The organism is Caulobacter zeae (assembly GCF_002858925.1).
In the GTDB taxonomy this organism is placed as follows: Bacteria; Pseudomonadota; Alphaproteobacteria; order Caulobacterales; family Caulobacteraceae; genus Caulobacter; species Caulobacter zeae.
Genome location: NZ_PJRS01000009.1, coordinates 1 through 53817 on the forward strand (window position 1 = coordinate 1; position 53817 = coordinate 53817).

Below are 53817 nucleotides of genomic sequence, written 5' to 3' on the forward strand. Positions count from 1 at the left end.
GGGAGGTGTCCGCGAAGCGGACGGAGGGGGGCCGTTTTCAGCTCTCGAGGCGTCGGAAAGTCTCCCCCCACCGATCGCTGACGCGATCGCCTCCCCCACAGGGGGAGGTTCCTCCTCAACCGCCCTTCTGGCGCGCCGCGAAGTCCCGGCGGAACTGCTCGAAACGCCCCTCTTCGATGGCCGCGCGCATGGCGGCCGTCAGGGCCTGGAAGAAGGCGATGTTGTGCCACGACAGCAGCACCTGCCCCAGGATCTCCTCGGCCTTGAACAGGTGGCGCAGATAGGCCTTGGAATAGTCGCGGCTGGCCGGGCAGTCGCTGGTCGGATCCAGCGGGCTCTCGTCCTCGGCGAAGCGGGCGTTCTTGATGTTGATCGCCCCGTCCCAGGTCCAGGCCTGGCCGTGGCGGCCCGAGCGGGTCGGCAGCACGCAGTCGAACATGTCGACGCCGCGATAGACGGCCTCGACCAGGTCGATCGGCTTGCCCACGCCCATCAGGTATCGCGGGCGATCGGCCGGCAGCAGGCCCGGCGCGTAGTCCAGCACCTCGCACATCGCCTCGTGGCCTTCGCCCACGGCCAGGCCGCCGATGGCGTAGCCGTCGAAGCCGATCTCCTGCAGGCGCTCGGACGACTCGCGGCGCAGGTTCTCGAAGGTCGAGCCCTGCTGGATGCCAAACAGGGCCTGGGTGTACCGCGCGCCGAAGGCGGTCTTGGAGCGCAGGCCCCAGCGCGCCGAAAGCTCCATCCCCTCGCGGGCCCGCTTCTCCTCGGCCGGCCAGGCCACGCACTCGTCCAGCTGCATGACGATGTCGGATCCCAGCAGGTCGGCCTGGATCTCCATCGACCGCTCGGGGCTCAGCACGTGCTTGGTCCCGTCGATGTGGCTGGCGAAGGTCACGGCCTCTTCGGTGACCTTGCTGATCCCCGACAGGCTCATCACCTGGAAGCCGCCGCTGTCGGTCAGGATCGGCTTGTCCCAGCGCATGAACTTGTGCAGCCCGCCCAGGCGCTTCACCCGCTCGGCCGTCGGCCGCAGCATCAGGTGATAGGTGTTGCCCAGGATGATGTCGGCGCCCGTGTCCTTGACCTGGTCGACCGTCAGGGCCTTGACCGTGCCGGCCGTGCCCACCGGCATGAAGGCCGGCGTGCGGATGTCGCCGCGCGGGGTCTTCAGCACGCCCGTCCGGGCCTTGCCGTCCGTGGCTTTGATCTCGAAGGGAAAGGCGGCCATCTAGACGGTCTCGGTTTCGGCGCGGAACAGCAGAGAGCCGTCGCCATAGGAATAGAAGCGGTAGCCCGTCGATATGGCGTGCTCATAGGCCGCGCGCATCGTCTTGCGGCCGGCAAATGCGCTGACCAGCATGAACAGGGTCGACTTGGGCAGGTGGAAATTGGTCATCAGCACGTCGACCGCCCGGAAACGATAACCCGGCGTGATGAAGATCGCCGTCTCGTCGGCGAACGGGCGGACAACGCCGTCCTCGCCCGTGGCGCTCTCGATCAGGCGAAGGGACGTAGTGCCGACGCAGACGATGCGGCCGCCGGCGGCATGGACCGCGTTCAAGGCGTCCGCCGTCTCCTGGCTCACCTCGCCGAACTCGGCGTGCATCTTGTGCTCGGAAACCTCGTCGGTCTTCACCGGCAGGAAGGTGCCCGCCCCCACGTGCAGGGTGACGAAGTGCAGGGACACGTCCTTGGCCTTCAGCGCCTCCAGCAGGTCCGGCGTGAAGTGCAAACCGGCCGTCGGCGCGGCCACCGAGCCGTCCTCGCGGGCGTAGACGGTCTGGTAGTCGGCGCGGTCGCGGTCGTCCTCGGCCCGCTTGGCGGCGATGTACGGCGGCAGCGGCATCATCCCATGCCGGGCGATGCCGATGTCCAGGTCAGGACCCGACAGGTCGAAGGCCAGAACGACCTCGCCGCCCTCGTGCTTCTCGACCACCGTGGCGTCCAGGCGCTCGGCCTCGCACGCGACCGAGCCCTCGGCGGCGAAGGCCACGCGGTCGCCGGCCTTCAGGCGCTTGCCCGGGCGCATGAAGGCGCTCCAGCGGTCGGGGGCGATGCGGCGGTGCAGGGTCGCCTCGACGGCCACCGGGGTTCCGTCGGCTCCGCCGGTCGTGCGCCCCTCGCGCAGGCCCGACAGGCGCGCGGGGATCACCCGGGTGTCGTTGAACACCAGGGCGTCGCCGGCGCGCAGGAAATCGGGCAGCTCGCGGACGATGTGGTCCTCGAGGTCCTGCCCCGGGCGCACGACGAGAAAGCGCGCGCTGTCGCGCGGCTCGGCCGGGCGCAGGGCGATGTTGTCGTCGGGAAGGTGAAAGTCGAAGTCGGAAAGGCGCATGGGCCGGCTTCAAGGCCACGAAGGGGGCGCAAGGTCAAGGCGCGGCGCGGCCGCTTCGGCGCCGCGCGGCTGCGCAACCGCCCTCCCAGGTCCCTCGAAATGTACGCCGGCTTACACGACCGTCGTCGGCTCGTGCTAAGGGCGAAGTCATGCAACTGATCCTGCACCTTGCCCGCCTCTTCTGCCGCGGCACGGCCCTGGCCCTGGTCCTGCTGGCCCTGGCGCTCGGCCTGGCCGGCCTCGGCGGCGCCTTCAGCGACCGGCTGGACGTGGCCAACCACTTCGCGCCGGTCTGGCTGGTGGTGGGCCTCGCCGGCGCCCTGGTCGGGGCCGTCGTCTCGCGGCGCAGCGAGCGCTGGGCGATCATCGTCATGGGCGTCATCGCGATCCTGGCCCACGGCGGCCTGATGGCGCCGGAACTGATCGCGGCCCAGACCCGCAAGCTCGATCCGGGCCCCGCCACGCTGAAGGTCATGCAGTTCAACGTCTGGGCCTCGAACGACGACCCGACGGAGGCGCTGGAATGGGTGCTGGCCGAAGACCCCGACGTCCTCTTCGTCGAGGAAGGCGGCGGCAGCGCCTGGCCGCTGATCGGCCCGCTGCGCCGGCTCTATCCGTTCGTCGTCTCCTGCGTGGGCAACACCCGCCCGTGCGACACCTGGATCTTCAGCAAGAAGAAGATGGTCGCCCGGGGCGGCGTCTATGATCGCGAGCGACCGCTGTCAGTGGCCTGGGCCACCCTGGCCGATGCGAACGGCCCGTTCACGGTGGTGGCCACCCACTATGTCTGGCCGATCCCGGCCGGCGCCCAGCAGGCCCAGAGCCGTCGCCTGGCGCAGATGCTGGACGGCTTCGACAAGAAGGCGATGATCGTCGCCGGCGACTTCAACTCGACGCCCTGGTCGTGGAGCCTGCGGCGTCAGGACAGGCTGTTTGGCCTGGAGCGGCGCACGCTCGCCCTGCCCTCCTGGCCGTCGGGCTCGTTCACCCGCCTGCTGAAGGCGCCCTTCCCGTTCATGCCGATCGACCACCTCTACGCCGGCAAGCAGTGGAAGACGGTGTCGGTCAAGCGCGGCCCGCACCTGGGCTCGGACCACCGGCCGGTGGTGATCACGCTCAGGCGCGGGTGAGTTCGGCGATCTCGGCGGCGAGGTTGCGAAGGGCCTGGGCGTCCAGCGCCTTCGCGAAAGCGGGATCGGGAAACAGCACCGGCGCGGCCAGGAAGCTTTCCAGCACCCTGGCCCGGCCAGCGCGATATATCTCCTCCGGCACGGCCGCGTACTCCTCGCGGATAGCCTGGGCATAAGCGGCGTAGGCTTCGGGCGCCGCGCCAAGGATCGACAGGTCGATCGACACCATCAGGGCGCCCAGCCGGTCGCCCGCCTCCACCGTGTGGCCCTTGGTCAGCAGGATGAGGCGCTCGACCTCGGCGATGTCGGCTTCGGGCGCCTCGGCCGCGGCCAGGGCCTCGCGGGCCAGGTCGGCGCTGCGGGCCTCGTTGTCGGGACGAAGCGGGTCGTAGACGGCGTCGTGCCACCAGATCGCCTGGACCAGCAGGTCGCGCTCGCGATCGCCCAGTCCGTCGACCGCCGCCAACCTGGCCAGGCAGTCGTCGATGTGAGCCTGCGTATGATAGCGCCGATGCGCCTCCTGGTAGGCGGCGCGCGGCGGATCCGGATGAACGATCATGCCGCCTCCAAAGAAAAGGGCCCCTTTCGTTTCCGAAGGGGCCCTCTTTTTGACTTTAGGCGTCGGCGGCGATCTTGGCGCTGACGATCTTGCCCGGCGCGCGGGGCGGCTCGCCCTTGGGCAGGCTGTCGACGTGATCCATGCCGTCGGTGACCACGCCCCAGACGGTGTACTGCTTGTCGAGGAAGGTGGCGTCGTCGAAGCAGATGAAGAACTGGCTGTTGGCCGAGTTCGGATCCGGCGTGCGGGCCATCGAGCAGACGCCGCGGACGTGCGGCTCGGCCGAGAACTCGGCCTTCAGGTCGGGCTTCGAGGAGCCGCCGCGGCCGGTGCCGGTCGGATCGCCGCCCTGGGCCATGAAGCCCGGGATCACGCGGTGGAAGACGACGCCGTCATAGAAGCCCTCGCGGACCAGTTCCTTGATCCGCTCGACGTGGCCGGGGGCCAGGTCGGGACGCAGCTGGATGGTGACCGGACCGGTCTCGAGCGTCAGGATCAGGGTGTTTTCGAGGTCAGCCGACATGGTCGTCCCTTCGGTACGGGGTTTGGCGGGCATGCCCGCCGGAAAAATTGAGTCTGGCGCTGTTTAGCCCGCCGCAAAGCGGCTGTGAACCGCCGTTACTGAACGCTGACGGGCACTTCCAGGTCGCAGACCGAGAAATCCGCGCCCTTGGCCCGGCGCACGGCCGCGATCTGGCCCCGGAACCAGGCGCCATTCGGGTCGATCACCCGCACCTTGGGACGCTCGGCTTCCGGGATGTCGGACAGCAGGCGCACCCTGGTCATCTCGTCCTGCGGGTCGGGCACCGGCTCGCCGGTCTTGATGGCCCGCACCACCTCCAGGCCCGAGATCACCCGGCCGAACGCGGTGTAGCGCTTGTCCAGCGACGGATAGGGCTGGCGCATCAGGAAGAACTGGCTGTTGGCGCTGTCGGGCGCGTCGTCGCGGGCCATGCCCAGGACGCCCGGGCAGTAGGTCCCCCAGGCGGCGACCTTCTTGTCGCTGGTCATGGTGTTCCAGCTCAGCGCCTGGCTGACCACGGGCAGCGACCTCAGGAAGCCGACCTCCGTGCCGGCCGGCGAGGCGGCGACCACGAACGGCAGGGCCTGGTCGCGACGGAAGGTGAACTCGGCCTTGAGGTTGGGCTTGCTCGAAGCCCCCTGCCCGGTGTCCTCCGGGTCGCCGGTCTGGGCCATGAACCGGTCGATGACCCGGAAGAAGGTGCGCCGGTCGTAGACGCCCTCGCGGGTCAGCTCCTGCAGGCGCGCCACGTGGGCGGGCGCGACCTCGGGGACCAGTTCGACGAGGATCCGGCCCTTGGTGCTGTCGATGACCATCACCGTGTCCGGCGCGGGGGTGCGCCAGTCGGATTCGCGAGGACCGGCCGGCGCCGCAACGGCGGCGGCGGCGGTCTTGGCCCGCTTGGCCTTGGGCGCGGCCTGCGCCGCCGGAACGACCGCCGCGGCGGCCAGGAGAGCGACGGCGGAGACGATCGGCAGGCGCATTCAGTCGACCTCGGCTTACTTGCTGACCTTCGCGGGTACTTCCACGTCGCAGATGTTGTAGCCGGCGCCAAGCTCGGCCTGCTTCTTCTTGACGACTTCGGCGAAGGCGGCGCTGCGGGTGTCCATCACCTGCACGGTCGGGCGCTTGTCGGCCGGGATGTCGGCGAGCACCTTGACGCTCAGCATCTTGTCCTGCGGGTCAGCGACCGGCTCGCCGGTCTTGATGGCGCGCACGACTTCCAGGCCCGACAGCACGCGGCCAAAGCCGGTGTAGGCCTTCTCCAGCGACGGATAGTGCTGGCGCATGAAGAAGAACTGGCTGTTGGCGCTGTTGGGGTCGCCGGCGCGGGCCATACCCAGCACGCCGGGGCAGAAGTTGGCCCAGGCCTGCACCTTGCCGTCGGCGGTCATGGCCGCCAGCATCGACGACTGGCTGGTCACGGCCAGCGGGCCGACGAATCCGGTCTCCAGCGAGCCGACCTTGCCGGCCGGTGCGAACGAACCGCCCGAACCGGGGCGGCGGAAGCTGAACTCGGCCGTCAGGTCGGGCTTGTCCGAGCCGCCGGTGCCGTCGTTCTTGGGGTCGCCCGTCTGGGCCATGAAGGTGTCGATGACGCGGAAGAAGGTCAGGCCGTCATAGAAGCCGGCCCGCGCCAATTCGCGCACGCGCTCGACATGGCCCGGCGCGGCCTCGGGAACCAGCTCGGCGACGATGCGACCCTTGTTGGTCTCGACGACCAGCACGTTCTCCGGATCGGGCGTACGCCATTCGGCGACTTGAGCGGAGGCGGCCGTAGCCGAAACGAGCGCCAGGGCGGCGACGCCGAGAACGCGGAACGCAGACTTCATGGATTTCCCCGAACAGATCTCGTCGCCCCGCGTAGAACGGGCGGAGCGGAACCACAAGCTTTGTCGATGATTTCGGCCACTTGTGGGCGATGGGCGCAACGGACCTCCCGCTTGGGGGATGCGATCGTGCAGCGATCGGTGGGAGAGAACTTCAGGCGCAGCGGCAGCTGAAAACGCCCCCCTCCGTCGCCTTCGGCGACACCTCCCCCAGCGGGGGAGGATCTTTGGGTCACCGCGCCTTGATCTTGGCGATCAGGTCGGTGGCGACGCCGGGGCTGACGAACTTGCCGACTTCGCCGTCGAGCGAGGCGATTTCCTTGACCAGCTTGGAGGCGATGGCCTGGTGGCGCGGGTCGGCCATCAGGAAGACGGTCTCGATCTCGCGATCCATCTGCTGGTTCATCGCGGTCATCTGGAATTCGTATTCGAAGTCGGCCACGGCCCGCAGGCCGCGGACGATCATCTGGGCGTTCACCTCGCGGGCGAAGTGGATCAGCAGGCTGTCGAAGGGGCGGACCTCGATGGCCGCACCCTTCAGGTGGGCCGTCTCGCGTTGCAGCATGGCGACCCGCTCGTCGAGCGAGAACAGGGGGTTCTTGCCGATGTTGACGGCTACCCCGATGACCAGCTTGTCCACCAGCTTGACCGCCCGACCGATGATGTCGAGGTGGCCGTTAGTGACCGGATCGAAGGTCCCGGGATAAAGACCGATACGCATGAAACCCCCTGCGCCTTTGACTTACGGGGTCTCGTCCGCCCCGTTTGCGTCGTCCTGCCCTTCGTCGCCGCCGGCCTCGGCCAGACGTTCGACGCTCACGACATGCTCGTCCGCCGCCGTGCGGAAGACGGTTACGCCCTGAGTATTCCGCGCCGCAACACGAATTTGCGCGACGGGGCACCGTATCAGCTGACCCGCGTCCGTCACCAGCAGGATTTGGTCGCTTTCATCGACCGGGAACGAGCCCACCAGCTTGCCGCCGCGCTTGGACAGGTCCTGAGCCGCGAGGCCCTGGCCGCCGCGACCGGTGCGGCGGAAGTCGTAGGCGCTGGTGCGCTTGCCGTAGCCTTCCGACGAGATGGTGAGGATGATTTCCTCGGCCGCGCCCAGCTCGGCGATGCGCTCGACCGTGAGAGTGGCCTCGCCGGCCTCTTCGTCGGTCTCCTCCGGCGCGGGGGCCTCGTCGCCCTCCTCGCCGTTGGCGGCGCGCAGCAGGGCGCGCTGGTGCTTGAGATAGGCGGCGCGTTCGGCCGGGGTGGCGTCGACGCTGCGCAGCACGGCCATCGAGATGACGGTGTCGCCCGAGGCCAGCTTCACGCCGCGCACGCCGGTGGAGTCGCGGCTGGCGAACACCCGCACCTCGTCGACCGAGAAGCGGATGCAGCGGCCGGCCGCCGTGGTCAGCAGCACATCCTGGTCGCCGTTGCAGACGGCGACGCCGACGATGCCGTCGCCTTCGTCCAGCTTCATGGCGATCTTGCCGTTGCGGCGGACGTCGACGAAGTCCGACAGCTTGTTGCGACGCACGCTGCCCGAGCGGGTGGCGAACATCACGTCCAGGCCGTCCCAGGTGGCCTCGTCCTCGGGCAGGGTCAGGATCGAGGTGATCGTCTCGCCCGGCTCGATCGGCAGCAGGTTCACGAACGCCTTGCCGCGCGAGTTGGCGGCGCCCAGCGGCAGGCGCCACACCTTCATCTTGTAGACCTTGCCGCCCGAGGTGAAGAACAGCAGCGGCGCGTGGGTCGATGCCGAGAACACGCGGGTGACGGCGTCCTCGTCCTTGGTGGCCATGCCCGACTTGCCCTTCCCGCCCCGGTGCTGGGTGCGGTAGTTGGCCAGCGGCGTGCGCTTGACGTAGCCGCCCATGGTCACGGTGATCACCATGTCCTCGCGGACGATCAGGTCCTCGTCTTCCATGTCGGCGTCGCCGTCGACGATCTGGCAGCGGCGCGGAATGGCGAACTTGTCCTTCACCTCGACCAGTTCCTCGCGAACCACGGCCATGATGTTGGCGCGGTCGGAGAGCAGTTCGAGATAGCCGCGGATGGCTTCGGCCAGCAGAGCGGCCTCGTTGCCGATCTCGTCACGGCCAAGGCCGGTCAGGCGCGACAGGGTCAGGGCCAGGATGGCGCGGGCCTGCTCGTCGGTCAGGCGGATGAAGTCGCCGTCTTCCAGCACCGAGCGCGGGTCGGCGATCAGCTCGACAAGCGGCAGCATGTCGCCCATCGGCCAGGCCTTGGCCACCAGGCGCTCACGCGCCTCGGCCGGGTCCTTGGACGAGCGGATGATGTGGATGAACTCGTCGATGTTGGCCACGGCGATAGCCAGACCGACCAAGACGTGGCCGCGGTCGCGGGCCTTGCCCAGCTCGAACTTGGTGCGGCGGACGACGACTTCCTCGCGGAACTCGACGAACACTTCCAGGAGCTTGCGCAGGCCCATCTGCTCGGGACGGCCGCGGTTCAGGGCCAGCATGTTGACGCCGAACGAGCTTTGCAGCGCCGTGAAGCGGTAGAGCTGGTTGAGGATCACCTCGCCCGAGGCGTCGCGCTTGAGCTCGACCACGATACGCATGCCGTCGCGGTTGGACTCGTCGCGGATGTCGGCGACGCCCTCGATCTTCTTGTCGCGGACCAGCTCGGCGATGTGCTCGACGAGGTTGGCCTTGTTCACCTGATACGGGATCTCGGTGATGATGATGGCTTCGCGGCCGGTGCGGATCTCGTCGACGCTGGCCACGCCGCGCATGACGACCGAGCCGCGGCCGGTCAGCAGCGCGTTGCGCGGCGGCGAGCGGCCGATGATCTCGCCGCCGGTCGGGAAGTCCGGGCCGGGCACGAGGTCGAGCAGCTGGTCGGTGGTGACCTCGGGCTCGTCGATCAGCAGCAGGCAGGCGTCGATGACTTCGCCCAGGTTATGCGGCGGAATGTTGGTGGCCATGCCGACGGCGATGCCGCCCGCGCCGTTGACCAGCAGGTTGGGGATCCGCGACGGCAGGACGGTGGGTTCCTGCTCCTTGCCGTCGTAGTTGTCGGCGAAATCGACCGTGTCCTTGTCCAGGTCGGCCAGCAGCGACATGGCCGGCGGCGCCATGCGGCACTCGGTGTATCGCATGGCGGCAGGCATATCGCCGTCGACCGAGCCGAAGTTGCCCTGGCCGTCGATGAGCACCAGGCCCATCGAGAACGACTGCGTCATGCGCACCAGGGTGAAGTAGATCGAGGCGTCGCCGTGCGGGTGATACTTACCCATGACGTCACCGACGACGCGGGCCGACTTGACGTACGGGCGCTCGGGCGTCTGGCCCTGCTCGTGCATCGAGAACAGCACCCGGCGGTGCACCGGCTTGAGGCCGTCGCGCGCGTCCGGAAGGGCGCGGCTGACGATGACGCTCATCGCGTAATCGAGATACGAGCGGCGCAGCTCGTCCTCGATGTTGATCGGGGCGATGTCTCCGCGCGGCCCTTCGGGAGGCAGAGTGTTTTGATCGTCGTTCAAGGGGATTTTTCGCCGTCAGAATCGAACACGGAACAGTCGGAAACAGTTAGCATTCTGACACGGACGGCGCCACCTTCGCGGCCCCATGCGTCCCTTACGAATGCAGGAGCAGTTCATGCGTCTGACCGCCCTTTTCCTCGCCGCCGGCCTCGTGGCCGCCACCACGGCCTCCGCCGCCGAAGCGCCCGCCACCGCGACCGCCGAGATCAAGGGCGCGGACGGCAAGACCATCGGTACGGGGACGATCACCGAAGCCCCGCACGGCGTGCTGCTGAAGATCGAGGCCAAGGGCCTGACGCCCGGCTGGCACGGCCTGCACTTCCACGAGAAGGGCGACTGCGGCGCGCCTGACTTCAAGTCGGCCGGCGCCCACGTGCACACCACGGCCACTGTGGTCCACGGCCTGCTGAACCCGAACGGCAACGACAACGGCGACCTGCCCAACCTCTACGCCGCCGCCGACGGCAGCGCCGTGACCGAAGTGTTCTCGCCCCTGGTGTCGCTGAAGGGCGCCGGCGGCCGCCCGGCCCTGCTGGACGCCGACGGCTCGGCCATCGTCATCCACGCCAGCCCCGACGACCACACCAGCCAGCCGATCGGCGGCGCCGGCGCGCGCAGCGCCTGCGGGGTGGTGAAGTAGGCGAGGCTGCGCTGCCCCTCGCCTCCCCCATGCACGTCATCCCGGAAAGCCCGCAGCGGCTTATCCGGGATGACGAAGGACCAAAGAAAAAGGCCTCCGGGACGTCCCGGAGGCCTTTCTCGTAGTCCGAAAGCCGACCTTAGCGCGGCAGCACCAGGCCCGGGTCGATCGGCTTGGCCTTGTCCTTCGGGGTCGGGGCGTAGCGGACCTCGAAGTGCAGCTGGGGCTCGTTGACGCCGCCGGTCTGCCCGACCGTGCCGAGCTGTTCGCCCTGGCCGACCTGCTGGCGCATCTTGACGTCGGTGGTGGCCAGGTGGGCGTAGGCCGTGACCCAGCCGTCGGCGTGCTTGACCAACACGAGATTGCCGAAGCCCGGCACCTGGTTGCCGGCATAGACCACCTCGCCCGAGGCGGCGGCCTTGACCGGCGCGCCGGCCGAGGCGCGGATGTTGAGGCCGTCGTTGCGCTGGCCGGTGCCCTTGGGGCCGAAGTCCGAAATGGTCTCGCCACGCACCGGCCAGACGAAGCGGCCGCGGCCGGCGGCCGTGATCTCGGCCTCGGTCGGCGGGGCGCTGCTCTCGATGATCGGACGCGAGGGCGCCGGCGGCGGGGTGATCGGCTGGGCCGAGACCGGCGCGCTGGGACGCGGATAGCTGGAGGCCGAACCCGACGGCGTGTAGGGCCGCGGGCTGGACGGCAGGCCGCTGGTCGACGGCGCGGGCGCCGGCGAAGCACCGATGGGGGGCTGGGCGGTCGGGGCCGGGGTCGAGGGGCGCGGCGCAGGCGTTGTCACCGTGGTGCGGATCGGGCCGCGGTCCTTATAGCCGTCGGGCAGGACGACCTTCTGGCCCTTCTTGACCGACGCGCCGGTGCGCAGGTTGTTTTCCTTGGCCAGGGCCGAAACGCTGACGTTGAAGCGCTTGGCGATGCCGGCCAGGGTGTCGCCGCTTTCGGCCACATAGGCCTTGTCGGTGGTGGCCGGGCCTTTGAGCTTCTGGCCCGGACGGATCAGGTACGGGGCCTTCAGGTCGTTGTCCTCGACCAGGTCCTTGCGGGTGGTGCCCAGATCGCGGGCGATGGAGTCGATGGCGTCGCCCGACTTCACCGTGTGGATCTTCGGCTTGCCGGCGACCTCGATCACCTTGCCGGTGATGCTGACGGTCGTGGTGGTCGTGGCGGCGGGGGCCGGCTCGTCGTCGACGACCGGGCGCGACGGCGGCGGCGCGGCGACCGGACGCGAGCCGATCGACGGGGCCGAGGCGGTCGGCGTGCGGGTCGGCGCCGGCGCGGCGCCGGCCAGGGTGGGCGAACCGCCAGGAACCGGCTGCATCACCGTGGTCTTGGACGGCCCCTTGTCCTTGTAGCCTTCCGGCAGGCGAATCTTCTGGCCGGCGCGGATCGAGGCGCCGCTGCCCATGTCGTTCTCGTCGGCCAGGGCCACCGGCGTGACGCTGAAGCGGCGGGCGATGGCGCTGAGGGTGTCGCCGCTCTCGACCACATAGGCTTTCGCCTTGGTCGAGGGGCCCTTCAGCTTCTGGCCGGGCTTGAGGCGATAGGGCTCTTCCAGGTCGTTCAGCTTGGCCAGTTCGGCGCGCGAGATGCCCATCTTGCGGCCGATAGCGTCGAGGCCGTCGCCGGACTGGACGGTGTAGGTCTGCGGGCCGCCGCTGACGTCGACGACCTTGCCGCCGGTGACGGTCACCACGACCGGACGCATGGCCGGCTGCTGCTGCACGGGCGCCGGCGCCGGGATCGGACGGCTGTCGGCCGGCGGCGGGGGCGGCGGCGGAATGTCGGAGGGCACCGGCGACAGCGGCTGGCTGGACACGGCGCCGGCGGCGACCGGCGCTGTCACCGGCGGGGCGTCGTCCTCAGGCGGCTGAGCGGCCGGCGGCGTGGTCTGGACGGCGGGCGGAGCCTGGACGAGCGGCGGGCTGACGCCGGTGTCGGCGCGGGTCGGATACTGGGCGCCGGTCGTCTCGCAGGCCGCGAGCGTTCCAGCCGTCAGCGCGATCACCGCCGCTTGCGTCCACAACTGCCTCATGACCTCTCCTTTCCTCGCGGAGCCTTCAAGTCGCCGCCGCAAGGGTAAATCAAACCTTAACCAAATACGCACGACGTCGCCGAACCTGTGGACGCCGGGCCCGCACTACTCGCGGGCGACGCCTTCCAGGATCGGGACGAAACGCACGTCGCACAGGGCTTCGACCGTGAAGCCCCCCTTCCCGTCGCCGGCATAGCGGCGAAGGCTCTGGACAGGCCCGCGACCAACGGGCGCGACGAGCACGCCGTTGGGCTTGAGCTGAGCCAGAAGCCCCTTAGGTTCTTCCTGCGCCGCAGCCGTGACCATAATACGGTCAAAAGGCGCCTGCTCGCGCCAGCCTTCCCAGCCGTCGCCGAACTTGGTGATGACGTTGGTCAGGCCCAAGGTCGCAAAGCGCGCCTCGGCCTCCTTCATCAGCGTGCGATAGCGCTCGACCGTGTAGACGAGACGCGACACGCGGCTGAGGATCGCGGTCTGGTAGCCCGAGCCGGTGCCGATCTCGAGCACCCGGCAGCGCGGCTCCACCGTCAGGGCCTGGGTCATCAGGCCGACGATGAACGGCTGGCTGATGGTCTGGCCGCAGGCGATCGGCAGGGCCGAGTCCTCCCACGACCGCTCCTTGAAGAGATCGGGCGTGAACAGGTCGCGCGGGGTCTTCTCGATCGCCGACAGCACGTTGGGATCGGTGACGCCTTGAGCCCTCAGGGCGTCGAGCAGTCGCTTCAGCAGCGCTTCAGGCGTTTCCGGACGCTTGGCGCTCGCCATCACAGGCCAGGCTCCGGCTTGGAGGCGAGCTTGGGGGGCGCCCCGCCCAGCACGCCCTTGAGGGCCGCGACGGTGGCGTTGTGCGTCAGGTCGATATGCAGGGGCGTCACCGAGATGCGCCCTTCGTAAACGGCCTTCAGATCGGTGCCCTCCGGCGGATTGGACGGCTTGGCGGTGAAGCCGGTCCAGTAGTAGTCGCGACCACGTAGGTCGGTCCGCTTTTCAATGCGCCGCAAGTGCGAGTCGCGGAAGCCTTGGCGGGTCACTTCCACGGCATCGACGCGCTCGGGCGGGATCGGCGGGAAGTTGACGTTCATCACCACGTCCGACGGCCAGCCCACTTCCAGCAGGCGGCGGATGATGCCCGGCGCGAAGTGCTCGGCCGTTTCCCAGTGGGCGACGACCTCGTCGGCGAAATAGGTCATGGCCTGCGACAGGGCGATGGCCGGGACGCCCAGCACCATGCCCTCGATGGCGCCGGCGACTGTGCCCGACAGGGTTACGTCTTCGGCCAGGTTCTGGCCGCGGTTGACGCCCGACAGCACCAGATCCGGACGCGCGCCCTGGACCAGTTCCTGGAAGGCCAGCGCCACGCAGTCGGTGGGCGTGCCCTCGACGGCGAAGCGGCGCTCGCTGATCTTCCGCACCCGCAGCGGGTCGGCCAGGGTCAGAGCGCGGCTGGCGCCCGACTGCTCATATTCCGGCGCGACGACCCAGACGTCGTCCGACAGGGCCGCGGCGATGCGCTCCAGGGCCTCAAGCCCCGGAGCGTGGATGCCGTCGTCGTTGGTGAGGAGGATCCTCACGCAGCGCCCCCGATGTGGGTCAGGCCGCCCATGTAAGGTTGCAGCACGGCCGGAATGGCGATGCGGCCAGCTTCGTCCTGGTAGTTCTCCAGCACGGCCACGAGCGTGCGGCCGACGGCCAGGCCCGAGCCGTTGAGGGTGTGGACGTAGTGCGTGCCCTTCTCGCCGGCCTTCTTGTAGCGGGCGTCCATGCGGCGGGCCTGGAAGTCGCCGCAGTTGGAGCACGAGCTGATCTCGCGGAAGGTCGCCTGGCTGGGCAGCCAGACTTCCAGGTCGTAGGTCTTGCGCGCGCCAAAGCCCATATCGCCCTTGCACAGCAGCATGGTGCGGAAGGGCAGCTCCAGCTTCTTCAGCACGGTCTCGGCGCACTCGACCATGCGCTCGTGCTCGGCTTCCGACTGGTCGGGCGTGGTGATCGAAACGAGCTCGACCTTCTGGAACTGGTGCTGGCGGATCATGCCGCGCGTGTCGCGGCCCGAGGCGCCGGCTTCCGAGCGGAAGCAGTAGGTCAGGGCCGTCAGGCGCAGCGGCAGCTCTTCCTCGCCGGTGATCTGTTCACGCACGAGGTTGGTCAGCGACACCTCGGCGGTCGGGATCAGCCAGTGGTCGCCGGTGGTGCGGAAAAGGTCCTCGGCGAACTTCGGCAGCTGGCCGGTGCCGAACAGGGCGTCGTCCTTGACCAGGACCGGCGGGCTGACTTCGGTGTAGCCGTGCTCCACCGTCTGCAGGTCGAGCATAAACTGGCCAAGGGCCCGTTCGAGCCGGGCGATCTCCTTCTTGAGCACCACGAAGCGCGCGCCGCTCATGCGGGCGGCGGCCTCGAAGTCCATGCCGCCCAGGGCCGCGCCCAGGTCGACGTGGTCCTTGGGCTGGTTCAGGCGGCCGGCCGGCAGCTTGGAGGCGTCGCCCCAGCGGCGCTGCTCGACATTGCCGGCCTCGTCCTCGCCTTCGGGCACTTCGGCGGCGGGGATGTTGGGCAAGGACGCCAGCAGGTCCTTCAGCTTGGCGCCGACCAAGTGCTCTTCTTCCGAGGCCTCGGCCATGCGGCCCTTTAGCGCCTCGACCTCGGCCATCAGGCGGGCGGCTTCGGCCTCATCCGTCTTGGCCTTGGCCATGCCGATCAGCTTGGAGCTTTCGTTGCGCTTGGCCTGGGCTTCTTGCAGGGCGGTCTGGGCCGCGCGCAGCTGGGCGTCGAGCTTGACGGCTTCCGACGCCGCGCCCGACCGTCCCTTGGCCGACCACGCGGCTTCATAGGCTTCGGTATTTTCGCGGATGGCCTTGATGTCGTGCATCGGAATGAGCTCGGCAGGAAGTCGTTAAGAAACGCCCTTCTCTAAGGCGCGTCGGCAAGGGCGCCAACCTTTTCGCGCTACGTTCAGCCGACGGGATCGGCGCTCCAATCCTCCTGAGCATGCCGAATGCGCAGCACACGCACGTCGCTTCCGTCTACCACGTAGACGATGACGTGCGACTTGTAGGGATGGATGCGCACCGGAGGCGTGATCTCGGAGCGTTCGGGCGCGGCCCGAGGAAAGGCTTCCAGAAGGCCGAAGACCTCTTCAAGGCCCGCGTGATAGCGCTCGGCCTGCTGTCGGCCAAAAGCGCGTACGCCTTCGATATAGATGTCGACGAGATCGTCCCTGGCCCGGCGACTGAGCCTATAGGCCAAGTGCGCTGGCCCGCGCCCGAGCGATCTCAAGGATCTCGGACATGCCATGCTCGCTGTCGCCGGACGCCAAGGCCTCGTCGACCAATCCCTGCATGGCCTGGATCTTGGCGTGGCGTATGCGATCACGCTCGATCAGGTCCCGCACATAATCGGCGGGCGTGTCGTAGCGATCGGTTCGGGCCCGTTCCTCGACCCAATCCTCGTCAGCTTTCGACAAAGAGACGTTCATCGTCGCCATGACGTAAGCCTGGGACCGACGGTCTGGATTGTCAAACGACAGCCTAGACCGCCACCACGTCCTTGCTTTCCTCGGCCTCGCGCTTGGCGCGGCTGCGCTCGATCAGCCACACGCACCAGATGCCGATCTCGTAGAGCAGGCACATGGGGATCGCCAGGGTCAGCTGGCTGATGGGATCGGGCGGGGTCAGGATGGCGGCGGCGATGAACACGCCGACGATGGCGTAGCGGCGACCGGCGCGCAGCATCTTGGAATCGATGATCCCGGCCATGCCGAGCAGCGACACCACCACCGGCAGCTGGAAGCACAGGCCGAAAGCCAGCAGCAGCGAGGTCACCAGGGTCAGGTAGTCCGAGACCTTGGGCAGCAGCTGGATGTTGATGGCGGTCGTGGAGATCTGCTGGCTCATCGAGAACCACAGCACGAACGGCAGCATCACGTAGTAGACCAGCGCCGCGCCCAGGATGAACATGAACGGCGAGGCCAGCAGGAACGGCAGGAAGGCCCCCCGCTCGTTCTTGTAGAGACCCGGCGCCACAAAGCGATAAAGCTGCCAGGCCAGGACCGGGAAGGTCACGACCACGGCGCCGAAGCCCGCCAGCTTGATCTTGGTGAAGAAGAATTCCAGGGCGGCGGTGTAGACCAGCTCGAGGGCCTTGGCGTTGCCCATCGGGATGTCCTTCAGCCCGACGAGCGCCAGCAGCAGGTCGAACGGACCGTGCTTGCCGCCCGAGTGCTGCGCCGCCAGCAGTTGCTGGCCGACGGTGAAGGGCTTCACCAGGAACAGGAAGATCTGGTCGGAGAAGTAGAAGCAGACGCCGAAGCCGACGAACAGCGCCACCACGCAGACGATCAGGCGCGAGCGCAGCTCGGTCAGGTGCTCGAGCAGCGGGGCGCGCGAGGCCTCGATCTCGTCTTCCGGATCATGTCCGATCGAATTGCTCACGAAACGATGTCCGAGCTGGAGGCGGCGGTCTTGGTGGTGCGCTTGCGGACCGGCTTGGCGGCCGGCGCGGCGACTTTGGCCTTGGCGGCTTTAGGCTTGGCGGCGATGCCGACATCCTTGGAGGCGGCCTTGGCGCGCGGCTTCTTGGCGACGATCTCGACGGTCGGCTCGGCGACCGCCTTGGGCGCGCGCTTGCGGACCGGCTTGGCCGGCGGCTCGAGCGTGGCGGCCGCGTCGGCCACCGGCTCGGGATTATGCGCGGCGTAGGGGTGGGCCTGCACAGAACCGCTGTTGAGGCTGGCGTCGATGTCGGCGAACACCTGGTCGACATTGGCGTCCTTGGCCTCGTCGACGGCGACCTGCACGGGATTGGCGTACTGGCCGGCGCGCATGGCCTCGACTTCGCGACGCAGGTCGTCGAGCTCGGACTGGCGGGCCATCTCGTCGAAGCTGGCGCGGAACTCGTTGGCCATGCCGCGGATCTTGCCGACGAACTGGCCCAGCTTGCGCAGGAGAACAGGCAGGTCCTTGGGGCCGACCACGATCAGGGCGACCGCGGCGATGACCAGAAGTTCTGCGCCGCCGATATCAGGAAGCATGCAACCGCCTCAGACCGGCCCGGCGCTCGCGTGGAGGCCCAGGCCGCGCAGTGGGAAAAACGCGGGCCGCGCCCCCGCTTGCGAAGGCGCGGCGAACAGAGACCTTACGACTTGCGCAGGTCTTCCTTCTCGGCCTCGGTGCGCGGCAGGGCGCCGGTCGACTTGTTGTCGGCCACTTCCTGGCTGCTGTCGTCCTTCAGGCCGTCCTTGAACGCCTTGATGCCCTTGGCGGCGTCACCCATGATCCCGGACAGCTTGCCGCGACCGCCGAAAAGCAGGGCGACGACCGCGATCACGATCACCCAGTGAATCCAGCTCATGCTACCCATAACGGCGGTGCTCCTTGCGACAGCGGCGCTTTAGCCGCTGCGGCGTGTCGTTACAATGTCTCAGATAATATAGGCGTCCGCGTGGCGTAGAGCCAAGCGGAACGGAATGCGGCGATTGCGCCCCGGCCAAGGCAGGCTATGCCTTGTCGCCCCCTTCAAGCTCTCCCAGGAAATCCTGAGCGAATTCCGGGGTCTCGCCCTCGTCCAGCGGATCCTCGTTCTCGTCGTCGCGCATCGCCAGGGGATCAGGCACGGAAAAGCCCGGCGGCAGGTTGAGGTCGAGCAGGCCCGCGGCCTTCATTTCGGCCACGCCCGGCAGGTCGCCCAGATTCGCCAGGCCATAGTGTTCGAGGAAGGCGTCGGTGGTGCCGAAGGTCACCGGACGGCCCGGCGTGCGGCGGCGGCCACGCATGCGGATCAGGCCCAGTTCCAGCAGCACGTCCAGCGTGCCGCGGCTGGCCTGCACCCCGCGCACGGCTTCGATCTCGGCCCGGGTGACGGGCTGGTGATAGGCGACGATGGCCAGGGTTTCCTGGGCGGCCTTGGACAGGCGGCGCGGCTCCTCGCGCTCCTCGGTCATCAGGAAAGCGAGATCGGCGGCGGTCTGGAAGCGCCAGCGCCCGGCCACCTCGACCAGCTCGATTCCCCGCCCCGCCCAGGTCAGGCGCAGGTCGGCGACGCCTTGCTTGATGTCCGCGCCATCGGGCAGGCGCTTGGCCAGATCCTGGACGCTGAGCGGCTCGGCCGCCGCGAACAGCAGGGCCTCGATGCAGCGTTCGGTGAAGATGGGGTCGAGGGTCATCGTGCGGGTCGGTCGCCGAGGAACCTCCCCCCATGGGGGAGGCGATCGCGCAGCGATCGGTGGGGGGAGTGATTGCGAAACAGGCTAAACGTGACGGAAGCTGAAAACGTCCCCCCACCGGCCTGCGGCCGCCTCCCCCTTGGGGGGAGGTTCCAGGAAGACACGTCCATCACAGCAGCCCCTCCCCGCCATCGGTCCGAGTGCGCAGGTAGATCTCCTCGAACGCGCCCATCTGGCGGACGGTCAGGGCGCCTTCCTTGGCCAGTTCCAGGCTCGCCGACAGGGTCGAGGCCAGATAGCTGGCGGGCGTGGGGCCTTCGGGGTCTTCCTCCCAGCGCTCGACGGGAGCCACGCCGGACAGCGCCGTCCACTCCTCCATCCGCGGCAGGAAGGTGCGCAGGCGGTCGCGGGCGTCTTCCAGCGGATAGGCCTGGGGCGGACGCGGGGCGTAGTGGCGGCCGTGCTCGCGCTTTCGCTGGCTGATGTAGGCGCTCATCAGGGCGTAGAGGTCGCCCTCGAAACGGGTGGACGAGACGATCTTCACCGCGTCCGGATCGCCGCGCATGAAGACGTCGCGCTTGAGCTGCGGGCGCTCCTTAAGGGCCTCGACCGACTTGCGCATGGCGTCAAGCTTGGCCAGGCGGAAGGCCAGTTGGGCGGCCATCTCCTCGGCCGGCGGCTCCTCGGCCTTGGGCCGCTCGGGCTTGGGCAGCAGCAGGCGCGATTTCAGGTAGGCCAGCCAGGCGGCCATGACCAGATAGTCGGCGGCCAGCGAGAAGCGCACGCGGCGGGCCTGCTGAACGAAGGCCAGGTACTGCTCGGCCAGGCGGGTGATCGACAGCTGGAGCAGGTCGACCTTCTGATTGCGGGCCAGGGCCAGGAGGACGTGCAGCGGCCCTTCGTAGCCATCGATGTCGATGACCAGGGCCGCGCCGTCTTCGGCCGCCTCACGGGCGGCCGCGAAGTCGAATGTGGGCTGAAAGCCCGTGCTCACCCGGCGTACCGGCCGTCGAAGGCGGCGTCGAAGCGGCCCCGGGCCTCGACCACGTCGAGCGGCTCGGGAACCTTGACCAGGCGGCCCATGACGGCCTGGGCCCGGCGGCGGGCCTCCTTGGACATCTTGCCGACGCCGGCCATCACGGCCTTCATCTCGTCCATGTCGCCGTTGCAGTGCAGGACGACGTCGCAGCCGGCCGACAGGCTGTCCTTGGCGCGCTGCTTGAAGTCGCCCGACAGCGCCTTCATCGACAGGTCGTCGCTCATCAGCAGGCCGTCAAAGCCCAGCGAGCCCCGAATGATCTGCTTGATGGCCTTCTTCGAGGTGGTGGCGGGGCGGCGGCGATCGATGGCCGTGTAGACGACGTGGGCGGTCATCGCCATCGGCATGTCCGACAGCACCCGGAACGGGGCGAAGTCGCGTTCGTCCAGCTCCGCCAGCTTGACCTTCACCACCGGCAGCTCAAGATGGCTGTCGGCCATGGCGCGACCGTGGCCGGGGATGTGCTTGATGATCGGCAGCACGCCGCCGGCCAGCAGGCCCTCGGCGGCGGCGCGGCCCAGCGTGGCCACCTGCTGCGGCGTGTCGCCATAGGCGCGGTCGCCGATGATCTCGTGGCCCTTGGGGTCGGGCACGTCGAGCACGGGCACGCAGTCGACGTTGATCCCCAGCGAGGTCAGGTCGTGGGCGATCAGGCGGGCGCCCAGGCGGGTGATCTCGCGCGCGACCAGCGGGTCGTTGGCGACCAGCTCGCCATAAGCCCGGCCCGGCGGATACTTCCCCCAGTGGGGGGGGCCAAGGCGGGCGACGCGGCCCCCCTCCTGGTCGATCAGGATCGGTGCATCAGGCCGCCCGATGGTCTCGCGCAGCGCCGAGGTCAGCTTGCGCACCTGGTCGGGCGTCTCGATGTTGCGCTTGAAGAGGATGAAGCCCCACGGCTTCACGTCGCGGAAGAAGGCGGCCTCTTCCGCCGACAGGACGGTCCCGGCGCAGCCGAGGATGGCGGCGGACGACGTGCTCATGGGCCCCCTCGCCTACTTCACGAAGCAGGATTTGCCGGCGGCGCTCAGGGCGTCGCAGAACGCCTTGGCGTCGGCGCGGCTGGAGAAGCCCGTGACCGAGGTGCGGTAGAGGGTGGAGCCGTTCTTGTCGATCGCCTCGACCTTCTTGCCCTTGCCGGCGGCCAGGCCCGGCGCGATGCGGGCGGCGTCGTTCCACGCCTTGTCAGCCAGGGCGGTCGAGGACAGGGCGCCGATCTGGACGCTGGCCGGACCCGAGGCGGCGGCCGCGGGCTTGGGCGCGGCGACGGCCGGCTTCGGCGGAGCGACGGCGGCGGTGGCCAGGCTCTCGATGCTGGGGGCCGGGGCGGGCTTTGCGGCCGGCTTGGCGACCGGCGGAGCGGCGACAGGCGCGGAGGGCGCCGTGGCGGCGGGCTTGGCCGGCGGCAGGCTGGCGCTCTGCACCGGAGCGGCCGGCGGCGGCGCGGTCGGACGGGCCATCGGCTCTTCCGGCGGCGCGGCGTAGGTCGGCGAGGCCGTCGGGTTCTCGTGGCTGTAGATCTGCAGGCCGGCGGCCTCGTCGGGCTTGTTCTGGTCAGGCGCCGGGGCGGCCTTGATCTCGGCGACCGGCTCGCCGACGGTGCGCGGGGCGTCGTTGGGGCCGCGCACGCCGTTGCGATAGATCAGGAACACCGCCACCAGCAGCGTGCCCAGCACCACCGCGCTGATGATCAGGGTCAGCGGCAAGGGCCGCGACCCGCGCACCGGCTGGCGCGCATCGAACGAAAGCGGCGCATCGGTGGGCGGCGCATAGGCGCCGCGGTGCGGGTCGGACATCGAAAAAGGCTCCAGAATTCCGGCGCGCGTTCACCATGTGCGAATCACGCGCGCAAGTCCCTACTCTACTGGACCCGATGCCCGTTCAGAACTGTCGCACCCTCGACGGTCGTGCGTCGCCCGGCGCTCGCCCCGTCAGCTCCACACATCCAGGTGGAACAGCTTGCGGTGTTCCTCGATGGCGAAGCGGTCGGTCATGCCGGCGATGTAGTCGCACACCACGCGAGCCCTTCCGGCTTGGTCGCGGTTCTGCGACTTGGCGAACCATTCCGAAGGCAGCACCTCGGGTTCGGCCAAGAACAGCGTGAACATCTCGGCCAGAATGCGGCGCGCCTGGCTGCGGGTGCGGTTCACGCGCCAGTGGCGGTACATCCGGGCGTGCAGGAACTCGCGCAGGCGGGCCAGGTCTTCCAGCATGTCGGACGAGAACGACACCAGGGCGTGCGGCAGGGCCCGCACCTCGTCGGCCGAGGCGACGCCGGTGATCGCGGCGCGCTGCAGGGTCTCGCCCATCACGTCGTCGACCATGGCACCGATCATCCGGCGAACGGCTTCCAGGCGGGTGATGCGGGCGTCGAGTTCGGGACGCTCGCTGCGCACGGCCGCCAGGATCGGGCCGATCAGCGGCACGTCCATCAGTTCGTCCAGCGTGAAGAGCCCCGCCTCCACCCCGTCGTCGATGTCGTGGTTGTTGTAGGCGATGTCGTCCGACAAGGCCGCCACCTGCGCCTCGGCCGAAGCCCAGGTGTCGAGCTTGAGGCCGTATTCGCCGTCGTACTTGGAGATCGCCTTCCACGACGGCTGACCCAGCTTATGGATCACCGGGCCGTTGTGCTTGATGACCCCTTCCAAGGTCTCCCAGGTCAGGTTCAGGCCGACGAAGTCGGGATAGCGGTGTTCCAGCTCGGTCACGACCCGGAAGGTCTGGACGTTGTGGTCGAAGCCGCCGAACTCCTTGGTCTGCAGCTCCAGCTCGTCCTCGCCGGCGTGGCCGAACGGCGGGTGGCCCAGGTCATGGGCCAGGGCGATGGTCTCGGCCAGGTCGGCGTCCAGCCCCAGGGCCGTGGCCAGCGAGCGGGCGATCTGGGCCACTTCCAGCGAGTGGGTCAGGCGGGTGCGGAACTGGTCGCCCTCGTGGGCGACGAAGACCTGGGTCTTTTCCTTCAGCCGGCGGAAGGCCGAGGTGTGGATGATGCGGTCGCGATCGCGGGCGAACGGGGTGCGGGTGCGGCTCTCGTCTTCCTGATAGCGCCGGCCGCGTGACTTGGCCGGATCTTCGGCGTAGGGGGCGCGGGGGACGGCGAACGGAGACGTCGACATGAGCGGCCTTTGCTGATCGCCCCTTTTCCCGGGGCGCGGTCGCCCTCATATATGCGATAGATCAAGTTTCCACAGCCATGACCGACATCACCGTTACGCTTTCTTCCAACGCCGCCCGCCGCCTGCACGCCCTCTCGGAGGCCGAAGGTCGCGAAGTCATGCTCCGCGTCGCGGTCGACGGCGGCGGCTGCTCGGGCTTTCAGTACCGGTTCGACCTGGTCGAGGCCGCAGAAGCCGACGACCTGAAGATCGAGCGCGACGGCGCCTCGGCCCTGGTCGACGTCGTGTCGCTGGCCCTGCTCAAGGGTTCGGAGATCGATTTCGTCGACGAACTGGCCGGCGCCGAGTTCCGGGTCAGGAACCCCAACGCCAAGTCCAGCTGCGGCTGCGGCGTCAGCTTCTCGATCTGACGCCCCTTCCCGCCCCTCTCAAGTTTATGGCGTGACACGCGCCAAACTAGGCTCTACGGTTCCCGCCATGATCCTCGCCGCCAGCCAACAGCTGTTTTGGTACTTTAGCTATCCGACGCCTCTGGCGCCGGGAGGGGATCGTTTGGCCTGAGATCAGGCCGCCAAAAACGCCTTTCACCAGCCGCCAGGGGTTCCCCGGGCGGCTTTTTTGATGGCCGCCGGACCCCGCGAATTTTCCGGAGCACGCCATGCCATCCTCGACCGCCGCCAACCTCGTCTCGCTGCCCGTCCCCACCGACGACCTGCGCATCCAGAAACTCCAGACCCTCAGCCCGCCCGCCCAGGTGATCGGCGAAGCGCCGGCCACCTCGACGACGGCCGAGCTCGTCGAAGGCTCGCGTCAGGCCGTCCATGAGATCCTGCACGGCCGCGACGACCGCTTGGTGGTGGTGATCGGCCCCTGCTCGATCCACGACCCCAAGGCCGCCATCGACTACGCCAGCCGCCTGGCCGCCGAACGCGAGCGCCATGCCTGCGAGCTGGAAGTGATCATGCGCGTCTACTTCGAAAAGCCGCGCACGACGGTGGGCTGGAAGGGCCTGATCAACGACCCGGGCCTGGACGGCGGCTTCCACATCAATGAAGGCCTGCGCCTGGCGCGCCGGGTGCTGCTCGACGTCTCCGCCCAGGGCCTGCCGGCGGCCTGCGAGTTCCTGGACGTCACCACCCCGCAGTACATCGCCGACCTGGTGGCCTGGGGCGCGATCGGCGCCCGCACCACCGAAAGCCAGATCCACCGCGAGATGGCCTCGGGGCTGTCGTGCCCGGTCGGCTTCAAGAACGGCACCAACGGCGACGTGAAGGTCGCGGTCGACGCGGTCACCGCCGCCGCCCAGCCGCACCATTTCCTGGCCGTGACCAAGGAAGGCCGCGCCGCCATCGCCACCACCACCGGCAACGCCGACAGCCACGTGGTGCTGCGCGGCGGCAAGACCCCCAACTACGACGCCGCCAGCGTCGCGGCGGCGGCGCAGGCCCTGACCAAGGCCGGCCAGCCGCCGCGCCTGATGGTCGACGCCAGCCACGCCAACAGCGGCAAGAACCACGAGAACCAGCCGGCCGTGGTCGCCGACATCGCCGCCCAGGTGGCGACCGGAACCTCGCCGATCATGGGCGTGATGATCGAGAGCAACCTGGTGGCCGGCCGCCAGGACATCGTTCCCGGCCAGCCCCTGACCTACGGCCAATCGGTCACCGACGCCTGCGTCGACTGGGATACGTCGGTGCGCATGCTCGAAGACCTGGCGCAAGCCGTCCGCGCAGGTCGCCAGGCGCGCAAGGCTTAGGACGCCTGGACGGAGGGGCGCCCCAGGGGCGTCCCTCCCTATCCCCTGAAATCTCGCCTGCATGGCTTGAGCGCGCGGCCGCCGCCCCCTAGCCTCCGCCCGCCTATCGGAGCCCGCCATGCGCATCGCCACCTGGAACGTCAATTCGGTCAACGCCCGCCTGGACAACGTCCTGGCCTGGTTCGAGGCCGAGGCGCCCGATGTCGCCGTGCTGCAGGAGATCAAGTGCGTCGACGAGAAGTTCCCGGCCGAGGCGTTCGAACGCCTCGGCTACAACGTCGTCGTGCACGGCCAGAAGACCTACAACGGCGTGGCCCTGCTCTCGAAGCATCCGGTCGAGGACGTCCGCAAGGGCCTGCCCCTCCTGGAAGGCGACGCCGAGGACGAGCAGGCGCGCTATGTCGAGGCGGTGATCTCGGGTCCCAAGCCGGTGCGGGTGATCGGCATCTACCTGCCCAACGGCAATCCGATCGGCACCGAGAAGTTCGCCTACAAGCTGTCGTGGATGCGTCGCCTGCACGAGCACGCCAAGGGCTTGCTGGCCTTTGAAGAGCCCCTGGTCATAGCGGGCGACTACAACGTCATCCCCGAGGTCGAGGACGTGGCCAATCCCGAAGCCTGGCTGGGCGACGCCCTGTTCCAGCCCGAGAGCCGAGCGGCCTTCCGGGCGCTCAAGAACCTGGGCTTCACCGACGCCTACATGCAAGCCGACGGAGCCCCCGGCGGCTACACCTTCTGGGACTATCAGGCCGGCGCCTGGCCGCGGAACCTGGGCATCCGCATCGACCACCTGCTGCTGTCGCCCCAGGCGGCCGACAAGCTGGCCGAGGTGAAGATCCACCGCGACGAGCGCGACAAGGAAAAGCCGTCGGACCACGTGCCGGTGGTGGCGACCCTGGCGCTGTAAGCACGCAGCGCGGCCGGTAGCCGGCGCCTCTGTCGCGAATCCGCGAACGCCGCTAGCCTCCGCGCCATGAGCGAGTTCTGGCGCCTCCTGTTGCTTGTCGCCATCGCCGGGTCGGCCGTCACCTTCATGGGCAGCGCGGCCATCTGGTTCATGGACGAAGAGCGTCGCATCCGCCGCGCCCTGCGCCACGTGCTCAAGGGCGAGCCGGAGACCGTGATCATCGCCCGCGGCCGCGGCAAGGGCGTGGGCTTCTCGTTCGACACCAACACCGCCGCCGTGGCCTGGGACAGCGGGACCTGGTGCCTGCTCTATCGCATCGACGAACTGATGGGCGCCGAACTGTCGGTCGACAACCAGGTCGTGGGCCGCGTCTTCCGCGGCGAGCAGCGCCGGGCCATCGACCAGATCGTGCAGCAGGCCGCCCGCGTCTGCCTGCGGCTGATCTTCGACGATCCGCGCCATCCCGACTTCGAGCTGGACCTGTGGCTGGAGGGCGACGAGCAGCAGCGCCAGAGCCGCTCGCCCGCCCTGGCGATCCAGGAGGCCAACCGCTGGCTGGCCAGGGCCGAGGCGATCGTGCGCCGGCCGCTGGCCCCGCGCGGCGCCTCGCCGGCCGCCGCCAAGGCCGGCGAGCCCGAGATCGCCCGCCGCCCCGAACCGGCCATGCCGGCCGACAAGCCCAAGCCCTATCGCTCGGCCCGCGAGGCGGTGACGGCGGGAGCCGCCGGCGCCGCCGCGGCCGTCGCCACCGCCCCCCTGTTCGAGGAGATCGACGACGGCCCAGAGGCCGCCGATCCGCCCTGGTCCGACCCGGACGCCCCCATCCAGGCCTGGGCTGACGACGGCGACACCACCGACGAGCCCGCCTACCTGCCGCCCGAGCGTCCCTACAAGCCGGTGTCCAAGGCCGCCCGCGACGCCAAGGGCGACCAGGACGAGCTGCCGTTCGACCTGGACGACGAGGACGACTACTGAGGCTCTCGCCCGGGTTGCATGGCGACGCTGCGTGAGGCACGCTCAAGTCTCTCGTGGAGACGCGCCATGATCCGCCTCGCCGCCCTCGCCCTGCCCCTGCTGCTGACCGCCCCTGCCATGGCCCAGACGCCGACGCCCTTGGCGCCGCAAAGGCTGGTGCTGAACCTGGCCGACCGCGACGGCGACGGCGTGGTCAGCCCGGTCGAGGCCGCCGAGCACCTGGCGTCGGGCGACGCCGCCGAACTGCCCGCCGCCCAGCCGTTGAGCCCGCTCCATCGGGGTCCCCGCCTCAGGCCCGGCAAAGCCAAGGCCGAGAAACCGGACGAGGCCGGCTTTCCCGGCTTGTCGATGAAGCGCCGCTTCGTCCCGGCCAGCGAATTCGAACGGGCCCTGGAATATCGCTTCCTGGAAGAGCTTAAGGACCGCCGCAAGTAGCGGTAATCCCTTGCCGCGGGCCATCCCGCCCTGCGCACCAAAATTCCGCCCATTTTTTGCCGGCTGCGGCCATCCCGTAGTTGCGAGTCGATCTCAACGCGCCTAAGACCCCCGCCCTTATTGCGATTGATACGCACGAGCGTTGGTACGGGGCGAGTAGATGAAGCGAGCGATGATGACGACCGCGGCGATGGCCGTGGCCTTGGGCGCGGCCGGCCAGGCCTGGAGCCAGGACGAAAAAGCCGAGCGCCTACCGAAAGTCAGCATCGAGGCGACCGCCGCCGCTCCGCCCGCCGCCGCCTACCAGGCCGCCGATCCGGTCGACTCGGGCACCTCGAAGATCAGCCGCCGCGCCCTCGAAGACCGCACGCCCGGCAATGGCGACGTCATCGAGACCCTGAAGATCCTGCCCTACGCCAACTTCGACTCCAACCAGGGGGTGGCCACGCAGGAAAGCATCCAGGACCAGCGTCCGGCCAACATCTCGATCTCCGGCGGCCAGTTCTACGACAACTACTTCTCGATCGACGGGATCGGCGTGAACAGCCGCCTGGACGTCGTCAATCTGGGCGGCACCAACCTGCAGAACTACAACGAGACCGGCGGCGGCAGCGCTCAGTCGATCTGGCTCGACACCAACCTGATCGAGAGCCTGACGGTGCGCGACAGCAATGTCTCGGCCCAGTACGGCGGTTTCACCGGCGGCGTGGTCCAGGTCGAGACCCGCCAGCCGTCGCACGTGTTCGGCGGCACGCTGACGGTCGGCTGCACCAACGACAGCATGACCTCGTTCAAGATCCCGGCGAAGACCCTGGCCGCCCTGGGCGGCGTCAAGCCGGAGCATCCCAACTACGAAAAGTGCAAGGTCAACGCGACGGTCGACCTGCCGATCAACGAGAAGGTCCGCGTCCTGCTCGGCGCCGGCCGGCAGGAAACCGAGATGACCTACTACCGCGCCGCCAACTACGGCGGCGGCGCGTTCGGGCTGAAGAGCCGCAGCACCAACGCCCTGGCCAAGGTCGAGGTCGACCTCGCGCCGGATCTCGTGCTGCGCGGCCAACTGGCCTACAGCCCCTACACCAGCCAGAACTCGGCCGACAACGCCCGCAACGCAGTCATGACCCAGCAGGGCGGCGGCCTGACCGGCAAGCTGGAGCTGGCCGGCAAGCGCGACCAGGCCAACTGGACGCTGGCCGCCACCTACGCCAAGGCCAAAAGCGGCCGCGAGGCGCCGGACCCAAACTTCTCGTGGTCGTCGGCCTCGAACTACGCCGACTGGTGCTCCAGCACCAACTGCACCGAAGGCAGCTTCGGCGACCTCGACCAATGGCAGGAAGACATCGGCCTGCAGGCCCGCTGGAGCCAGCCGTTCATGGGCGGCGACCTGCGCCTGGGCGCCGACTACGGCCATGTCGAGGCCCGCAAGACCCGCCCCGAGGACAATTACGCCTACAGCCAGGGCACGGTCAGCAGCCGCGTCACCTGCGCGGCGGGCGACGTGGCCTGCAAGGAGGGCGACATCGTCCTGCTCAGCGCCATCTACTACCAGGCCTACGACGCCCAGGTCAGCCTGGACTCGGTGTCGGCCTTCGCCGAGTACGAAGTCAGCCGGGGCCCGCTGACGGTGCGCGGCGGCCTGCGCTACGACCATGAGAGCCTGCTGGCCAACCACAGCTTCGCCCCCCGTCTGTCGGTGGTCTACGAACTGCCGTGGGAGGTCACCGCCACGGTCGGCGCCAACCGCTACTACTCGCGCGACTTCCTGGGTTACGCGATCAAGTCGCAGTACCCGGGCACCAGGGTCTATCGCCGCACCACCTCGACGGTGAACGGCCAACTGGTGGCCGGCGCCTGGACGCTCAACACCCACACCGTCACGGCCGGCGTCGCGGGCACCGGCGTCAAGACGCCCTACTCCGACGAACTGACCTTCGCCCTGGCCAAGCCGATCTTCGGCGGCGTCGCCCGGATCAAGGGCGTGGCCCGCGAGAGCCGCGACCAGTTCACCGCCGGCGTCGTCACGGTGAACCAGTACATCCGCGAGACCAACGGCCAGACCTACACCTACAACACCACCAGCCTGGGCAACGCCGGCGAGACCTCGTTCCGCGGCCTGTCTGCCGAATGGAGCCGTGGCTTCGGGCGTCACACCGTCTCGCTGAACGGCTCGTGGTCGAAGACCGAGGACAACCTCAGCGACAGCTACTACGAGGATCCGTCGGACGAGACCGAGTACGGCGACGAGCTGATCTACTACAAGGGCGAGGTCCGCACCCTGACGGGCGTGATCGCCGAGAACCAGCGCCTGAACTACGCCGCGCCGGGGCTGATCAACGGCGACTGGAGCGCCGACTGGTGGAAGGGCCGCGTGCGGACCAACCTCAACGCCCGCTGGCGCTCGGGCTACGACCAGATCGAGGACCTGGGAACCTACCAGACCGTCAGCGGCGTGCGCTACGCGGTGTGGGACGTGGTCCGCTACAAGTCGCAGACGACGTTCAACGCCAACGTCTCGGCCCTGGTGGCCAAGACCGCCTATGGCGAGGCGCGCCTCGACCTGCGGATCACCAACCTGCTCGACACCCTGCCCCAGACGGTCACCGCCGCCTCGACCAGCAAGCCCTACCGCATGGGCCAGTCGTTCTGGGTGGGCATGAGCTACAAGTTCTAAGCCATGAAGCGCGCGGCGAATCTCCTTCTTTTGCTGGGAACGGCGTCTGCCCTGATCGGGCTGGCGCCGGCGCCCGACCCGACGGCGCTTCGCCGCGCCGCCTTCGCGGGCAAGCCCGACAGCTGGCCCGCCCCCACCCTGCTGCCGGGGGCCAGCTTCACGCCGTTCGGCGCCCTGCCCGCCCCCGCCGTCCCGGCCGACAATCCGCAGACGCCGGAGAAGATCGCGCTGGGCCGCAAGCTGTTCGACGATCCCAAGCTCTCGGGCTCGGGCCAGATCGCCTGCGCCTCTTGCCACAATCCCGAACTGGCCTTCGGCGACGGGGTGAAGACCTCGTTCGGCCACGACCGCCAGCGCGGCCGCCGCAACGCCCCCACCTTGAGCGTCGTGGCCTGGCGCACGCCGCTGTTCTGGGACGGCCGCGCCGGCAGCCTGGAGACCCAGGCCCTGGGCCCCGTGGTCGACCACAAGGAGATGGCCGGCGACCCGCGCGAGATCGAACGGCGCCTGGCCGCCGATCCCGACTACCGCAAGGATTTCCAGGCCGTGTTCGGCGCCAAGCGCCCGACGATGCAGGACGCCGCCAAGGCCCTGGGCGCCTACCAGCGCACCCTCAAGCCGCGCAGCAGCAAGTGGGACCGGGCGCTGTCGCTGGGCGGGCGAGTGCTGACCGACCAGGAGCTGCAAGGGCTGGAGCTGTTCCAGGGCAAGGCCGGCTGCGTGAACTGCCACAACGGCCCGCTGCTGTCGGACGGCAAGTTCCACAACATCGGCCTCAGCTTCTATGGCCGCAAGCTGCAGGACCTGGGCCGCTACGAGGTCAGCGGCGACCCCGCCGACGTCGGCGCGTTCCTGACGCCGTCGCTGCGCGGGATCTCCAAGACCGGCCCCTACATGCACAACGGCATCTTCCCCACGCTGGAAGGCACGGTGAACTTCTACAACGAGGGCGGCGCCCGCCCCCGGCCCAAGCCCGAACAGGCCGGCGACCGCCTTTTCCCGACCACGACCTCGCTGCTCAAGCCGCTCGGCCTGACGCGCGAGGAGAAGGCGGCGCTGGTGGCGTTCTTGGAGACGCTGTAGGCGACCCCCTCCGGCCCTCCGCAAGACGCTCCCCCTGACGGGGGAGGAACTTGCCCCTACCCCTTCACCGCGTACGCGATCGGGGTCTCGAAGCGGCGGCGGTTCCAGTCGGAGTCGCGGGGGGCCTTGGGGAACGGGGCGGCGGCCGACAGCAGGTCCATGGCGGCGGCGTCCAGCGCGCGGTCGCCGCTGCTCTCGACGATCACAGCTCGCGACATCCGGCCGAAGCGGTCGAGGGTGAAGGCCACGACGACGACGCCCTGGGTGCGGCGGCGCTTGAGGCCCTCCGGCATCACCTTGCGGGCCTCGATCCACGACAGCACCTGGGCGGCGTAGGGATCGTGGGTCTTGGCGGACTCGCCGCGCACCTGCACCGGCGCGCCGCCGCCGGCCGGGGCCGAGGCGGCCGAAGCGGCGACCGCCACGGGGGTCGCTGTCGAGGTCGAGCGGGTCTCGACCGGCTGTGGCGCGACCTGCGGGGCGGCGATCAGCGGATCGGGCGCGGGGATGGAAACCGGCCGCGGCCGGATCGGCGAGGCCATCCGGGCCTCATGGGGCACGGCCTGCTCGCGCCGCTCGTCCGAGGCCTTGGACGGCGAAGGCTCGGGACTGGGGGTCATGGCCTCGAACAGCGAGGCCTCCATGGCCGGCGGCTCGGCCAGGCCCGGCATGGCGCGGACGAAACCGACCAGCCCGGCGATGACGGCCGCATGCAGCCCGACCGACACGCCGGCGGCGAGGACCTTGTCCCCGCCCCGCCGGCCCGACCGGGGCCGTCTCACGCCTATGGATTCCGCGACACTCATAAGAATGCGTCGCATCTACAGGATGGACGGCCTTGGCACAACGTCCGGAAGGCTGCGTAGTCAGGCCGCCTTCAGGGTCTCGGAGCGGACCTCCGGCGCGAAAGCCGGATAGAAGGTCGCCAGCATCCGCTCGGCATAGGCCACGAGGTTGCAGAACCCCTCGGCCCGGCGACGGATCGGCGAGTCGAAGAACGGCGTCAGGATTTGGGCCAGCATGGCGAAGACGATGGCGTCGACGCTGGTCGGCCGCTCGCCCATCATGAAGGCCTTGTCGCCCAGCATCTCCGAGAGCGCGGTCAGCGACCAGGACGCCAGCTCGACGATCTCGTCGGGCGAGTGCCGACCAATGCCGACGGCCTTCAGATTGGCCTCGACGGTGTCGAGCAGCCCCGCCTTCAGGTCCTGGCGCATGGCCTCGGGCGCGCCGTCGAACCAGCGGGCCGGCCCCTTCTCGAAATTGTCGAAGTCGAAGAAGCGGAAATAACAGTTGGCCCAGCCCAGCTGGTTCTCGACCATCCGCTCGATCGCCCAGGCCTGGGCGCGCTCGACGCGGGAGAGGCTCGCATCCAGGTCGACGCCGTAGCTGCGCTCGAGATAGGCGCGGATGAAGGTGGAGTCGGCGACCTTGACGCCGTCGTCGTCGATCCAGGGCAGCTGGCCCTTGGGCGAGGTCTCCGGATGGGCGGGGACCTTCTGGTGATCCAGGCCCGCCATCATCAGGTGGATCTCGGTCTTGGTGACGTAGGGGCTTCCCTCAGGCAGGCCGTAGGCCGGGCCGGCGGCGTAGAGCGTGATCATCTCGAGGTCCCTCTCGTGCAGTATTGCGATGGGGACAGACTGCCGCCACCCTGCTGCCAGCATGCTGTCAGCAACGATCCGGCACAGTGAGACCCATGAGACGCGCTGAACGCCTATTCCAGATCATCCAGATCCTTCGCCGCAGCCGTGCGCCGGTCACCGCCGACGCCATCGCGGCCGAACTGGAGACCTCCAAGCGCAGCGTCTATCGCGACATCGCCGCATTGGTCGGTCAGAGGGCGCCCATCCGCGGCGAGGCGGGCGTCGGCTACGTGCTGGAGGCCGGATACGACATGCCGCCCCTGATGCTGACGCCGGACGAGATCGAAGCCGCCGTGCTGGGCGCCCAATGGGTGGCCGGCCGGGGCGATCCCGCCCTGGCCACCGCCGCCCGCGACCTCATCGCAAAGATCGCCGCCGCCGTGCCCGACAACCTGCGCCCCTACGTGCTGGAGCCGGCCACCCGCGCGCCCGCGCCCTGGAACCCCGCTCCCGACGGCATCGACATGGCCCAGACCCGGGCCTGGATCCACGCCGGCCGCAAGATCCGGCTGGACTATCGCGACGAGAAGGGCGCGGTCAGCCAGCGCGTCGTCTGGCCGGTGACCGTCGGCTACATGGCCACTACCCGCATGCTGATCGCCTGGTGCGAGCTGCGCGACGACTTCCGCAACTTCCGCACCGACCGGGTGGTGGCCGCCGAGTTCCTCGACGACCGCCACGGCCAGCGCCCCGCCGTGCTGCGCGCCCGCTGGCAGCGGCAGATGGAAGAGGAATGGGCCGCCTACGACGCGGCCAAGGCAGCCGGAACCGCTATCCCCCATAGCCCGGGCTGAAGCACCGGGCTGGGTACTTGTAAGCCGGGCTGTTGTAGTTCGCGAGCACCGAGCGCTGCTCGGCCGGACGCCAGGCCTTGCCGTCGAAACGCCAGAGGTCGGTGTCGGTATCGTAGTCCCAGCCGTTGTCAAAGCTCGCCCGTCGCCTCTCGCCGCAATGGGTGTGGGAGATCAACGCATATCGCCCGCCCGGGAAGAACACGGCGCGGCTGTAACGGGTGCGATCGAAGCTGTGCAGCCTCTCGACCGGCAAACTCATGCCATTGCCGACCGCCTTGGGAACGCCGGCGGCGTCCAGCACCGCGTCGCAGTCGATAGGGACGGCCTGGCGCGGCTTGGCCCAGTTCAGCGCCCACCCCACCAGCCGCAGCTTCAACGGCGTGTCGCCAACCGCCCGCCAGCGCGAGGGAACGCCCTCCACAGCCTCGGCGCGGCGGATTTCCATCGGCTCGGCGGCCCAGGCCTCGTCGAAGCGGCCAAGGCGGTAGGCCTCGATCGCGGCCACGACCTGGCATTCGCGGGCGACGTGCTCGGGCGTATCGATGGGATCGTGCAGCCACAGACCCAGCGCGACCATCGAGGTCGCCGCCGCGCCGAGCGCGACCCCTGTCCCGATCGCCAACGCCTTGCCGACACCCATGCCCCGCCCTCGCGCCAACACCCTAGATTGCACAACACTGAGAGATCACCAATTCAAGCCGACCCAAAGACTTCAACCATCGCGCAAGCGCTCGCCTCGCGATTAATCCTGCGAATGAGTTTGCGTTTGACTCGCAATTAAACCCCCGTTAGCTGCGACCCGTTCTTAAATAACGGGGGAATGCATGAAGTCGCGGTTGATGATGGCGAGCGCCGTCGGCGTTTGGGCGGTGCTGGGCGGCGCGGCATGGGCCGAGGCTCCGGTCGCCACGGCGCCGGAAGCGCCGACGCAGGTCGACCAGGTGGTTGTCACCGGTGAAAAGACCAGCCGCAGCATCCAGGACACCGTCACCAGCGTGGCCGTGACCACCGCCCGCACCATCGAGCGCGAGCAGATCCGCGACTTCTACGACGTGGTCGCCAGGACCGCGAACATGAGCGAGACCTACGGCAAGAGCGGCTTCACCATTCGGGGCGTGGCCAACAACAACGTCTCGGGCGGCGGCTCCGGAGGCCTGGCCACGGTCTATGTCGACGGCGCGGCGGTTCCCGAGCGCGCGATGTACGGCGGCCCGCTGGACATGTGGGACGTGGGCCAGGTGGAGGTGTTCCGTGGCCCGCAGTCGACGCTTCAGGGCCGCAACGCCCTGGCCGGCGCGGTGATCGTGCGCACCACCGACCCGACCAACGACTGGAACTTCAAGGCCCGCGTGACCTCGGCCAGCGGCGACGACCGCTCGGTCGCCCTGGCCGGCGGCGGCCCGATCGTCGCCGACCAACTGGCCTTTCGCCTGGCCTTCGAGGACCGCCAAAGCGACGGCTTCATCTACAACACCACGCGCAAGGTCGACGACGACGCCCTCGATACGCGCATGATCCGCGGCAAGCTGCTGCTGACGCCGGCGACGGCCGAGGGCTTCAAGGCCGTGGCCACCATGAGCCACAACGAGCGCAAGTCGGGCTATCTCTACACCTACAGCCGCACCGACACGCCTGACTACTACGACCACCGCGTCACCACGACCAACTCGCCCAACACCAGCGACATCACCACCGACATCGCCACCCTGGAGGTCGAGCAGAAGCTGGGCCAGCGCTTCATCCTGTCGGGCGTGGCGTCCTGGAGCCAGGTTGACCTGATCCAGCGCTATGACGGCGACCTGGGGCCGCAGACCCTGTCCTACGGCGGCCAGAACGAGCGGATCGAGACGGCCAGCCAGGAAGTGCGCCTGAACTACGAGGGCGAGCGGCTCAAAGGCCTGGTCGGCCTTTTCCACGCCACCCGCGACGCCGACCGCAAGTCGGCCAGCCTGACCAACGTGGCCTTCCCGCGCGCCACCCTGGTCAGCGTCCTGACCTCGACCCTGATGGGCAGCGTGCCCGGCATCACCCAGCCCCAGGCCCTGGCCCAGGCCAACGCCTTCGCCAACCTCTACATCGCCGCCCTGCCCGTCATTCCGGTCGACTACACCTCGGACGCGCCGGAACTGGTGGAGACCACCGCCCTGTTCGCCGATGGCAGCTTCGCCCTGACGCCCAAGCTCAGCGTGCTGGCCGGCTTCCGCTACGACCGCGAAAAGAACACCCAGAGCTCGGTGCAGACCGCGCGCTTCGCCGGGGTCTATCCCACCCCGGCCGCATTCGGCGCCTATGCGCCCTACGTGGTGCTGGTGAACCAGTTCGTCGGCTCGATGGTCGCCCAGGCCGGCGCCCCCTCGCCCGAGACGACGCGCGAGTTCGAGGCCTTCCTGCCCAAGCTGGGCGCCAGGTACGCCTTCACCGACGACGTCTCGGCCAGCTTCGTGGTCCAGCGCGGCTACCGCTCGGGCGGCACGGCGATCAACACCGCCCGCGCCACCGTCGTGCCCTATGATCCCGAATACACCTGGAACTACGAGTTCTCGCTGCGCACCTACTGGCCGCAGTGGGGGCTGACTGCCAACGCCAACGCCTACTACGTGGATTGGAGCGACCAGCAGGTGTCGCTGAACCTCGGTCTGAACCAGTACGACTACCAGGTCGAGAACGCCGGCTCCTCGCACCTCTACGGCTTCGAGCTGGAACTGGCCCAGCGCGTCACGCGCAACGCCAGCTGGTGGGCGTCGCTGGGCCACACCAAGACCGAGTTCGACGAGTTCAACGTCCAGACCGGCACCGACACCCGCAACCTGTCGGGCTCGGAGTTCCCCTACGCGCCGCACTGGACCTTCGCGGTCGGCGGCGACTACCGCTGGGACAACGGCCTAGTCGCCAACCTCAACGCCAGCTACCGCGCCAAGGCCTTCACCGAGGCCGGCAGCGCGCAGGACGGCCGGATCGCCGACGCCCGCACCCTGGTCAACGGCCGCTTCGGCTACGAGAGCGATCGCTGGGGCGCCTACGTGTTCGGCAAGAACCTGCTGAACGAGAAGTACAGCCAGTACAGCCGCCCCGACTTCGCCGTGGCCCTGCTGGGCGAGCCGCGCGTGCTGGGCGTCAGCCTGGAGGCGCGCTGGTGATCGGGCCCATGGTGGGATTGGGCGGTCTGGCTCTGGCCCCATTGGCCCTGGGCGGCGCGCTGCTGCTGCGGCGCGCCTGGACCCACGCCGATGCGCGGCGGCCCTGGCTGATCGTCGGCGGCTGGGCGCTGCTGGCGATCGCCATCGCGGTCTCCGTACCGTTCCTGGGCGCGGCGCGGGGGCCCTCGATCGTGCTGGCGCTGGCCTCCACCGTCGCCCTGGCGCTGGTGGCCGCCGGGATCGAGCTGCGCGAGGCTAGGCGCAAGGCGCCGCGCGAGCTGGCCCTGGAGCCGTCCGACCGCCGACGCGTAGCCTGGCGCGGCTGGCTGCGCGGCTTTCTCGCCGGACCTCTGGGCGGAGCCGCCGCCATGGCCGTGGGCCTGGCGGTCGCCGTCTGCTTCCCGGCCGAGGTCAAGACCCGCCTGATCATCGGCGGCATGCTGGTGCCGTTCCTGTGGGCCGGCGGCATGGCCTGGACCCTGTCTGACGACAAGATCCTGCGCGCCCTGGCCGTGCTGGTCGGCGTCACCGTCGCCGGCTTCGGCGCCGTGTTCCTGAAGGGCTCCCTCTGATGCACGCCCCGCAACAAAAACCCAAACCCGGCAAGCCGATCTGGCCGAAGATCCCTGCCCCCTTCGTGCGCGCCATGCTGGCGGGCCACTCGGCCCTGGGCCTGGCGTTCGCCGCCCTGATCTACCTCGTCTGCTTCTCGGGCGCGGTGGCGGTGTTCACCAACGAGTTCAATCGCTGGGAGCAGCCGACCGCTCCGGTGCTGCACAGCGTGACGCCCGCCGCCGTCGGCGCGGCCTTCGACGAGGTGCTGGCCAAGAACCCCAAGGCCCACGACCTCTTCATCCGCATGCCCGAGCCCGCCGTGCCGCGCCTGTCGGTGCACGGCGACGACGCCAAGGGCGGTGAGCACACCTGGTTCGCCGACGCCTCGGGCAAGATCGTCGCCGAGCAGCGCACGCCCTTCAGCGAGTTCCAGGCCAAGCTTCACACCGCCCTGCACCTGCCCGGCAGCTGGGGCTTCTTCCTGGTCGGCCTGACGGGCGTTGCCTTGCTGTCGTCGCTGGTCTCGGGCGTGCTGTCGCATCCGCGGGTGTTCAAGGACGCCTTTGCCTTCCGCTGGGGCGGCTCAAAGCGCCTGCAGGAAGCCGACCTGCACAACCGCATCTCGGTGTGGGGCCTGCCCTTCCATGTCGTGGTGTCGCTGACCGGCGCGTTCCTGGGCCTTAGCGTCCTGATCGTCGGCGTGCTGGCCATGGTGGTGTTCGACGGCAATCGCGAGAAGGTGTTCGCCCTGTTCAGCGGCCCGGCCGTGGCCGACGACCCGCGCCCGGCCCCGGTGGTCGACGTGGCCAAGGGCCTTTCCGTCCTTCAGGCCAGGCATCCAGAGGCCGGCTTCAACTACATCTTCGTCGAGCATCCCGGCGAGACCGGCCAGCACATGAGCATCAACCGCGTCACGCCCGGCAAGCTGTCGCGCGGCGAGATGTTCATCGTCGACGGGAACGCCAGGGTGCTGGGCGAGGCCGGCTTCGAGAGCGGCAATGTCGGCATGGCCATCTATGCCAGCCTGACCCCGCTGCACTTCGGCTGGTTCGGCGGCTGGCCGGTCAAGGTCGCCTACTTCCTGCTGGGCCTGGGCCTGACTGCGGTGACCGCCAGCGGCGTCGCCATCTGGCTGGCCCGCCGGCGCGACAAGGGCCGCCCGGCCCCGCGCTGGGAGCGGGTGTGGGTCGCCTTCTGCTGGAGCCAGCCGCTGGGCTACGGCGTCGCGGCCATGGTCGCCCTGCTGGCCCAGGGCGTCCCGCCCGTGGCGGTGTGGGGCGGGGTCACCCTGCTGGCCAGCGCCAGCGCGTTTCTCTGGACCCCGCAGGTGATCTCGATCCGCCTGCGCCTGGCTTCGGCCGTCAGCCTCGTCCTGGTGGCGCTGGTGCATCTTGGCCTCAACACCGGTCGCTCGGTCGATCCGGTCGCCTGGATCATGGACGTCTTCCTGGTGCTCGGCGCGGTGCTGCTGGCGGCGTCGGTCAAGCTGACCAAGACGCCCGCCGCGGCCTGATCGCGTCGCCCGGAAACAACCAAGGCCCGCCGGCGACGGCGGGCCTTTTTCGTTGGCTGTGCAAGCCCGTCCTTCAACGCTTGAGCGACGCGGCAAGACCGGCTAAGCACGACCTCCACGGTCGCTCGCGACCCGTGCGGGCGTAGTTCAGAGGTAGAACGTCAGCTTCCCAAGCTGAATGTCAGGGGTTCGATTCCCCTCGCCCGCTCCAATCTCCTCCCTCATCCCGAAACGTTGACGCCCGCCCGCGCGCAGCGCACGCTGACCGTCAAACAGACGTTCGGGAGGAGAACGCGATGGCCGACGGCGAGGATCACCCCCGCGCGCGCTTCCACGCCATGACCGAGGGCACGGCCGAGGACTGGGGCATCATCGCCCAGGCCGCCGGCGAGTACGGGCGCGAACTGCCCGACCGGCTGATCAAGCATCTGCAACTGCTGCAAGGCGACTGCGGGGGATTTGCGGTGGACCGGCTGGAGCACAGCCTGCAAGCCGCCACCCGGTCCCACCTGGCCGGCGAGGACGAGGAATATGTCGTCTGCGCCCTGCTCCACGACATCGGCGACATCCTGGGCCCGCGCAACCACGCCGACATCGCCGCCGCGATCGTCCAGCCCTTCGTCTCGGAGGCCAACCACTGGATGGTGGCCAACCACGCGATCTTCCAGGGCTACTACTTCTTCCATCACCTGGGCCTGGACCGCGACATGCGCGAGGCCTTCAGGGGCCATCCGCATTTCGAGCGCACGGCCAAGTTCTGCCACCAGTACGACCAGCCCGCCTTCGACCCGGCCTATGAAACCCTGCCACTGGAGGCGTTCGAGCCGATGCTCCGGCGCGTGATGAGCACGCCGAAGCGATCGATCTACCTGCGGGCCGCGGAGGCCTGAGCGCGCCCTACTGGACGCGCTCGACCTTGATCCCGCGCTTGCCCAGCAGGGTCTGGACGCTGTCGGGACCGACCAGGTGGCCCGCGCCGACGGCGACGAAGCTGACGCCCTTGCCGTCCAGCTTGGTCTTCAGCTGATCGGCCCAGGCGGCGTTCCGGGCGACGATCAGGGTGTGGTAGAGCGGCTGGTACTTGGTGCGCATCTCGGTGACGAACTCGCCTTCCAGGCCCTTCACGTCGCCTTCGGCCCAGGCCTTGACCAGCTTGTCGAGCTTGGCCGGACCTTCCTCGACCTCGTCCAGCGTCGACTTCAGCAGCAGCACCTCGTCGGCCTGCGGCATGTCGGCGAAGAAGCGGATCTGCTGCTCGGCCGTCTCCAGCGAGCCCAGGCCCTTGCCGTCGGCCTTCAGCTCGGCGGTCAGCACCTGCTCGACGCCCTTCTTCGGGTCGAAGCCGGCCTTGATCATCGGGGCCATGGCCAGGGTGATGCCGGCCATCCACGGGCGGAAGGCGTCGAGCGCGGCGGCCGGCATGCCCATCTCCTGGCCGTAGGTCTTGGTCTTCTCCCAGTCGGCCGGGGCCAGCTTCTTCGACAGCGGCGTGGCCTGGTCGATGCCGTACTTCATGACCAGCGGCTGCATGACGGCCATGTCGTCGGCCCCGACCACTTCCAGCACCAGTTCGTCGGAGGATTTCAGGGCCGCATCGAGCTTGGGCGAGCGCCATTGGGTCTCGGGGCGCAGCACGTGGACGGTGCCGAACAGATAGATGGTCGAGTCGTGATCCTGGATCTTCCACAGCGCCGGGTCGGCCAGCGACGGCGTGGCCGCGCCCAGGGCGAGCATGGAGACCAGGCCGACGACGACGCGACGGGCGGCTTTGACGGACGAACGAAGCATGCGGATCCTCTCGGGTTAAATCAGGTCGGAAACGGTTGGGGTGAGCGGCTAGTCGACGAAGCCGCGCCGCCAGGCCACGATCATCGAGATCAGCAGATAGGCGATCATGTTGATGTTGACGGCGTCCCACAGCGTCAGCGGCGGCAGCAGGGAAAGCTTCTCGCCCGCGGCCCACAGGAACAGCAGCCCCTGCAGCAGGCCGTAGGAGACGGCGGCGGTCTCGGCCATGGTCCGGCGCATCAGCTCGTCGCTGCGCACCCACAGGCTGATGTTGCCGGCTGTCTGAACCAGGAAGAGCGCGATCAGGCCGGTCATCACGGCCGACGCCAGCAGCGGCGACAGCGGCACGAACAGGGCGCCGGCCAGCGGCGGAGCGGCCAGCATGCCGGCGGCCAGCACCAGCACCCCGCCCTGCCCGGCGTAGAAGCTGGCCTGGGCGGGCGTGGCGGCCCTCGGCGTCTCTTCGCCGTTGATCCGCCGGCCCAGCGCCTTGCGGCTGAGGCTGACGACCATGGTCACCAGGCCGACCGCGACGAGGAAGGTCGCCAGGCCCAGCGAGACGACATCGCTGGTGGAGAGTTCCAGGCCGTGCCAGTAGCCCTGGCGCTTCAGCCACATCAGGGCGCGGCCGGCGAAGAAGCCGACCGGCGCGCCGACGGCCATCAGGATCAGCGCCCCGCGCGCCCGGGGCGACAGCTTCTGGGCGTTGGAAGCGACGCTCATCTCAGTCCTCGTCCTGGAAAATGGCTTCGATGGGCTGGCCGAACAGCCGGGCGATCTTGAAGGCCAGCGGCAGGCTGGGATCGTACTTGCCGGTCTCCAGCGCGTTGATGGTCTGGCGCGAGACGTCCAGCCGCTGGGCCAGGTCGGCCTGGCTCCAGTCGCGTTCGGCGCGCAGCACCTTGAGGCGGTTCTTCATCGAGGCCTCAGCGGTAGCGCCAGGACACCAGGCCCTGGGCGAGGCCGAACACCAGGGCGAAGACCGGCGCGACCACCCACAGCTGCAGGTGCGGCGCCTTGCCAAAGGCCTCCATGATGCCCCAGGCGGTGGCCAGCGACAGGGTCGCGCCCAGCGCCCACAGCAGGCTTTCGACCGTGATCCGCCGCAGCAGCTCGTCGGTTTCACGGAAGATGTAGAGGCCGAGGCTGGCGAAGGCGGCGATCAGGGCGATCACCGGCGCCAGGGCTGCGGCGTAGCCGAGCGCGCCCTGCGTGAAGCCGGCCAGGTAAAGCTGGACCGCGCCTAGCAGCAGGACGACATAGGCGGTCATCGCGCCCAGGAAGCCGATCAGGAAGCCGCGCATCGCCGGACGCACCGGCTCGCCGCCATAGAGGCGCCGCGCGGTGGAGGCGAAGGCCGCGGCCGCGAAGGCCATGGCGACAGCGCCGACATAGGTGGGCCACTGGCCGCGTCCGAGCAGCAGCATCGCCATCGAGCCGCCGACGCCGACCACCCCGACGAGGACCAGGATGGCGGCCTTGGCGGGCGCCGGGCGGCTGGTCTTGAGAAAAGCGTTCATCGGTTCCCCTCCCCTAGCGCCGCTTCAGCCACCAGCCGACCCAGAACAGGCTGTAGCCGATCAACTGGAAGCCGCCGAGCAGGGCCATGCCGAACAGCACCGCCTGCGTGGTGGTCATGCCGACCGGCAACGCCGCCTCGGCGGTTCCGGGCATGGCGTGGAGCAGAATGTAGGGCACGGCGGCCAGGGCCAGGCCCGTCGAGCCGCCCCAGTACCAGGACCATTTGTGGGCTTCACGCGCGGCCTCGTCGGCGGCGCTCCACCAGCGCGCGCAGAGCCACAGCACCAGAGCCATGACCCCGATGACCAACAACGCGATGACGACCAGCGAAAAGACGGCGAACTCGGGCTTTCGCTTGCCCAGCTCGCCGATCAGGGAGGCCGCGACGCCGAGCACCAAGGCCGCGCCAAACGAATAGACCACCGCGGCCACAAGCCTTCGCCGCGCCAGTCTTTGCCCCGCCATGCCAAGTCCCCTCGTCAAAATGACAAGTAACATTGACACCATGAAGCAGGACCATGTCAAGGACCCTGGACAGAATTCGCGTTTAGGCGGCGATGCGCCCGCTGCGCCAGTGGAGCGGCGCCGGGGCGGCGACGCCCAGGGCCTTGGCCAGCCAGTGGGCCTTGGGGTCGGCGTGGATCAGCCAGCCGTATTGCGAGAAGCGGTCGCCGTAGTCGTCCCAGCGGATGACTCGCCCGTCGGCGTCGCAGCGCCACACCGCCTTGTCGCAGCCGGGGATGCGCTCGGCGCGCTCCCAGGCGGCCACGCGCTGGCTGTGGGTCGAGAACGGACCGGAGAAGAGGCGGTTCATGACGCTGGGCTCCAATCGACGCGGCGCGGATCCGGAAACCGAATCTGCGTGTAATCGCAATAACTGGACACTAGCCCTTGGTGACGATTAACGCAGCCAACACCATATGTAGTGCGACGCCATGCCGCGCGACAGATTGAACGCGTTCAGCGACTTGCGCTTCCGGCGACTCACGGCGGCGTAAGCGGTCGCCGCGTCGCATCCAGCGCCTCATGCAGGTCGGCCCGTTCCGGAAGGTCCTCCGCGCACCAGGCGGTCAGGCGCTCGTAGTGGTCGAGGAAGTGCTCCAGCGCCGCCGGATCGAGGCCGCCGCGGTCACCGCGGGCGGCCAGGCTCGCTTGCAGCTTGGCCTCCTGCTGGCGTCGCCAGGCGCGCACCGTGGCGAAGTCTGGCGCGGTAAGCACCGCCAGCCAGTCGATCCGGCCGAAGAGCTCGCGGTACGGCCCCGCCAGGGCCGCATCGATGTAGCCGCGCCAGGCGCCGCCCTTGTCCTCGTCGCGCTCCAGGGCGTTGACGGGCGCAGCCAGCGCCGCCGCCCCTTGCGGACGCGCGCCCAGGCACCAGCCCTCCAGCAGCACCACGTCGGCCGGACCGTCGAACACCGGCCAGGCCTGCCGCGGAGCGCGGTCGTCGGCGGCCTTGTCGAAGCGCGGCAGGGCGGTCGCCCCCTGCCCCGCCAGGGCGTCGAGGAGCGACAGGCCCAGAGCGACATCGTGCGTGCCCGGCGGCCCGCGCGTGGCCAGCAGCGGATGGACGTCGCGCGCCAGGGCCTGGCGCTGGGCCCGGGTCAGGTAGAGGTCGTCCAGCGACAGGACGGCCACCTTCAGGTCCTCGTCGGCCAGAAGGCGCGCGACCGCCGCCACCAGCGTCGACTTGCCCGACCCTTGCGGTCCCGACAGGCCGGCGACGAAGCCCGGCCGGCCATGGGCCCGGGCCGCCGCGATCAACCGCCGGGCCAGGGGAAGATGCAGGGCGTGGAAGGTCTCGGCGAAGCCGGGGTCCAGGCGCTCGTCACGCATGAAGTCAGGCAGCCAGGCGGGATCGGGCGCGCTCATGCCCGACCATGCACCGCTTCGGGCGGTTACTGCACCCGCCGTACGCGATAGCCGCGCGCCTTCATCAGGGCCGGCAGGCCGTCGGGCCCGGCCATGTGCAACGCCCCCACCGTGACCAGTTCGACGCCCGCCCCCGCCATCTCGCGGTCCAGAACCTGCGCCCAGGCCAGGTTGCGGCGCTTGAGCAGGGCCTCATAGAGCTCGGGCCGGTCGCGGCGCATGCCCTCGACCAGCACCGCGCCCAGGCGGTCGACATCGCCCTTCAGCCAGGCTTGTTGCAGGTCGACGCCCCGGCGCGGCGGCGCGACCTGCTCGGCGGCGACGTCGTCGAGATATTGCACCTCGACCGTCTCGGGCAGGTCGGCGAACAGGCGCAACTGCTGCTCGAAGCTCTCGAAGGCCAGGACCGGCTTCTCGGCCCGGACGGCCTGGCGGGTGACGCTTGCGTCGGCGCCGTCCTCCACCGAGCCGCCGGCCTGCGCCATCGGCAGCACCGACAGCATCATCGCCGCCGCCCAGGGGCGCAGGCGGTCGACGCGATCGAGGCTGGCGCCGCGGCTGTCGAGCGCCGCGCGCAGGCTGGCCACGGTGCGCGGCGGCAGCTTCTCGGTCAGGGAGCGGTCGAGATCGACGCCGTAGCGGTCGACCAGGGCCTTGATGGCGGCGGGCTCGGCGTCGACACGGGTCTCGAACCACAGCTTGTCGGCGCGGGCGTAGGCGCGGTCGAAGGCCGGGGTGCGCCAGCGCACGTCCGGCGACAGCACGTGCATCGAGCCGAACAGATAGATGCGGGAGTCGCCGTCGCTGACCTCCCACATGGCCGGGGCCGCGCGGGCGACGCCCGACAGACCCGCCAGCGCGACGATGGCCGCCGCCGCGCCCCTAACCCAAGCCAGAACCATACGCCGTCCCCGACAGAAACACGGGGACCACGCTAGGCCTGAGCGCGTTAACCGGGCGAGCGCAAAGCGCCGCGGCCTAACGCCACGCCTTGAAGTGCTTCGAAAGCTTCAGGCCCTGTCGCTGGTAGTGCGAACCGCCTTCGCCATAGAGGCGCGCGGGCCGCTCGGTCAGGGGCTCGTAGACCAGGCGGGCGACGGTCTGGCCGTCTTCCAGCAGGAACGGCGTCTCGTGGCTGCGCACTTCGAGCACGCCCTTGGAGCCGACGGCGCCGGCCTCCTCGGTGCCGAAGCCCGGGTCGAAGAAGCCGGCGTAGTGGACGCGGAACTCGCCGACCGACGGGTCGATCGGAGTCATCTCGGCCGCTTCCATGACCGGGATCTCGACATCGTCCTTGGAGGCCAGGATGTAGAACTCGCCCGGATCGAGCAGCAGTTCGCCGTGTCGGGTCTCCAGCGGCTCCCAGAAGTCGCGCGGGTCGTGGCCGTCCTCGTGGTCGAGGTCGACGACGCCGGCGTGGCGACGGCCGCGGAAGCCGACGATGCCGGTGTCGCCCGGCGTCAGATCGACGCCGACGCTGCGGATGGCCAGCTTGACGGGGTCGCCGCGCTTGAGGCGCAGCTGGTTCAGGCGCGTGCCGGCGCGGACCAGCACCGAGAAGGTCTGAGGCGCGATCTCGATATAGAGCGGGCCCTCGTAGCCGGCCTCGATGTCGTCGAAGGCCTTGGAGTGGTCGCTCAGCAGGCGGACGAAGACGTCGACCCGGCCGGTGGAGCTCTTGGGGTTGCCGCGCGCGGCGACATTGGCCGGCAGGGCCAGGCGCTCCTGGATCTCGGCGATGTAGACGCAGCCCTTCTCCAGCACCGCGCCCTTCGACAGGTCCAGCTCGTGCATGGCCACGTCCTTGAGGCGGTCGGGCACGCGGCGCGAGACCCCCGGCAGGAACGAGGCGCGCACGCGCCAGCAGCGCACGCCCAGGCGCAGGTCGAGGCTGGCGGGCTGGACCTGGTCACGGTCGAACGGGGTCTGCGAGGTGATCGCCTCCTGGGCGATCAGGGATTCGATGGTCTGGCAGGGCAGAATCCCTGCGGCGTGGGCGTCGGTCATCGGCGGCACACTCTCTAAAGCGCCGTCGCGAGGCAAGAGCGGTATCGGAAGCGCCGCGAAAATCTGAACGCCGTCAGCCCCGTCGAAGCAGTTCGTCGAGATGCAGGGCGCCGGCCATGGCCCCATCCTCGCCCCGAAAGACCGGCGCCAGGCCCTGCGCGGCGGCGGCATAGGCGGGGTCCTCCAGCACGGTCTTCAGCGCTGTGGCCGCGCCGCCGCGCGCGAAACGTTCGGGCCGAAGCCTGCGGCCGACGCCCAGCCGCCCCACTCGCCGGGCGTTGTCGTGCTGATCGCCCAGGAACGGCGTCACCAGCTGGGGCCGCCCCGACCGCAGGGCCTGGGCGGTCGTGCCGATCCCGCCGTGATGGACGATGGCCGCGGCCCGGGGGAAGACCAGCGAATGGGCGGCGTAGGAACAGACGAAGACCTCGCCCCCTCCCTTCCCCGCCAGGCGCTCGGCCTCGTTGGCGCCGGCCAGAAGCAGAGCCCGGCGGCCCAGAGCGCGCGCCGCCTCGAGGCTGGCGCGATAGAAGTCGCCCGGCGCATGCACCGCGAAACTGCCCAGCGAGAACACGATCGGCGCCGGTCCCGCGTCGAGAAAGGCCGCCAGCGCGGGATCTAGCGCGGACTGCCCCCCGGCCTCGCTGTCGTAGGACGGAAACCCGACGAGGGTCAGGCCGGCCGGGTGGTCGGGCTGCACCGGCCCGAACGCGGGCGAGTAGAGGCCCAGCACCGGCGCGCCGTCGCCGTGGCCGCAATCGAACATGGCGTCGGCGTCGGCATGGGCGACGCCGAGCTTGCGGCCCAGATCCCGCACGGGCTTCAGCGAGGCGGCGATCCGCCCGCGCACCAGCGCGCGTACAAGCCGGTTCCAGCCGATCGCAGCGGCCGAGCGCGGCGTGAAGACATAGGGCGCCGGCCCGGTTTCGGACGGATCGCTCGCCGACTGCATGAAGATCGGAGCCAGGGCCACGCGCACCAGCGGCAGGTCCAGCGCCCGGGCGGCCGGCGGCGCGCCGAAGACGATGTTGTGCGCCACCACCATGTCGGCCCCCAGGGCCGCCGCTCGGACGTCCTCGTAGGTCTCCGACAGGAAGGGCATCTGCAGATCGCGCAGCAGGAAATCGGGATCGCGGCTCATCCGATCGAACACGTCGGCGATGTCGAGGCCCAGGCGCGCCTGGATCTGCTGGGTGCTGGGCCGCAGCGGGGCGAAGGCCAGGCCCTCGGCCTCGACCTTGGCGCGATGGTCCTCGTGGGTGGCCAGCACCGGCGCGTGGCCAAGGCTTTCCAGGGCCAGCGCCAGGGCCAGAAACGGATGCAGGTCGCCGAGCGAGCCCGTCGTCGCCAACACGATCCGCCGCCCCGCCGCCATCCTCGCCCCCGCGCGCCGCACGGTCGGATGGGAACCGCAACCGGCGCGCCAAGGCAAGGCTCGCCTCACCCGCCAGGCGACCTTCGCCGCCCTGGCGCTCGCCCCGCGCGCTCGGACCGTGACGAAGCAGTGAAAGATCGCCTATACCCACCGCGATTGCGTCGGCGGTAAGTTGTCGACGCGGGCCTTTTCGTCGTCGGGAGTACGCCGTGTCCGAAGATCCGAAGAACTGGGACGTCGCCACCAAGCTCATCCGTGGGGGGCTGGCCCGTTCGCCGTTCATGGAGACCGCCGAGGCGCTCTACCTGACCCAGGGCTTCACCTACGACAGCGCCGAGGGCGCGGACCGCCGGTTCTCAGGCGAGGACCCGGGCTTCGTCTATTCGCGGTTCAACAATCCCACCGTGAAGATGTTCGAGGACCGCCTGGCCCTGCTGGAAGGCGCCGAGGTCTGCCGCGCCACGGCCACCGGCATGGCCGCCGTCCACTCGGCCCTGATGGGCCTGGTGCGCGCCGGCGACCACGTGGTGGCGGGCAACGCCCTGTTCGGCTCGTGCCGCTGGCTGATCGCCGAATGGCTGCCGCGCTTCGGCGTCGAGACCACCTTCGTCGACGCCACCGACCTTTCGGCCTGGGAAGCGGCGATCAAGTCCAACACCAAGGCCGTCCTGATCGAGACGCCGTCCAACCCGGTGCTGGAGATCACCGATATCGCCGCGGTGTCGAAGCTGGCCCACGCCGTCGGCGCCAAGGTCATCGTCGACAACGTGTTCGCCACCCCGATCTTCCAGCAGCCGCTGGCGCTGGGCGCAGACGTCGTCGTCTATTCGGCCACCAAGCACATCGACGGCCAGGGCCGGGTGCTGGGCGGGGCGATCCTGACCACCGAGGCGATCAACGAGGAATTCTACCGCGACAGCATGCGCCACACCGGCCCGTCGCTGTCGCCGTTCAACGCCTGGGTGATGCTCAAGGGCCTAGAGACCCTGGACCTGCGCGTGCGCCGCCAGACCGACACCGCCGCCGCCCTGGCCGACGTCATGGCCGAGCACAAGAAGGTGACGCGGGTGCTCTACCCGTTCCGCACCGACCATCCGGGCTACGAGGTGGCCAAGAAGCAGATGACCGGCGCCGGCACGGTGATCGCGCTGGACCTCGGTTCGCGCGAGGCGGCGTTCAAGTTCCTGAACGCTCTGGAGATCGTCGACATCTCCAACAACCTGGGCGACGCCAAGTCGATGGCCACCCACCCCCCGACCACCACGCACCGCTCCGTTCCGGAAGAGATGCGCCCGCTGCTGGGCGTCACCGAAGGCGGCGTGCGCCTGTCAGTGGGCCTGGAAAGCCTGTCCGACCTGACGCGAGACGTGACCCGTGCGCTCGACCAGGCGTGAGTCCAGCCCGCCGCTGAAGCGGATCCGTCGGCGCCGCGGCCCCGACACCGGGATCTACGAGGCCCGCACGCGCGACATCGTCGTGCGGGTCGCGCCCTGCTACCTGCCCGAGGAATCCTCGCCCGAGCAGAGCCTCTACCTGTGGGCCTACACCGTCGAGATCGAGAACCACGGCGTCGAGACCGTGCACCTGGTCGCGCGCTGGTGGAAGGTCACCGACGCCCTGAACCGCAGCAACGAGGTCGAGGGCTCGGGCGTGGTCGGCGAGCAGCCGGAACTGAGGCCGCGCGAGGCTTTCCGCTACGTCTCCAACTGCCCGCTGCCGACGGCCTCGGGCACCATGGTCGGCCGCTACCAGATGGTCACCGAGGCCGGCGAGGCGTTCGACGCTCAGATCCCCGAGTTCTCGCTGCACCTGCCCGGCGCCTCGCGACGGGTAAACTGACGCAAGGATCGCGTTTCCGAAAACGCAACCTTGAGATAGTACGTCATTGTTCGTGAACCCGGGGGGAGCCGAGCGATGACGTACTACACCATCCAGATCTGGAACCAGTCCCAGGCCGCCAAGAGCTATGTGCTCTTTCTGCGGGAACCTGAGCTCACCGCCAACGGCGGCGCTTCGCAGGTCTTCACCAACGCCTGGGCGACCTTCCCCGGCGTCACCAACGGCGGCTTCGACCGCATCACCTTCGACGAGACGGTCTACGCCTACTGGAGCCATCCGCCGGTGGGCGGCCAGATGCTCAGCGGCGGCGTAATGCAGGTCAGCACCCAGACCCAGGACACAGTCGCCTTCAGCGGCGGCTCGCCCACCGGCTTCACCACGCTCACCAGCCCGGGCACGGCCCAGCCGGGGTCGTTCGCGATCGTCACGGGCTCGGACTTCACGCCGGCCAGCGGCTACGTGCTGGGCATGGCCCGCATCGCCGGCACGCCGATCCCCGTCCCCACCATGACCTTCCCCGCCCTGCCGAACATGATCAGCAACATCAGGCCGATCCACACCTACTATGTCGCCGAAGGGGCCTATGCGCCGGGCGAGGTGATCGACGCGGCCCAGATCACCGCCAGCGCCGAAATCGACTTCACCGGCAGGCCCCAGACCACCGCCACGGTCATCCAGCAGCCCAACGGGACCTTTTCGGTCACCTACAGCTGACGGCTCCGCCGAACGGCGCCGTTGCCAAGTAACAATGTTACGCGTTTACTTCCCTCAGCGGCGCGAGACCGCGAACACATAGGGAGGTTGCGGCGTGGCCGATTACGAGCTGACCCTCATCAACCAGAGCGACGACGTCCAGAATTCGACGGTCGTGGTGTTTCAGAAAGCCCCGACCAGGCCGGTTAGCCTGGCGCGGTCGATCCCGCCGGGCGGCTCGTCGAAGATCAGCTTCAACAATCTCGAGCCGAACGCCCAGGCCTATCTGGTGCTGGGCGAGCGGCCGCACCTGGACGCGGGCCCGCCGTCCGGCTCGGTGCGGCTGGACCTGGACCTGACGCACGAATACGTCATCCGGCGACCGGAAGGGCGGCACTAGCTGCGCTAGCCCCTTAGAGAACCTCCCCCTCTGGGGGAGGCGGCCGAAGGCCGGTGGGGGGCCGTTTTCAGCTATCGAAGGCTGAAGGGGGGCTCGAAATCACTCCCCTCACCGATCGCTGCGCGATCGCCTCCCCCACAGGGGGAGGTTCCTCGTGCCTCAGACCTCGCCTTCCGGCTCCAGGGCGTAGACGCGCGAGCAGTATTCGCAGGTCACGTGGATCTTGCCGTCCGGCTCGATCATCTCGGCCTTCTCTTCGGGCGAGAAGGATTGCAGCACCACGCCAATCCGCTCTTCGGAGCAGCGGCAGAAGGCGCGCAGCGGCTTCTCGTCGATCAGGCGCACGCCGTCCTCGTTGAACAGGCGCCACAGCAGGGTGGTGGTCGGCACGGTCGGGTCGATCAACTCGTCCTCGCCCGTGGTCTCGAACAGCGCCTGGGCGTGGTTCCAGGCTTCCTTGGTCTCGCCGCGCGTCTCGTCGCCGGCGATGGTCTGGATCAGGATGCCGCCGGCGCGCCAGGTCAGGCCCTCGCCGGTGTCGACCTGGCCGACTGCCAGGCGCACGCGGGTCGGGATCTGTTCCGACTGCATGAAGTACTGCTCGGCGCACAGGGCCAGGCTCTCGCCCTCGATGGCGGTGACGCCCTGGTAGCGCTCCATGTCCGGCCCCTGGTCGAGGGTCATGATGAACACGCCGCCGCCCAGAAGGGTCTTGGCGCCCGGACGCGCGAAGCCTTCCGAGACGGCCGCCACCTCGTCGGGGTCGAACCGGCAGTAGCCGCGCAGGCCGCCGGTGGTGTCGTAGTCGACGACGACATAGCGCACCGGGCCGTCGCCCTGGGCCTGGACGATCAGGCGGCCCTCGAACTTCAGGCTCGAGCCGACCAGGGCGGCCAGCGCGCAGGCCTCGCCCAGGAGGTTGGCCACGGGCTCGGGATAGGAATGGCGAGTCAGCACCTCGTTGACCGCCTCGCCCAACCGCACCACGCGGCCGCGCACGGGCAAGCCTTCGATCTGGAAGGCGGAAACGAGGTCGTCGGACAGGATCTGGGGGGCGGCGTCGGTCATGGGGCGGTTAGATAGGCGCTTTCCCAAAAAATGCGAGGGGGCGCCGCAAAACCCCCTCCGGCCCTCCGGGCCACCTCCCCCAGAGGGGGGAGGATCTATTAGCGCAGGCGCAAAGATGCTCCCCCTCTGGGGGAGCTGTCGCGGAGCGACTTAGGGGGGTCTTCCCTTACTTCTTCGCCAGGTAATCCAGGGCCATGAACACCTCGGCCTTGACCCCCGTCTCCAGCACCGCCTCGTCGATGTCGAAATAGGGCGAGTGGTTGGCCGGGGCGCCGGCGGCGGGGACGTCGGCCTTGCGGCCGCCCAGTTGGACGAACACCGCCGGGACCTTCTGGCCGTAGAGGGAAAAGTCCTCGGCGCCGGTAACCAGGGCGGCCTGGTCGTCGACCTTGCCGGGCGAGGCCTTTTCCAGAGAGGCCTTTACCCACTTCGACAGGGCCGCGTCGTTCCAGGTGACCGGATAGGGCTGGGTGAACACCGCCTCAGCCTTGGCGCCATAGCGGTCGCCGATGGCGGCCACGGCCTTCTGCGTCTTGGCGATCACCTCGGCCTTCCGCTCGGGCGTGAAGGTGCGCAGGGTGCCGCTCATCACCAGGTCTTCGGGGATGATGTTGTTGCGCACCCCCATGTTGATGGTGGCGATGGTCAGCACCGTGGGCGAGGTCCCAACATCGATCTGGCGGGCCGCGATCTGGTTCAGGGCTTGGACGATGTCGGCCGAGATGCTGGCCATGTCGATGCCGGCCCAGGGCCGCGCGCCATGGGTCTGCTTGCCCTTGACGGTGATGGTGAGGCGATCGGCGCCGGCGTAGAAGCCTTCGGGGCGATAGTTCAGGGCGTGGGCGTCGCCCGGACCGATATGGACGCCGAAGATGGCGTCGACCTTAGGATTATCGAGCGCGCCGTCGGCGATCATCAGCTTGGCGCCGCCCTCGTCGCCGGCCTGGGGCCCCTCCTCGGCCGGCTGGAAGACGAAGACCACCGTGCCGGCGATGTCGTTCTTCATGCCGGCCAGCACCGTCGCCGCGCCCAGCAGCATGGCCACGTGGGTGTCGTGGCCGCAGGCGTGCATGACCGGGACGGTCTTGCCCTCCCAGGTCGCCGTGGCCTTGGAGGCGAATGGCAGGCCGGTCTTTTCCAGCACCGGCAGGGCGTCCATGTCGGCGCGCAGGGCCACGACCTTGCCGGGCTTGCCGCCCTTGAGCACGCCCACGACGCCGGTCTTGCCCACGCCTTCGCGGACCTCCAGGCCCAGGGCCTTCAGCTCCTTGGCCACCAGGGCGGCCGTGCGGACTTCCTGGTTGCCCAGTTCGGGATGCTCGTGGACGTCGCGCCGCCAGGCCACGACCTTGGGCTGGGCCGCCTTGGCGGCCGCCTCGACCTTGGCCGCGGAGGGCGCGGCCAGCGCCGGAACGGACATGGCGCTCGCCGCCATCAGGGCCAGTACCGAAACCTTCGCGCGCACGCCCATTCCCGACTCCTTGAGAAGACTTTGCGGGCGAGCTTGGCGGTTCCTGGGATCGGGTCAAGGGCGGCGGCGCTTTACCTAAGGAACGGCTTTGCAGAACCGTCGTGAAGACTAAGCTTCGTCCATGACCGAGCCCGTATCCGACTCCCCAACCTTCGACTCGAAAGACGATGGCGAGGCGCTGGATCCCAATTCCGGCGTCATTCGCCCCCGCCACGCCGCCACCCTGATCGTTGTCCGCGACGACGGACCGGCCCCGCAGGTGCTGATGGGCCGGCGCAATCGCGGCCACGCCTTCATGGCCAGCAAATGGGTGTTTCCCGGCGGCCGGGTCGATCGTGGCGACTATGGCGCGCCCTCGGCCACGGAGCTGGATCCCGAGGTCGCCACGCGGCTGGCCGCCGAGCCTCGCCACCCTTCCCCCGCCCGCCTGGCTCGCGCCCTGGCGCTGGCGGCCGTACGGGAGACCTTCGAGGAGACCGGCCTGCTGCTGGCCAAGGCCGCCCCGACGCGGCCCGGAGCCGGCGCCTGGCGGCCGTTCCTGGCCCAGGGCGCCCTGCCCGACCTGTCGCCGCTGAGCTTCGTGGCCCGCGCCATCACCCCGCCCTATCGCCCGCGCCGCTTCGACGCCCGCTTCTTCATGGCCCCGGCCAGCGCTCTCCTGAGCCTCGAGCGCCAGCCCGACTGCGGCGAACTGGACGAGATCGCCTGGGTCACCTTCGACGAAACCCGCGACCTCGACCTGCCCAGCATCACCCGCATGGTGCTGCGCGAGACGGCCCTGCGCCTGAAGGATCCCGGCCGCCGGGCGCCATTCATGCGCTTCCTGCGCGGCAACGCCGTGATGACCGAGCTTTAGAAGCGTCCTCGCCCTTCGACAGGCTCAGGGTGAGGACGAATTTCGACGTCGCAGTAGAAATCCTCATCCTGAGCTTGTCGAAGGACGAGGATTGCGGACCATGATCTGGACCTTCCGACGGAGCCGCCGCCATGCTCGCCCTCTTCCTCGCCTTGCAGGCCGCCCCGGCGCCGGCCATCGACCAGGCTGCCTTCCTGGCGGGCTGCTGGCGACAGGACCGTCCGAACGGCGTCGTTGAGGAGCGGTGGCTGGCGCCCGGCGGCGGCATGATGCTGGGCATGAGCCGCACGGTGCGCGACGGCAAGGTCCGCACTTTCGAGTTCACCCGAATCCAGGAAATCGACGGACGACTCACCTTCTTCGCCACGCCCTCGAACCAGGCCCCGGCCGCCTTCCCGCTGAAGAACGCCGCGCCAGGCGAGCTGGTGTTCGAGAACCCCGCCCACGACTTTCCCCAGCGCGTGATCTACAAAAGCCAGGGCAAGGACGGACTTATCGGCCGGATCGAGGGCGAAATCGGCGGCAAGGCGCGGTCCGTGGATTTCCCCTACAAACGATGTTCAGGCGCCGATTGACTTTGCTCCGTTCAT

The 53817-nt window shown here is 69.3% G+C and carries 58 protein-coding genes, 1 tRNA gene and 1 pseudogene; 23 read left to right on the forward strand and 37 right to left on the reverse strand.

The features are described from left to right. Positions 1-115: 115 nt before the first annotated feature. Both tgt and queA read right to left on the reverse strand, forming a co-directional pair. Entirely contained in the window at positions 116-1231 is a 1116-nt protein-coding gene (gene tgt, locus SGCZBJ_RS02495) for a tRNA guanosine(34) transglycosylase Tgt (protein WP_101716458.1), read from the reverse strand. Continuing rightward, positions 1232-2338, reverse strand: a complete 1107-nt coding sequence (gene queA, locus SGCZBJ_RS02500; protein ID WP_101716459.1) for a tRNA preQ1(34) S-adenosylmethionine ribosyltransferase-isomerase QueA — start codon at positions 2336-2338, stop codon at positions 1232-1234. It lies immediately after the preceding gene. A 149-nt stretch (positions 2339-2487) separates the two neighbouring features. Between queA and SGCZBJ_RS02505 the strand changes: the two genes are divergently transcribed. Beyond that, a complete protein-coding gene (locus tag SGCZBJ_RS02505; protein WP_101716460.1) occupies positions 2488-3468 on the forward strand; it encodes an endonuclease/exonuclease/phosphatase family protein in 981 nt (326 codons plus the stop codon). Here SGCZBJ_RS02505 and SGCZBJ_RS02510 read toward each other — a convergent pair. From SGCZBJ_RS02510 to gyrA, 6 genes are all read right to left on the reverse strand, one after another. Beyond that, positions 3455-4027 (reverse strand): HD domain-containing protein, encoded by a 573-nt coding sequence (locus SGCZBJ_RS02510; RefSeq protein ID WP_101716461.1) that lies wholly within the window; start codon positions 4025-4027, stop codon positions 3455-3457. The genes SGCZBJ_RS02505 and SGCZBJ_RS02510 overlap by 14 nt on opposite strands. Positions 4028-4082: 55 nt before the next feature. After that, positions 4083-4550 (reverse strand): peptidylprolyl isomerase, encoded by a 468-nt coding sequence (locus SGCZBJ_RS02515; RefSeq protein WP_101716462.1) that lies wholly within the window; start codon positions 4548-4550, stop codon positions 4083-4085. A 95-nt stretch (positions 4551-4645) separates the two neighbouring features. Continuing rightward, positions 4646-5533, reverse strand: a complete 888-nt coding sequence (locus SGCZBJ_RS02520) for a peptidylprolyl isomerase (protein WP_101716463.1) — start codon at positions 5531-5533, stop codon at positions 4646-4648. A gap of 15 nt (positions 5534-5548) precedes the next feature. Beyond that, the gene (locus SGCZBJ_RS02525; RefSeq protein ID WP_101716464.1) at positions 5549-6382 is read right to left on the reverse strand and encodes a peptidylprolyl isomerase; all 834 of its coding nucleotides are present in this window, start codon (positions 6380-6382) and stop codon (positions 5549-5551) included. A 229-nt stretch (positions 6383-6611) separates the two neighbouring features. Next, complete coding sequence (gene coaD / locus SGCZBJ_RS02530; RefSeq protein ID WP_101716465.1) at positions 6612-7100, reverse strand: pantetheine-phosphate adenylyltransferase; 489 nt, start codon at positions 7098-7100, stop codon at positions 6612-6614. A 21-nt stretch (positions 7101-7121) separates the two neighbouring features. Further along, the gene (gene gyrA / locus SGCZBJ_RS02535; protein WP_101716466.1) at positions 7122-9878 is read right to left on the reverse strand and encodes a DNA gyrase subunit A; all 2757 of its coding nucleotides are present in this window, start codon (positions 9876-9878) and stop codon (positions 7122-7124) included. Positions 9879-9993: 115 nt separating this feature from the next. On the opposite strand from gyrA, the gene sodC reads away from it, so the two are divergent. Further along, positions 9994-10518, forward strand: a complete 525-nt coding sequence (gene sodC, locus SGCZBJ_RS02540) for a superoxide dismutase[Cu-Zn] (protein ID WP_101716619.1) — start codon at positions 9994-9996, stop codon at positions 10516-10518. 139 nt (positions 10519-10657) lie between these two features. On the opposite strand, the gene dipM is transcribed toward sodC, so the two are convergent. The 14 genes from dipM to SGCZBJ_RS02610 all read right to left on the reverse strand — a co-directional run bounded on the left by dipM (position 10658) and on the right by SGCZBJ_RS02610 (position 22868). Then, on the reverse strand, positions 10658-12562 hold the full coding sequence (gene dipM / locus SGCZBJ_RS02545; RefSeq protein WP_101716467.1) for a cell division endopeptidase DipM: 1905 nt from the start codon (positions 12560-12562) through the stop codon (positions 10658-10660). A gap of 105 nt (positions 12563-12667) precedes the next feature. After that, positions 12668-13327: a protein-L-isoaspartate(D-aspartate) O-methyltransferase gene (locus tag SGCZBJ_RS02550; RefSeq protein WP_101716468.1), complete on the reverse strand. Its 660-nt coding sequence runs from the start codon at positions 13325-13327 to the stop codon at positions 12668-12670. Beyond that, positions 13327-14133 (reverse strand): 5'/3'-nucleotidase SurE, encoded by an 807-nt coding sequence (surE, locus tag SGCZBJ_RS02555; RefSeq protein WP_101716469.1) that lies wholly within the window; start codon positions 14131-14133, stop codon positions 13327-13329. Before surE ends, SGCZBJ_RS02550 begins: the two co-directional genes overlap by 1 nt. Next, a complete protein-coding gene (gene serS, locus SGCZBJ_RS02560; RefSeq protein ID WP_101716470.1) occupies positions 14130-15425 on the reverse strand; it encodes a serine--tRNA ligase in 1296 nt (431 codons plus the stop codon). Before serS ends, surE begins: the two co-directional genes overlap by 4 nt. An 83-nt stretch (positions 15426-15508) precedes the next feature. After that, positions 15509-15802 carry a type II toxin-antitoxin system RelE/ParE family toxin gene (locus tag SGCZBJ_RS02565; RefSeq protein ID WP_240621394.1) on the reverse strand — a complete coding sequence of 98 codons (294 nt, stop codon included), beginning with the start codon at positions 15800-15802 and terminating at the stop codon, positions 15509-15511. Continuing rightward, entirely contained in the window at positions 15792-16040 is a 249-nt protein-coding gene (locus tag SGCZBJ_RS02570) for a ribbon-helix-helix domain-containing protein (protein WP_101716472.1), read from the reverse strand. The genes SGCZBJ_RS02565 and SGCZBJ_RS02570 overlap by 11 nt, the downstream gene beginning before the upstream one ends. Positions 16041-16083: 43 nt before the next feature. Beyond that, complete coding sequence (gene tatC / locus SGCZBJ_RS02575; RefSeq protein ID WP_101716473.1) at positions 16084-16986, reverse strand: twin-arginine translocase subunit TatC; 903 nt, start codon at positions 16984-16986, stop codon at positions 16084-16086. Then, the gene (gene tatB / locus SGCZBJ_RS02580) at positions 16983-17585 is read right to left on the reverse strand and encodes a Sec-independent protein translocase protein TatB (RefSeq protein WP_101716474.1); all 603 of its coding nucleotides are present in this window, start codon (positions 17583-17585) and stop codon (positions 16983-16985) included. Before tatB ends, tatC begins: the two co-directional genes overlap by 4 nt. Before the next feature lie 104 nt (positions 17586-17689). Continuing rightward, positions 17690-17914, reverse strand: a complete 225-nt coding sequence (locus SGCZBJ_RS02585; RefSeq protein WP_058349436.1) for a twin-arginine translocase TatA/TatE family subunit — start codon at positions 17912-17914, stop codon at positions 17690-17692. Positions 17915-18050: 136 nt separating this feature from the next. Beyond that, complete coding sequence (gene scpB, locus SGCZBJ_RS02590; protein WP_101716475.1) at positions 18051-18716, reverse strand: SMC-Scp complex subunit ScpB; 666 nt, start codon at positions 18714-18716, stop codon at positions 18051-18053. A 169-nt stretch (positions 18717-18885) separates the two neighbouring features. Next, complete coding sequence (locus tag SGCZBJ_RS02595; RefSeq protein WP_101716476.1) at positions 18886-19710, reverse strand: segregation and condensation protein A; 825 nt, start codon at positions 19708-19710, stop codon at positions 18886-18888. Next, positions 19707-20735, reverse strand: coding sequence for a beta-N-acetylhexosaminidase (nagZ, locus tag SGCZBJ_RS02600; protein ID WP_101716477.1), 1029 nt, complete (start codon positions 20733-20735; stop codon positions 19707-19709). The genes SGCZBJ_RS02595 and nagZ overlap by 4 nt, the downstream gene beginning before the upstream one ends. A gap of 12 nt (positions 20736-20747) precedes the next feature. Next, the gene (gene ftsN, locus SGCZBJ_RS02605) at positions 20748-21548 is read right to left on the reverse strand and encodes a cell division protein FtsN (protein WP_101716478.1); all 801 of its coding nucleotides are present in this window, start codon (positions 21546-21548) and stop codon (positions 20748-20750) included. A gap of 135 nt (positions 21549-21683) precedes the next feature. Then, positions 21684-22868: a deoxyguanosinetriphosphate triphosphohydrolase gene (locus SGCZBJ_RS02610; RefSeq protein ID WP_101716479.1), complete on the reverse strand. Its 1185-nt coding sequence runs from the start codon at positions 22866-22868 to the stop codon at positions 21684-21686. A gap of 77 nt (positions 22869-22945) precedes the next feature. Between SGCZBJ_RS02610 and erpA the strand changes: the two genes are divergently transcribed. The 8 genes from erpA (at position 22946) to SGCZBJ_RS02650 (ending at position 30695) form a co-directional block, all read left to right on the forward strand. Continuing rightward, on the forward strand, positions 22946-23278 hold the full coding sequence (gene erpA, locus SGCZBJ_RS02615; protein ID WP_101716480.1) for an iron-sulfur cluster insertion protein ErpA: 333 nt from the start codon (positions 22946-22948) through the stop codon (positions 23276-23278). A 67-nt stretch (positions 23279-23345) separates the two neighbouring features. Further along, complete coding sequence (locus SGCZBJ_RS02620; protein ID WP_101711352.1) at positions 23346-23429, forward strand: hypothetical protein; 84 nt, start codon at positions 23346-23348, stop codon at positions 23427-23429. A 97-nt stretch (positions 23430-23526) separates the two neighbouring features. Next, entirely contained in the window at positions 23527-24624 is a 1098-nt protein-coding gene (locus SGCZBJ_RS02625; RefSeq protein ID WP_101716481.1) for a 3-deoxy-7-phosphoheptulonate synthase, read from the forward strand. Positions 24625-24742: 118 nt separating this feature from the next. Continuing rightward, complete coding sequence (gene xth, locus SGCZBJ_RS02630) at positions 24743-25531, forward strand: exodeoxyribonuclease III (RefSeq protein WP_101716482.1); 789 nt, start codon at positions 24743-24745, stop codon at positions 25529-25531. Positions 25532-25597: 66 nt separating this feature from the next. Further along, the gene (locus SGCZBJ_RS02635) at positions 25598-26506 is read left to right on the forward strand and encodes a hypothetical protein (RefSeq protein WP_101716483.1); all 909 of its coding nucleotides are present in this window, start codon (positions 25598-25600) and stop codon (positions 26504-26506) included. Between the two features lie 66 nt (positions 26507-26572). Further along, positions 26573-26941, forward strand: coding sequence for a hypothetical protein (locus SGCZBJ_RS02640; RefSeq protein WP_101716484.1), 369 nt, complete (start codon positions 26573-26575; stop codon positions 26939-26941). Positions 26942-27113: 172 nt separating this feature from the next. Beyond that, a complete protein-coding gene (locus SGCZBJ_RS02645) occupies positions 27114-29612 on the forward strand; it encodes a TonB-dependent receptor (protein ID WP_165799222.1) in 2499 nt (832 codons plus the stop codon). Positions 29613-29615: 3 nt separating this feature from the next. Continuing rightward, entirely contained in the window at positions 29616-30695 is a 1080-nt protein-coding gene (locus SGCZBJ_RS02650; RefSeq protein WP_101716486.1) for a cytochrome c peroxidase, read from the forward strand. 56 nt (positions 30696-30751) lie between these two features. On the opposite strand, the gene SGCZBJ_RS02655 is transcribed toward SGCZBJ_RS02650, so the two are convergent. Beyond that, entirely contained in the window at positions 30752-31477 is a 726-nt protein-coding gene (locus tag SGCZBJ_RS02655; RefSeq protein WP_133149168.1) for an energy transducer TonB, read from the reverse strand. Between the two features lie 84 nt (positions 31478-31561). Then, the gene (locus SGCZBJ_RS02660; RefSeq protein WP_101716488.1) at positions 31562-32299 is read right to left on the reverse strand and encodes a glutathione S-transferase family protein; all 738 of its coding nucleotides are present in this window, start codon (positions 32297-32299) and stop codon (positions 31562-31564) included. A gap of 95 nt (positions 32300-32394) precedes the next feature. Between SGCZBJ_RS02660 and SGCZBJ_RS02665 the strand changes: the two genes are divergently transcribed. Further along, positions 32395-33135 (forward strand): helix-turn-helix transcriptional regulator, encoded by a 741-nt coding sequence (locus tag SGCZBJ_RS02665; protein WP_101716489.1) that lies wholly within the window; start codon positions 32395-32397, stop codon positions 33133-33135. Here SGCZBJ_RS02665 and SGCZBJ_RS02670 read toward each other — a convergent pair. Then, the gene (locus tag SGCZBJ_RS02670; RefSeq protein ID WP_101716490.1) at positions 33113-33775 is read right to left on the reverse strand and encodes a hypothetical protein; all 663 of its coding nucleotides are present in this window, start codon (positions 33773-33775) and stop codon (positions 33113-33115) included. The two genes, SGCZBJ_RS02665 and SGCZBJ_RS02670, sit on opposite strands and share 23 nt — an antisense overlap. A 184-nt stretch (positions 33776-33959) precedes the next feature. Here SGCZBJ_RS02670 and SGCZBJ_RS02675 point away from each other — a divergent pair, with 184 nt between their 5' ends. The 5 genes from SGCZBJ_RS02675 (at position 33960) to SGCZBJ_RS02695 (ending at position 39230) form a co-directional block, all read left to right on the forward strand. Next, the gene (locus SGCZBJ_RS02675; protein WP_101716491.1) at positions 33960-36272 is read left to right on the forward strand and encodes a TonB-dependent receptor; all 2313 of its coding nucleotides are present in this window, start codon (positions 33960-33962) and stop codon (positions 36270-36272) included. Continuing rightward, positions 36269-36844 (forward strand): hypothetical protein, encoded by a 576-nt coding sequence (locus SGCZBJ_RS02680; RefSeq protein WP_240621395.1) that lies wholly within the window; start codon positions 36269-36271, stop codon positions 36842-36844. The genes SGCZBJ_RS02675 and SGCZBJ_RS02680 overlap by 4 nt, the downstream gene beginning before the upstream one ends. Continuing rightward, entirely contained in the window at positions 36844-38340 is a 1497-nt protein-coding gene (locus tag SGCZBJ_RS02685) for a PepSY-associated TM helix domain-containing protein (RefSeq protein ID WP_101716493.1), read from the forward strand. The genes SGCZBJ_RS02680 and SGCZBJ_RS02685 overlap by 1 nt, the downstream gene beginning before the upstream one ends. Before the next feature lie 136 nt (positions 38341-38476). Next, positions 38477-38551, forward strand: a tRNA-Gly gene (locus tag SGCZBJ_RS02690). A gap of 85 nt (positions 38552-38636) precedes the next feature. Continuing rightward, on the forward strand, positions 38637-39230 hold the full coding sequence (locus SGCZBJ_RS02695) for an HD domain-containing protein (RefSeq protein WP_101716494.1): 594 nt from the start codon (positions 38637-38639) through the stop codon (positions 39228-39230). A gap of 7 nt (positions 39231-39237) precedes the next feature. On the opposite strand, the gene SGCZBJ_RS02700 is transcribed toward SGCZBJ_RS02695, so the two are convergent. The 10 genes from SGCZBJ_RS02700 to SGCZBJ_RS02745 form a co-directional block, all read right to left on the reverse strand. Beyond that, a complete protein-coding gene (locus SGCZBJ_RS02700; protein ID WP_101716495.1) occupies positions 39238-40128 on the reverse strand; it encodes a TraB/GumN family protein in 891 nt (296 codons plus the stop codon). A gap of 48 nt (positions 40129-40176) precedes the next feature. After that, positions 40177-40851 (reverse strand): hypothetical protein, encoded by a 675-nt coding sequence (locus SGCZBJ_RS02705; protein ID WP_101716496.1) that lies wholly within the window; start codon positions 40849-40851, stop codon positions 40177-40179. Between the two features lies 1 nt (position 40852). Next, positions 40853-41047 carry a helix-turn-helix transcriptional regulator gene (locus SGCZBJ_RS02710; RefSeq protein ID WP_058348510.1) on the reverse strand — a complete coding sequence of 65 codons (195 nt, stop codon included), beginning with the start codon at positions 41045-41047 and terminating at the stop codon, positions 40853-40855. 7 nt (positions 41048-41054) lie between these two features. Beyond that, positions 41055-41648 (reverse strand): hypothetical protein, encoded by a 594-nt coding sequence (locus tag SGCZBJ_RS02715; protein WP_101716497.1) that lies wholly within the window; start codon positions 41646-41648, stop codon positions 41055-41057. A 13-nt stretch (positions 41649-41661) separates the two neighbouring features. Continuing rightward, positions 41662-42114 carry a hypothetical protein gene (locus SGCZBJ_RS02720; protein ID WP_133149169.1) on the reverse strand — a complete coding sequence of 151 codons (453 nt, stop codon included), beginning with the start codon at positions 42112-42114 and terminating at the stop codon, positions 41662-41664. Positions 42115-42196: 82 nt separating this feature from the next. Beyond that, entirely contained in the window at positions 42197-42463 is a 267-nt protein-coding gene (locus SGCZBJ_RS02725; RefSeq protein ID WP_101716499.1) for a hypothetical protein, read from the reverse strand. Positions 42464-42633: 170 nt separating this feature from the next. After that, on the reverse strand, positions 42634-43518 hold the full coding sequence (locus SGCZBJ_RS02730; RefSeq protein WP_101716500.1) for a kinase: 885 nt from the start codon (positions 43516-43518) through the stop codon (positions 42634-42636). A 26-nt stretch (positions 43519-43544) separates the two neighbouring features. Beyond that, the gene (locus SGCZBJ_RS02735) at positions 43545-44420 is read right to left on the reverse strand and encodes a TraB/GumN family protein (RefSeq protein WP_101716501.1); all 876 of its coding nucleotides are present in this window, start codon (positions 44418-44420) and stop codon (positions 43545-43547) included. Positions 44421-44496: 76 nt separating this feature from the next. Then, positions 44497-45525: a 2'-deoxycytidine 5'-triphosphate deaminase gene (locus SGCZBJ_RS02740; protein ID WP_101716502.1), complete on the reverse strand. Its 1029-nt coding sequence runs from the start codon at positions 45523-45525 to the stop codon at positions 44497-44499. Between the two features lie 73 nt (positions 45526-45598). Further along, the gene (locus SGCZBJ_RS02745; protein WP_165799223.1) at positions 45599-46879 is read right to left on the reverse strand and encodes a nucleotide disphospho-sugar-binding domain-containing protein; all 1281 of its coding nucleotides are present in this window, start codon (positions 46877-46879) and stop codon (positions 45599-45601) included. Positions 46880-47109: 230 nt separating this feature from the next. Here SGCZBJ_RS02745 and metZ point away from each other — a divergent pair, with 230 nt between their 5' ends. The 4 genes from metZ to SGCZBJ_RS02765 all read left to right on the forward strand — a co-directional run bounded on the left by metZ (position 47110) and on the right by SGCZBJ_RS02765 (position 49832). Continuing rightward, on the forward strand, positions 47110-48294 hold the full coding sequence (metZ, locus tag SGCZBJ_RS02750) for an O-succinylhomoserine sulfhydrylase (RefSeq protein WP_101716504.1): 1185 nt from the start codon (positions 47110-47112) through the stop codon (positions 48292-48294). Continuing rightward, positions 48275-48739 carry a Co2+/Mg2+ efflux protein ApaG gene (gene apaG, locus SGCZBJ_RS02755; RefSeq protein ID WP_101716505.1) on the forward strand — a complete coding sequence of 155 codons (465 nt, stop codon included), beginning with the start codon at positions 48275-48277 and terminating at the stop codon, positions 48737-48739. The genes metZ and apaG overlap by 20 nt, the downstream gene beginning before the upstream one ends. Before the next feature lie 75 nt (positions 48740-48814). Further along, positions 48815-49453: a hypothetical protein gene (locus SGCZBJ_RS02760; RefSeq protein WP_101716506.1), complete on the forward strand. Its 639-nt coding sequence runs from the start codon at positions 48815-48817 to the stop codon at positions 49451-49453. Positions 49454-49547: 94 nt separating this feature from the next. Beyond that, entirely contained in the window at positions 49548-49832 is a 285-nt protein-coding gene (locus SGCZBJ_RS02765) for a hypothetical protein (protein ID WP_101716507.1), read from the forward strand. 159 nt (positions 49833-49991) lie between these two features. On the opposite strand, the gene SGCZBJ_RS02770 is transcribed toward SGCZBJ_RS02765, so the two are convergent. Together SGCZBJ_RS02770 and SGCZBJ_RS02775 are read right to left on the reverse strand one after the other, a co-directional pair. Next, positions 49992-50900, reverse strand: a complete 909-nt coding sequence (locus SGCZBJ_RS02770) for an Hsp33 family molecular chaperone (RefSeq protein WP_101716508.1) — start codon at positions 50898-50900, stop codon at positions 49992-49994. 166 nt (positions 50901-51066) lie between these two features. Next, positions 51067-52371 carry an amidohydrolase gene (locus SGCZBJ_RS02775; protein WP_420808144.1) on the reverse strand — a complete coding sequence of 435 codons (1305 nt, stop codon included), beginning with the start codon at positions 52369-52371 and terminating at the stop codon, positions 51067-51069. A gap of 121 nt (positions 52372-52492) precedes the next feature. Here SGCZBJ_RS02775 and SGCZBJ_RS02780 point away from each other — a divergent pair, with 121 nt between their 5' ends. The 3 genes and pseudogenes from SGCZBJ_RS02780 (at position 52493) to SGCZBJ_RS02785 (ending at position 53802) form a co-directional block, all read left to right on the forward strand. Continuing rightward, positions 52493-53227 carry an NUDIX hydrolase gene (locus tag SGCZBJ_RS02780; protein WP_101716509.1) on the forward strand — a complete coding sequence of 245 codons (735 nt, stop codon included), beginning with the start codon at positions 52493-52495 and terminating at the stop codon, positions 53225-53227. 4 nt (positions 53228-53231) lie between these two features. Then, positions 53232-53318: pseudogene (locus SGCZBJ_RS25965) on the forward strand (hypothetical protein); the annotation flags it as partial. 40 nt (positions 53319-53358) lie between these two features. Then, the gene (locus tag SGCZBJ_RS02785) at positions 53359-53802 is read left to right on the forward strand and encodes a DUF6265 family protein (protein WP_101716510.1); all 444 of its coding nucleotides are present in this window, start codon (positions 53359-53361) and stop codon (positions 53800-53802) included. Positions 53803-53817 lie beyond the last annotated feature (15 nt).

What these genes read in the sequence shown, in the direction of transcription:
- SGCZBJ_RS02625 (WP_101716481.1), top strand. Translation starts at nt 23,527, where the DNA reads ATGCCATCCTCGACCGCCGCCAACCTCGTCTCGCTGCCCGTCCCCACC.
- SGCZBJ_RS02715 (WP_101716497.1), bottom strand. Translation starts at nt 41,648, where the DNA reads ATGAACGCTTTTCTCAAGACCAGCCGCCCGGCGCCCGCCAAGGCCGCC.
- serS (WP_101716470.1), bottom strand. Translation starts at nt 15,425, where the DNA reads ATGCACGACATCAAGGCCATCCGCGAAAATACCGAAGCCTATGAAGCC.
- scpB (WP_101716475.1), bottom strand. Translation starts at nt 18,716, where the DNA reads ATGACCCTCGACCCCATCTTCACCGAACGCTGCATCGAGGCCCTGCTG.
- SGCZBJ_RS02645 (WP_165799222.1), top strand. Translation starts at nt 27,114, where the DNA reads ATGATGACGACCGCGGCGATGGCCGTGGCCTTGGGCGCGGCCGGCCAG.
- SGCZBJ_RS02695 (WP_101716494.1), top strand. Translation starts at nt 38,637, where the DNA reads ATGGCCGACGGCGAGGATCACCCCCGCGCGCGCTTCCACGCCATGACC.
- SGCZBJ_RS02520 (WP_101716463.1), bottom strand. Translation starts at nt 5,533, where the DNA reads ATGCGCCTGCCGATCGTCTCCGCCGTCGCTCTCCTGGCCGCCGCGGCG.
- SGCZBJ_RS02550 (WP_101716468.1), bottom strand. Translation starts at nt 13,327, where the DNA reads ATGGCGAGCGCCAAGCGTCCGGAAACGCCTGAAGCGCTGCTGAAGCGA.
- sodC (WP_101716619.1), top strand. Translation starts at nt 9,994, where the DNA reads ATGCGTCTGACCGCCCTTTTCCTCGCCGCCGGCCTCGTGGCCGCCACC.
- tgt (WP_101716458.1), bottom strand. Translation starts at nt 1,231, where the DNA reads ATGGCCGCCTTTCCCTTCGAGATCAAAGCCACGGACGGCAAGGCCCGG.
- SGCZBJ_RS02725 (WP_101716499.1), bottom strand. Translation starts at nt 42,463, where the DNA reads ATGAACCGCCTCTTCTCCGGTCCGTTCTCGACCCACAGCCAGCGCGTG.
- SGCZBJ_RS02510 (WP_101716461.1), bottom strand. Translation starts at nt 4,027, where the DNA reads ATGATCGTTCATCCGGATCCGCCGCGCGCCGCCTACCAGGAGGCGCAT.
- tatB (WP_101716474.1), bottom strand. Translation starts at nt 17,585, where the DNA reads ATGCTTCCTGATATCGGCGGCGCAGAACTTCTGGTCATCGCCGCGGTC.
- dipM (WP_101716467.1), bottom strand. Translation starts at nt 12,562, where the DNA reads ATGAGGCAGTTGTGGACGCAAGCGGCGGTGATCGCGCTGACGGCTGGA.
- SGCZBJ_RS02515 (WP_101716462.1), bottom strand. Translation starts at nt 4,550, where the DNA reads ATGTCGGCTGACCTCGAAAACACCCTGATCCTGACGCTCGAGACCGGT.
- xth (WP_101716482.1), top strand. Translation starts at nt 24,743, where the DNA reads ATGCGCATCGCCACCTGGAACGTCAATTCGGTCAACGCCCGCCTGGAC.
- nagZ (WP_101716477.1), bottom strand. Translation starts at nt 20,735, where the DNA reads ATGAGCACGTCGTCCGCCGCCATCCTCGGCTGCGCCGGGACCGTCCTG.
- SGCZBJ_RS02670 (WP_101716490.1), bottom strand. Translation starts at nt 33,775, where the DNA reads ATGGGTGTCGGCAAGGCGTTGGCGATCGGGACAGGGGTCGCGCTCGGC.
- SGCZBJ_RS02610 (WP_101716479.1), bottom strand. Translation starts at nt 22,868, where the DNA reads ATGTCGACGTCTCCGTTCGCCGTCCCCCGCGCCCCCTACGCCGAAGAT.
- SGCZBJ_RS02570 (WP_101716472.1), bottom strand. Translation starts at nt 16,040, where the DNA reads ATGGCGACGATGAACGTCTCTTTGTCGAAAGCTGACGAGGATTGGGTC.
- SGCZBJ_RS02735 (WP_101716501.1), bottom strand. Translation starts at nt 44,420, where the DNA reads ATGGTTCTGGCTTGGGTTAGGGGCGCGGCGGCGGCCATCGTCGCGCTG.
- SGCZBJ_RS02775 (WP_420808144.1), bottom strand. Translation starts at nt 52,371, where the DNA reads ATGGGCGTGCGCGCGAAGGTTTCGGTACTGGCCCTGATGGCGGCGAGC.
- SGCZBJ_RS02660 (WP_101716488.1), bottom strand. Translation starts at nt 32,299, where the DNA reads ATGATCACGCTCTACGCCGCCGGCCCGGCCTACGGCCTGCCTGAGGGA.
- ftsN (WP_101716478.1), bottom strand. Translation starts at nt 21,548, where the DNA reads ATGTCCGACCCGCACCGCGGCGCCTATGCGCCGCCCACCGATGCGCCG.
- SGCZBJ_RS02700 (WP_101716495.1), bottom strand. Translation starts at nt 40,128, where the DNA reads ATGCTTCGTTCGTCCGTCAAAGCCGCCCGTCGCGTCGTCGTCGGCCTG.
- SGCZBJ_RS02635 (WP_101716483.1), top strand. Translation starts at nt 25,598, where the DNA reads ATGAGCGAGTTCTGGCGCCTCCTGTTGCTTGTCGCCATCGCCGGGTCG.
- SGCZBJ_RS02650 (WP_101716486.1), top strand. Translation starts at nt 29,616, where the DNA reads ATGAAGCGCGCGGCGAATCTCCTTCTTTTGCTGGGAACGGCGTCTGCC.
- SGCZBJ_RS02720 (WP_133149169.1), bottom strand. Translation starts at nt 42,114, where the DNA reads ATGGCGGGGCAAAGACTGGCGCGGCGAAGGCTTGTGGCCGCGGTGGTC.
- SGCZBJ_RS02525 (WP_101716464.1), bottom strand. Translation starts at nt 6,382, where the DNA reads ATGAAGTCTGCGTTCCGCGTTCTCGGCGTCGCCGCCCTGGCGCTCGTT.
- SGCZBJ_RS02665 (WP_101716489.1), top strand. Translation starts at nt 32,395, where the DNA reads ATGAGACGCGCTGAACGCCTATTCCAGATCATCCAGATCCTTCGCCGC.
- queA (WP_101716459.1), bottom strand. Translation starts at nt 2,338, where the DNA reads ATGCGCCTTTCCGACTTCGACTTTCACCTTCCCGACGACAACATCGCC.
- SGCZBJ_RS02760 (WP_101716506.1), top strand. Translation starts at nt 48,815, where the DNA reads ATGACGTACTACACCATCCAGATCTGGAACCAGTCCCAGGCCGCCAAG.
- SGCZBJ_RS02740 (WP_101716502.1), bottom strand. Translation starts at nt 45,525, where the DNA reads ATGACCGACGCCCACGCCGCAGGGATTCTGCCCTGCCAGACCATCGAA.
- erpA (WP_101716480.1), top strand. Translation starts at nt 22,946, where the DNA reads ATGACCGACATCACCGTTACGCTTTCTTCCAACGCCGCCCGCCGCCTG.
- SGCZBJ_RS02730 (WP_101716500.1), bottom strand. Translation starts at nt 43,518, where the DNA reads ATGAGCGCGCCCGATCCCGCCTGGCTGCCTGACTTCATGCGTGACGAG.
- SGCZBJ_RS02685 (WP_101716493.1), top strand. Translation starts at nt 36,844, where the DNA reads ATGCACGCCCCGCAACAAAAACCCAAACCCGGCAAGCCGATCTGGCCG.
- SGCZBJ_RS02640 (WP_101716484.1), top strand. Translation starts at nt 26,573, where the DNA reads ATGATCCGCCTCGCCGCCCTCGCCCTGCCCCTGCTGCTGACCGCCCCT.
- SGCZBJ_RS02785 (WP_101716510.1), top strand. Translation starts at nt 53,359, where the DNA reads ATGCTCGCCCTCTTCCTCGCCTTGCAGGCCGCCCCGGCGCCGGCCATC.
- SGCZBJ_RS02770 (WP_101716508.1), bottom strand. Translation starts at nt 50,900, where the DNA reads ATGACCGACGCCGCCCCCCAGATCCTGTCCGACGACCTCGTTTCCGCC.
- SGCZBJ_RS02675 (WP_101716491.1), top strand. Translation starts at nt 33,960, where the DNA reads ATGAAGTCGCGGTTGATGATGGCGAGCGCCGTCGGCGTTTGGGCGGTG.
- SGCZBJ_RS02505 (WP_101716460.1), top strand. Translation starts at nt 2,488, where the DNA reads ATGCAACTGATCCTGCACCTTGCCCGCCTCTTCTGCCGCGGCACGGCC.
- coaD (WP_101716465.1), bottom strand. Translation starts at nt 7,100, where the DNA reads ATGCGTATCGGTCTTTATCCCGGGACCTTCGATCCGGTCACTAACGGC.
- SGCZBJ_RS02620 (WP_101711352.1), top strand. Translation starts at nt 23,346, where the DNA reads ATGATCCTCGCCGCCAGCCAACAGCTGTTTTGGTACTTTAGCTATCCG.
- SGCZBJ_RS02705 (WP_101716496.1), bottom strand. Translation starts at nt 40,851, where the DNA reads ATGAGCGTCGCTTCCAACGCCCAGAAGCTGTCGCCCCGGGCGCGCGGG.
- SGCZBJ_RS02780 (WP_101716509.1), top strand. Translation starts at nt 52,493, where the DNA reads ATGACCGAGCCCGTATCCGACTCCCCAACCTTCGACTCGAAAGACGAT.
- SGCZBJ_RS02710 (WP_058348510.1), bottom strand. Translation starts at nt 41,047, where the DNA reads ATGAAGAACCGCCTCAAGGTGCTGCGCGCCGAACGCGACTGGAGCCAG.
- SGCZBJ_RS02585 (WP_058349436.1), bottom strand. Translation starts at nt 17,914, where the DNA reads ATGGGTAGCATGAGCTGGATTCACTGGGTGATCGTGATCGCGGTCGTC.